54 protein-coding genes and 1 pseudogene (1 of these 55 cut by a window edge) are annotated in these 56050 nt (G+C 64.5%); 26 read left to right on the plus strand and 29 right to left on the minus strand.

All coding sequences use genetic code 11. The features are described from left to right. From EN874_RS27700 to EN874_RS27735, 8 genes and pseudogenes are all read right to left on the minus strand, one after another. Positions 1-334: formate--tetrahydrofolate ligase (locus EN874_RS27700; RefSeq protein WP_135882247.1), on the minus strand; the 334-nt coding region annotated here is incomplete at its 3' end. Between the two features lie 314 nt (positions 335-648). Beyond that, a complete protein-coding gene (locus EN874_RS27705; RefSeq protein WP_127427920.1) occupies positions 649-1773 on the minus strand; it encodes a DUF2333 family protein in 1125 nt (374 codons plus the stop codon). A gap of 118 nt (positions 1774-1891) precedes the next feature. Beyond that, positions 1892-3190: a DUF6638 family protein gene (locus EN874_RS27710; RefSeq protein ID WP_127427921.1), complete on the minus strand. Its 1299-nt coding sequence runs from the start codon at positions 3188-3190 to the stop codon at positions 1892-1894. 64 nt (positions 3191-3254) lie between these two features. Further along, positions 3255-3667: pseudogene (locus EN874_RS27715) on the minus strand (DUF559 domain-containing protein). Positions 3668-3728: 61 nt separating this feature from the next. Further along, on the minus strand, positions 3729-5633 hold the full coding sequence (locus tag EN874_RS27720; RefSeq protein ID WP_127427922.1) for an AAA family ATPase: 1905 nt from the start codon (positions 5631-5633) through the stop codon (positions 3729-3731). A 22-nt stretch (positions 5634-5655) separates the two neighbouring features. Beyond that, on the minus strand, positions 5656-6804 hold the full coding sequence (locus tag EN874_RS27725; protein ID WP_127427923.1) for a hypothetical protein: 1149 nt from the start codon (positions 6802-6804) through the stop codon (positions 5656-5658). A gap of 31 nt (positions 6805-6835) precedes the next feature. Further along, complete coding sequence (locus EN874_RS27730; RefSeq protein WP_126087987.1) at positions 6836-7924, minus strand: hypothetical protein; 1089 nt, start codon at positions 7922-7924, stop codon at positions 6836-6838. A 441-nt stretch (positions 7925-8365) separates the two neighbouring features. Beyond that, positions 8366-8977: a thymidine kinase gene (locus EN874_RS27735; RefSeq protein WP_127427924.1), complete on the minus strand. Its 612-nt coding sequence runs from the start codon at positions 8975-8977 to the stop codon at positions 8366-8368. A gap of 228 nt (positions 8978-9205) precedes the next feature. Here EN874_RS27735 and EN874_RS27740 point away from each other — a divergent pair, with 228 nt between their 5' ends. The 6 genes from EN874_RS27740 (at position 9206) to EN874_RS27765 (ending at position 15751) form a co-directional block, all read left to right on the plus strand. After that, positions 9206-10141, plus strand: coding sequence for a choline ABC transporter substrate-binding protein (locus tag EN874_RS27740; RefSeq protein WP_127427925.1), 936 nt, complete (start codon positions 9206-9208; stop codon positions 10139-10141). Between the two features lie 119 nt (positions 10142-10260). Further along, positions 10261-11115, plus strand: coding sequence for a choline ABC transporter permease subunit (gene choW, locus EN874_RS27745; RefSeq protein ID WP_126087992.1), 855 nt, complete (start codon positions 10261-10263; stop codon positions 11113-11115). Next, positions 11112-12293, plus strand: coding sequence for a choline ABC transporter ATP-binding protein (gene choV / locus EN874_RS27750; RefSeq protein WP_127427926.1), 1182 nt, complete (start codon positions 11112-11114; stop codon positions 12291-12293). Before choW ends, choV begins: the two co-directional genes overlap by 4 nt. 202 nt (positions 12294-12495) lie before the next feature. After that, the gene (locus tag EN874_RS27755; RefSeq protein WP_127427927.1) at positions 12496-12831 is read left to right on the plus strand and encodes a hypothetical protein; all 336 of its coding nucleotides are present in this window, start codon (positions 12496-12498) and stop codon (positions 12829-12831) included. Beyond that, complete coding sequence (locus tag EN874_RS27760) at positions 12789-14525, plus strand: autotransporter outer membrane beta-barrel domain-containing protein (RefSeq protein ID WP_127427928.1); 1737 nt, start codon at positions 12789-12791, stop codon at positions 14523-14525. The genes EN874_RS27755 and EN874_RS27760 overlap by 43 nt, the downstream gene beginning before the upstream one ends. Positions 14526-14713: 188 nt before the next feature. Continuing rightward, positions 14714-15751 (plus strand): MBL fold metallo-hydrolase, encoded by a 1038-nt coding sequence (locus EN874_RS27765; RefSeq protein WP_127427929.1) that lies wholly within the window; start codon positions 14714-14716, stop codon positions 15749-15751. 12 nt (positions 15752-15763) lie between these two features. Here EN874_RS27765 and EN874_RS27770 read toward each other — a convergent pair whose 3' ends face one another. Next, positions 15764-17788, minus strand: coding sequence for a transcriptional regulator (locus EN874_RS27770; protein WP_168247646.1), 2025 nt, complete (start codon positions 17786-17788; stop codon positions 15764-15766). 212 nt (positions 17789-18000) lie between these two features. Between EN874_RS27770 and EN874_RS27775 the strand changes: the two genes are divergently transcribed. Together EN874_RS27775 and EN874_RS27780 are read left to right on the plus strand one after the other, a co-directional pair. Continuing rightward, positions 18001-19086, plus strand: coding sequence for a pyridoxal-phosphate dependent enzyme (locus tag EN874_RS27775; protein WP_127427931.1), 1086 nt, complete (start codon positions 18001-18003; stop codon positions 19084-19086). A gap of 96 nt (positions 19087-19182) precedes the next feature. Beyond that, positions 19183-20664 carry an aspartate aminotransferase family protein gene (locus EN874_RS27780; RefSeq protein ID WP_127427932.1) on the plus strand — a complete coding sequence of 494 codons (1482 nt, stop codon included), beginning with the start codon at positions 19183-19185 and terminating at the stop codon, positions 20662-20664. Between the two features lie 20 nt (positions 20665-20684). Here the strand turns inward: EN874_RS27780 and EN874_RS27785 are convergent, their stop codons facing one another. Then, complete coding sequence (locus tag EN874_RS27785) at positions 20685-22709, minus strand: BTAD domain-containing putative transcriptional regulator (RefSeq protein WP_127427933.1); 2025 nt, start codon at positions 22707-22709, stop codon at positions 20685-20687. A gap of 171 nt (positions 22710-22880) precedes the next feature. Between EN874_RS27785 and EN874_RS27790 the strand changes: the two genes are divergently transcribed. Beyond that, positions 22881-23120, plus strand: coding sequence for a hypothetical protein (locus EN874_RS27790; RefSeq protein WP_127427934.1), 240 nt, complete (start codon positions 22881-22883; stop codon positions 23118-23120). 19 nt (positions 23121-23139) lie between these two features. On the opposite strand, the gene EN874_RS27795 is transcribed toward EN874_RS27790, so the two are convergent. From EN874_RS27795 to EN874_RS27805, 3 genes are all read right to left on the minus strand, one after another. After that, a complete protein-coding gene (locus EN874_RS27795; protein WP_127427935.1) occupies positions 23140-23508 on the minus strand; it encodes a YciI family protein in 369 nt (122 codons plus the stop codon). Positions 23509-23717: 209 nt separating this feature from the next. Beyond that, entirely contained in the window at positions 23718-25127 is a 1410-nt protein-coding gene (locus EN874_RS27800) for an ATP-binding protein (RefSeq protein ID WP_127427936.1), read from the minus strand. After that, complete coding sequence (locus EN874_RS27805; RefSeq protein WP_127427937.1) at positions 25124-25840, minus strand: response regulator transcription factor; 717 nt, start codon at positions 25838-25840, stop codon at positions 25124-25126. Before EN874_RS27805 ends, EN874_RS27800 begins: the two co-directional genes overlap by 4 nt. A 238-nt stretch (positions 25841-26078) precedes the next feature. Between EN874_RS27805 and EN874_RS27810 the strand changes: the two genes are divergently transcribed. The 4 genes from EN874_RS27810 to clpS all read left to right on the plus strand — a co-directional run bounded on the left by EN874_RS27810 (position 26079) and on the right by clpS (position 27580). Further along, on the plus strand, positions 26079-26381 hold the full coding sequence (locus EN874_RS27810; RefSeq protein ID WP_127427938.1) for a hypothetical protein: 303 nt from the start codon (positions 26079-26081) through the stop codon (positions 26379-26381). Positions 26382-26421: 40 nt separating this feature from the next. Beyond that, entirely contained in the window at positions 26422-26670 is a 249-nt protein-coding gene (locus EN874_RS27815; protein ID WP_126088005.1) for a hypothetical protein, read from the plus strand. A gap of 149 nt (positions 26671-26819) precedes the next feature. After that, the gene (locus EN874_RS27820) at positions 26820-27149 is read left to right on the plus strand and encodes a hypothetical protein (RefSeq protein ID WP_127427939.1); all 330 of its coding nucleotides are present in this window, start codon (positions 26820-26822) and stop codon (positions 27147-27149) included. A gap of 125 nt (positions 27150-27274) precedes the next feature. Continuing rightward, positions 27275-27580 (plus strand): ATP-dependent Clp protease adapter ClpS, encoded by a 306-nt coding sequence (gene clpS / locus EN874_RS27825; protein WP_040989718.1) that lies wholly within the window; start codon positions 27275-27277, stop codon positions 27578-27580. Between the two features lie 36 nt (positions 27581-27616). Here the strand turns inward: clpS and EN874_RS27830 are convergent, their stop codons facing one another. The 4 genes from EN874_RS27830 to EN874_RS27845 are packed head-to-tail and all read right to left on the minus strand — an operon-like array spanning position 27617 to position 34547. Then, positions 27617-29704, minus strand: coding sequence for a hypothetical protein (locus EN874_RS27830; protein ID WP_127427940.1), 2088 nt, complete (start codon positions 29702-29704; stop codon positions 27617-27619). A 3-nt stretch (positions 29705-29707) separates the two neighbouring features. After that, the gene (locus tag EN874_RS27835; protein ID WP_127427941.1) at positions 29708-32524 is read right to left on the minus strand and encodes a DUF4159 domain-containing protein; all 2817 of its coding nucleotides are present in this window, start codon (positions 32522-32524) and stop codon (positions 29708-29710) included. Then, entirely contained in the window at positions 32521-33543 is a 1023-nt protein-coding gene (locus tag EN874_RS27840) for a DUF58 domain-containing protein (protein ID WP_127427942.1), read from the minus strand. The genes EN874_RS27835 and EN874_RS27840 overlap by 4 nt, the downstream gene beginning before the upstream one ends. Beyond that, positions 33543-34547: a MoxR family ATPase gene (locus tag EN874_RS27845; RefSeq protein ID WP_127427943.1), complete on the minus strand. Its 1005-nt coding sequence runs from the start codon at positions 34545-34547 to the stop codon at positions 33543-33545. The genes EN874_RS27840 and EN874_RS27845 overlap by 1 nt, the downstream gene beginning before the upstream one ends. Before the next feature lie 145 nt (positions 34548-34692). On the opposite strand from EN874_RS27845, the gene EN874_RS27850 reads away from it, so the two are divergent. The 3 genes from EN874_RS27850 to EN874_RS27860 are packed head-to-tail and all read left to right on the plus strand — an operon-like array spanning position 34693 to position 37219. After that, positions 34693-35322 carry a DUF1285 domain-containing protein gene (locus tag EN874_RS27850; protein ID WP_127428078.1) on the plus strand — a complete coding sequence of 210 codons (630 nt, stop codon included), beginning with the start codon at positions 34693-34695 and terminating at the stop codon, positions 35320-35322. After that, entirely contained in the window at positions 35322-35954 is a 633-nt protein-coding gene (locus tag EN874_RS27855) for a CoA pyrophosphatase (RefSeq protein ID WP_127428079.1), read from the plus strand. The genes EN874_RS27850 and EN874_RS27855 overlap by 1 nt, the downstream gene beginning before the upstream one ends. After that, the gene (locus tag EN874_RS27860; RefSeq protein WP_127427944.1) at positions 35951-37219 is read left to right on the plus strand and encodes a CCA tRNA nucleotidyltransferase; all 1269 of its coding nucleotides are present in this window, start codon (positions 35951-35953) and stop codon (positions 37217-37219) included. Before EN874_RS27855 ends, EN874_RS27860 begins: the two co-directional genes overlap by 4 nt. A gap of 18 nt (positions 37220-37237) precedes the next feature. Here the strand turns inward: EN874_RS27860 and EN874_RS27865 are convergent, their stop codons facing one another. The 4 genes from EN874_RS27865 to hemF form a co-directional block, all read right to left on the minus strand. Further along, the gene (locus EN874_RS27865) at positions 37238-38218 is read right to left on the minus strand and encodes a S8/S53 family peptidase (protein ID WP_127427945.1); all 981 of its coding nucleotides are present in this window, start codon (positions 38216-38218) and stop codon (positions 37238-37240) included. Between the two features lie 87 nt (positions 38219-38305). Next, positions 38306-38884: a hypothetical protein gene (locus tag EN874_RS27870; RefSeq protein WP_127427946.1), complete on the minus strand. Its 579-nt coding sequence runs from the start codon at positions 38882-38884 to the stop codon at positions 38306-38308. Positions 38885-39254: 370 nt separating this feature from the next. After that, a complete protein-coding gene (locus EN874_RS27875) occupies positions 39255-39440 on the minus strand; it encodes a DUF1059 domain-containing protein (RefSeq protein WP_059188453.1) in 186 nt (61 codons plus the stop codon). Between the two features lie 383 nt (positions 39441-39823). Next, positions 39824-40738: an oxygen-dependent coproporphyrinogen oxidase gene (gene hemF, locus EN874_RS27880; protein WP_127427947.1), complete on the minus strand. Its 915-nt coding sequence runs from the start codon at positions 40736-40738 to the stop codon at positions 39824-39826. 121 nt (positions 40739-40859) lie between these two features. On the opposite strand from hemF, the gene EN874_RS27885 reads away from it, so the two are divergent. Continuing rightward, the gene (locus tag EN874_RS27885) at positions 40860-41117 is read left to right on the plus strand and encodes a hypothetical protein (protein ID WP_127427948.1); all 258 of its coding nucleotides are present in this window, start codon (positions 40860-40862) and stop codon (positions 41115-41117) included. A 63-nt stretch (positions 41118-41180) separates the two neighbouring features. Here EN874_RS27885 and soxR read toward each other — a convergent pair whose 3' ends face one another. Both soxR and EN874_RS27895 read right to left on the minus strand, forming a co-directional pair. Then, complete coding sequence (gene soxR, locus EN874_RS27890; protein ID WP_127427949.1) at positions 41181-41624, minus strand: redox-sensitive transcriptional activator SoxR; 444 nt, start codon at positions 41622-41624, stop codon at positions 41181-41183. A 148-nt stretch (positions 41625-41772) separates the two neighbouring features. After that, complete coding sequence (locus EN874_RS27895) at positions 41773-42231, minus strand: tRNA (cytidine(34)-2'-O)-methyltransferase (protein WP_126088019.1); 459 nt, start codon at positions 42229-42231, stop codon at positions 41773-41775. Between the two features lie 488 nt (positions 42232-42719). Between EN874_RS27895 and EN874_RS27900 the strand changes: the two genes are divergently transcribed. The 4 genes from EN874_RS27900 to EN874_RS27915 are packed head-to-tail and all read left to right on the plus strand — an operon-like array spanning position 42720 to position 47224. Next, positions 42720-43118, plus strand: a complete 399-nt coding sequence (locus EN874_RS27900; protein ID WP_245513728.1) for a hypothetical protein — start codon at positions 42720-42722, stop codon at positions 43116-43118. 25 nt (positions 43119-43143) lie between these two features. Then, positions 43144-45024: an ABC transporter ATP-binding protein gene (locus EN874_RS27905; protein ID WP_127427951.1), complete on the plus strand. Its 1881-nt coding sequence runs from the start codon at positions 43144-43146 to the stop codon at positions 45022-45024. Continuing rightward, positions 45021-46904: an ABC transporter ATP-binding protein gene (locus EN874_RS27910; protein WP_127427952.1), complete on the plus strand. Its 1884-nt coding sequence runs from the start codon at positions 45021-45023 to the stop codon at positions 46902-46904. Before EN874_RS27905 ends, EN874_RS27910 begins: the two co-directional genes overlap by 4 nt. A gap of 8 nt (positions 46905-46912) precedes the next feature. Then, the gene (locus EN874_RS27915; protein ID WP_126088023.1) at positions 46913-47224 is read left to right on the plus strand and encodes a DUF6665 family protein; all 312 of its coding nucleotides are present in this window, start codon (positions 46913-46915) and stop codon (positions 47222-47224) included. On the opposite strand, the gene EN874_RS27920 is transcribed toward EN874_RS27915, so the two are convergent. Then, positions 47225-47569 carry a cupin domain-containing protein gene (locus tag EN874_RS27920; protein ID WP_127428080.1) on the minus strand — a complete coding sequence of 115 codons (345 nt, stop codon included), beginning with the start codon at positions 47567-47569 and terminating at the stop codon, positions 47225-47227. It abuts the gene before it with no gap. Positions 47570-47881: 312 nt separating this feature from the next. On the opposite strand from EN874_RS27920, the gene petA reads away from it, so the two are divergent. From petA to EN874_RS27945, 5 genes are all read left to right on the plus strand, one after another. Then, entirely contained in the window at positions 47882-48442 is a 561-nt protein-coding gene (petA, locus tag EN874_RS27925) for a ubiquinol-cytochrome c reductase iron-sulfur subunit (protein WP_126088024.1), read from the plus strand. A 16-nt stretch (positions 48443-48458) separates the two neighbouring features. Next, a complete protein-coding gene (locus EN874_RS27930; RefSeq protein WP_127427953.1) occupies positions 48459-49760 on the plus strand; it encodes a cytochrome b N-terminal domain-containing protein in 1302 nt (433 codons plus the stop codon). A gap of 20 nt (positions 49761-49780) precedes the next feature. Beyond that, positions 49781-50638 (plus strand): cytochrome c1, encoded by an 858-nt coding sequence (locus EN874_RS27935; RefSeq protein ID WP_127427954.1) that lies wholly within the window; start codon positions 49781-49783, stop codon positions 50636-50638. A 141-nt stretch (positions 50639-50779) separates the two neighbouring features. Continuing rightward, entirely contained in the window at positions 50780-51475 is a 696-nt protein-coding gene (locus tag EN874_RS27940) for a phosphatase PAP2 family protein (RefSeq protein WP_126088027.1), read from the plus strand. Between the two features lie 206 nt (positions 51476-51681). Beyond that, positions 51682-52227: an adenine phosphoribosyltransferase gene (locus tag EN874_RS27945; protein WP_126088028.1), complete on the plus strand. Its 546-nt coding sequence runs from the start codon at positions 51682-51684 to the stop codon at positions 52225-52227. A gap of 137 nt (positions 52228-52364) precedes the next feature. Here EN874_RS27945 and EN874_RS27950 read toward each other — a convergent pair whose 3' ends face one another. From EN874_RS27950 to pth, 5 genes are all read right to left on the minus strand, one after another. Next, positions 52365-52835 carry a MaoC family dehydratase gene (locus tag EN874_RS27950; RefSeq protein WP_127427955.1) on the minus strand — a complete coding sequence of 157 codons (471 nt, stop codon included), beginning with the start codon at positions 52833-52835 and terminating at the stop codon, positions 52365-52367. Further along, entirely contained in the window at positions 52832-53293 is a 462-nt protein-coding gene (locus tag EN874_RS27955; protein WP_126088030.1) for a MaoC family dehydratase, read from the minus strand. The genes EN874_RS27950 and EN874_RS27955 overlap by 4 nt, the downstream gene beginning before the upstream one ends. A gap of 191 nt (positions 53294-53484) precedes the next feature. Beyond that, positions 53485-54459: a magnesium/cobalt transporter CorA gene (gene corA, locus EN874_RS27960; protein ID WP_127427956.1), complete on the minus strand. Its 975-nt coding sequence runs from the start codon at positions 54457-54459 to the stop codon at positions 53485-53487. Between the two features lie 163 nt (positions 54460-54622). After that, positions 54623-55726, minus strand: coding sequence for a redox-regulated ATPase YchF (gene ychF / locus EN874_RS27965; protein WP_127427957.1), 1104 nt, complete (start codon positions 55724-55726; stop codon positions 54623-54625). A 190-nt stretch (positions 55727-55916) separates the two neighbouring features. Then, a protein-coding gene (pth, locus tag EN874_RS27970; protein ID WP_127427958.1) for an aminoacyl-tRNA hydrolase crosses the window boundary here: on the minus strand, positions 55917-56050 show its 3' end. Its footprint extends 589 nt past the window's final position; the window shows 134 of its 723 coding nt (coding positions 590-723); the start codon falls outside the window, past its right edge; it ends in the stop codon at positions 55917-55919.

A 56050-nucleotide genomic window follows, 5' to 3' on the forward strand; every position in this document is an offset into this window, starting at 1 on the left:
CGGCGCCGCCCTTCATGCCGAAGTTCGGGCCGAGCGAGGCTTCGCGGATGCACACGATCGCCTTCTTGCCGATGCGGTTCAGACCGTCGCCGAGGCCGACGGTGGTGGTCGTCTTGCCTTCGCCGGCCGGCGTCGGGTTGATGGCGGTGACCAGGATCAGCTTGCCGTCCTTGTTGCCCTTCACCGACTTGATGAACTCGGCCGAGACCTTCGCCTTGTCGTGGCCGTAGGGCAAAAGGTGCTCGTTGGGGATGCCGATCTTGGCGCCGATCTCCTGGATCGGTTTCTTCTTGGCTGCGCGCGCGATCTCGATGTCGGACTTCACTTCGGCCATGACGGCTTTCCTCTGGATTGGGCGGTGGAGGGTAGGGGTTCGATCATTGGTGCATGTTCGAAATGTCGCGCGGAGGCGAGGGCATGTTCTAACCCTATCGATGCCGCCGCGTCAATTTTCATGCAACATTGTTTCCTGCGAAGAAAGATATTGCTGCTCCCGGCCGACCTTTCCAGCGTCTTCGGCGCCCGGTCGTTGCGCCGTATAGAAGCCAGAGCGAGTGTCGCTCCGCCGTCCCAAAACAGCCGCGCAATGCACCGAATGCGACAGAGGCGACGGCGCAAATCCGCCAGCGCCCGGCGCTGACGGCAGTGCTACTGGCTGAGCACGTTGCTGATTTCGACCATGTTGGAGCGCACGCGCAGGATATAGAAGCCCATGGTCGTCAGATGCGTCGGCAGGAGCCAGCCGTCCTCACGGCCGTTGGCGATGATGAAGGGCTGGATGCGCAGCGCGGAGACGAACTGCGCGTCCATCGTGTCCCACAGGTTCTGCAGGTGCTTTTCCTTGATCACGTCGTCGAAATCGGCCTGAGCGCCCTTCATCAGGCCGTAATAGCCGTAGAGCTGGCCATAGGCGAACCAGAAGCGGTCGTCGGCGCGGAAGTCGAACCAGCCGTCATTGTGGTTCTCGGCTCGCTCCTTGAGGATCGCCGAGGTCGAGCCGATGTCGGAAGAGATGCGGTCGATGTACTGCTTCAGGTTGTCGGCACGGGCATCGAACGTCGCCTGGCAGGTAGCAAGGCGAGCATTGAAGGAGCGCAGCTTGCGCACCGCGTCGCGGTAATAGCTCGGCGTCGGCGTCTTCGGGCCGAACGGGTTCAAGCCGAAATACCAGGTGTATTCATCGAACTGCAGATTGCCGCGCGCATCCTGCAGGTCGCCGTCGATCTGCGAGGTCGTGCGCACGCGGCCGAGATTGTCGGCAAGCTCCGTCGCGGTGCGGCGTACCGCCTGGTTGATGCCGCGCTGGAAGGAAGCCTTGTTGTCCATCCACGGCGTGTGGTCCCAGTCGATGCCGAACAAGCCGAGCTTGTAGAGGATCATCGAGGAGACCCAGGCGTTCTGATTGACGTTGAAGTCCGTCAGATCGGCCGCCACCTGGGCGATCGCCGAGTTGCCGCAGGTCTTGGCGGTGTCGGTGCCGGCGCCGGCCGAAACCTGCTCGCCGGCCGAAACGTTCCGCTTCTCGAAGGTGTATTTGTCCGGATAGTTGGGGTCGAAATTGTTCCACCACTGGGTGGCGTAGAAGAAATTGGCGTAGAGGCCGATCAGCACCAGAAGGGTAAGCCCGACCACCGCCTTCAGGATCCAGCCGCGCTGGCCGTACCAGCGGCCGACCCACATGAATGGCCAGAGAACAATGCCGACGACGAAGCCGGTGCCACGGCCGATCCATTGGAAAATCCGGATGAAGAAGTTCACGATCGGATCAAGCATGGCTCTCTTCACCCCCTTAGAGCAGTTCACCGTTTCAAGGGAAACGGCGATCTGCCCTAACCCTTTGTTTTGGCGCAATTCCGGACGGAAAACCGCCCACACTTTTCCTGGAATTGCTCTAGTCAGTCAAGCCGTAAAGGCGCGCGCGGAACACCGCCTTGTCCTTCAAATATGTGGTTTTCAGAACGTCCACAACATGCGATCGCCAGGCGTCGCTGAAGCCGTCGAAGTCCTTGTAGAAGCCCGGTTTGTTGAAGACGTAGCGCGAGACGAAGTCCTGCGGCACGAAATCCGAGATCAGCTGGTTGGTGAGCCAGGCATCGGGATGGTCGGGCTTGGCGCGCACCACCAGGAAGCGCTGGCGCGGCGGCACATCTTCCAGCTTCAGGTGGCCGAACTGGGCGATCTCGCGCTTTGCGGCGTTGAGGAAGGGGAAGTTGCCGTCGCTGGCGATCAGGTCGGCATGGCCGTGGATCCAGGTCTGCAGCCAGACCTTGTCGACGTCCGTCAGGTTGCGGTTGGGCTCGGCGTCGCGGATCAGCGCCCGCACCACCATCTCGGCGCGATGCTCGAGATAGCCCGAAGCTTCGATCCAGGAGGCGCGCGGCAGGTCGAGGCGGCCGGTTCCCGCCAGGAAGCGGAACACCTTGTCGGCGTCGTTGATCGACAGATAGCTCACCTGCCAAGGCCGCGAGCGGCGGAAACCAGGCGCTGCCGGATCGGAGATCACCGTCGTCATGTCGGGGTCGACGAAGACGTAGAGCCCGCCGAAATGGCTGGTCCAGTAGGCGTTGTGGCGGAAGATCACCTGGTCGGGCACCAGCGCGTTCTCGCGGATGTCGCCGCAGATCTTGGCGAGATCGACCATGCGCTCGAGCATGGCGTCGTCGCGCCAGGCGTCGGGCTCCTGCTTCAGCCGGTCGACCAGCTTGCCGAGCTCGGCCGCCTTGCCCAGCACATCCTCGGCCGACAGCACCTTGAACTCGACCTGGTTGATCGACAGCAGGTCCTCGATGTCGTTGACCTTGGGGACGGAGTCCTCGATCTCGCCGTAGATGACGTCCTTGATGGTCAGCGCGTCGATGGCGCGCTGGTTCTTGGACATGAACTCGAACATCAGCTGCGAGGTGTTGGAGAAGGCGGTGTGCACCACCGGCAGGTCGATCTGCGACGGCGTCAGGATGATGAAGCGGCGGTTGACCTCGTTGGGGTCGAGATAGTCGTAGTCGCCGCACTCCTCCGCGACTTCCGGCGAGAAGCCCGTGCGGTCGATCTGGAAGCTCTTCAGCTTGGTAGGTTCAAGGCCGAAGGCGACAAGCGCCTTGTTGTAGCGCTGGATGAGATGCGGCTCGTCGACCGCAAGCAGGCGACCATAGATCAGCTCGTTGTCGCGCAGAAGGTCGGGCTTTTTGGCCATTATTCCTTCTCCCCGTTCACGGGGAGAAGGTGCCCGAAGGGCGGATGAGGGGCGGCGCCGACGCTCATGATTTTTCCTCCAGCGTCGCAGCCGGCAGAAATTTCGCATCGATACCAATCATCTTGCGGTCCAGCCTACCATCCAGGGCTGCTATGATTGTCTCCAACACACTCGCGAGGCTGGTCAGAACATCCGCATGCCAAACCCTCAACACCGACCAACTATTAGCATTCATCGTCTCGTCCCTGTATCGATCTCGGGATCGACCGGCATGCTGGCTGCCGTCGACCTCCACGACCAGATTGTCTTCACGGCAAGCGAAATCTGCGAAATAGGGGCCAATCGCCAGTTGGCGAACAAATTTGTAGCCGTTCAATCGCCATCCTCGCAATTCATGCCACAGCCGTTGCTCGGCATCGTTTTCAACCTTCCGAAGCTCACGGCCCTCGCTACTTTCGGCTCATTTCTTCCACGCATGGCGCTGCCCCTCATCCGCCCTTCGGGCACATTCTCCCCGTGAACGGGGAGAAGGAAAAGATCACCACAGGCCCTTCTTCTTCAGCTCCTCCATCTCGCGCGTGGCGCGTTCGCGGAGCCGTGCGTCGCGCAGGAGCTTCTCCACCGCGGCGTCGTCGGACTTGTCGGAATAGCGGAATTCGGAATCGGCGTAGCGGTTGATCTCCTGCATGACCATGTCCATCGAAAACGGCCCGCGCAGTTCCTCGATCATCGCCTTCTTGTCATCGTAGCTCTTGTGCATGAAGGCTTCAGGCTTCTCGAACCAGTCGTCCGGCAGCTCGATGTCCATGGCGCGCATCTTGATGGCGTCGGTGACGTTCTTGATGGCGCGGCCGGTGAAGCGCGGCTCGGCGTCCTTGATCATGTGCAGATAGGTGCCGATATCGGCCATGGTCTTCGGCGCGCCGTTCTCCTTCATATAGCGCTCATAGACCTTTATCAGCCCGTCTTCCTGCGGCTTCTCGTGCTCCTCATAGGCTTCGGCCACGGCACGCTGGATCTCCTGCGCGGCATAGAGCTCATGATCGCCGAGCGGGATCTTGTGGTTCTTGCCGGCGAGCAGCACGAAGATGTCGATGTAGTCGTCGCGGGTCTGCGGCCCGTCGACCAGCCAGCGGGCGCCGGCGCGCTGCCGCAGCGCATCGTCGACGTTCTCGGGATAGTTGGAGAACATGCCGAAGGAGCAATTGCCGCGCACCACGGTGGAGGCTCCGGCAAAAGCGTCCATCAGGACGCCGGTGATTTCCTGCTGGCCGGCCGAGGCGCGGTCGTCGGAGCGTCGCGCCGCCACCTGGTCGATGTCGTCGATGGTGCCGAAACCGATGGCGCGCGGGTTGAGCACGTTGTTGATGAACTGGCGGCAGTTCTGCCCGGACTTGCCCTGGTAGGATGAGATCTGGTCGACGCCGAAATTCTCGTAGGCGAAAGGATAGCCGGCGACCTGGCAATAGCCGTTGACGAGGCCGGCGATCATCTGGATCAGCGTCGTCTTGCCGGTGCCGGGGGCGCCGTCGCCGATGAAGGTGAACAGGAAGCCGCCGAGCTCGACGAAGGGGTTCAGCTCGCGTTCGAAATCATAGGCCATCAGCATCTTGGCCAGCCTGACCGACTGGAATTTGGCGATGTGGTTGCCGACGACCTCTTCCGGTTTCTTGAAGGTCATCACCAACGGCTTGGAACGCTTGCCGGGCGCGACGTCGAAACCGTCGAGGGTGAAGTCGTCGACGTCGATGCGGATATGCGCGTTCTCGAACGCGCCGATGCCGTCGAAGCGGCCTTTTCGCGTCAAGAGCCCGTCGATGGCCACGCGGGCGAAGGCGCGCGCCCGCGTCATCAGGTCGCCATCGTCCTTCGAGCCGGCAATCGCCTTGTCGAGGCCGGCCACGATCGACTTCACCGCGTCCTGCGGCGTGTCGAACAGGAAGTCGGGTTCCGGACTGTCGTTCGGCGCTTCACCGTCGCTGTCGATCAGCTGGAAGAGATAGGAGGCGAAGCTGAAGGCGGAAACATAGGCCGATGCCGACAAAAGCTTCTTGAAGGTCGCAGCCTCGTCGCCTTCTAGCGGGGCGCGAGCGTTCTTGGCCTGCAGGCTTTCGAGGTCGGACCCCTCGGCGAAGACATCGGCTATGGCAAGCGCGATCGCCAGGCCGCGGCGGGCGCGGAACAAAAGCGTGTGCTGGGGAATGGTCAGCAACTGGTCGTCGGGATGGATGGCTTGAACCGTCTTCGTGAGCTCGACCTCGCGCGTGCGGCGCACCGAGCCGACCGAGACGGTCGAGACGAAGCGGCGGTTGGTGCCGGCAAGGGCGGTGCCGGATTCGCGCGACGGATCCTCCAGCACGACGATGCGGGTGATGAAGCTCTGCGCGGTGGCGCGGTGCTTTTCGATTGCCGCTTCCGAGATCGTGGTCAGCCCGGTGTCCATGAAGGATGCTCCGCGGTTGAAATCAGACGTCGCTGATGACCTGCCCGTTGGACAAGATGTGGACCTTGTAGCCGGAAAAGATCTTCTGCGCCTCGCCGGCGGCATAGAGCGCCTGGTAGGCCTCGTGCGGGATCAGCGCATGGTTCTCGTAGCTCGAGACGCCCTGGCGCGCCGCTTCGAGGTCGTCGGTGTTGATGAAGAATTCCTGCGTCGCCTTCTCGCTGGAGAACAGGGCCTTGCGGCCGGGCTTCTCGGACTTGGAAAAGACTTCCTGGATGGTCCAGGTGAGCAGCCAGGCATTCTCCGGCTTGCGCACCTTGGCCAGCACCTCGGTCACCGTCGAATTGTTCTCGGTGATGCCGGCCGAGTAAAAAGGACCGAGCACGACGCGGCGGAGCTGCTTGGGATGCAGCGGCTCGAAATCCTTGTCGAGATTGACCGCGATGGTCGCCGGCGACAGCGTGTAGGCCGAATTCTTCTCTGTGAAATCGTCGAAGCGGTGGGCAAGCTCGGGGTTGAGCAGGCCGTCGACCGGGAGCGGAATGTCGACGCGTTCGTTCAGCTTGCCGGTACTGTCGTCGACGAGCTGGCGCACCATGCTCTCGGAAGAGTCCTCGACCGTCACCATGTAGACCAGCGGCAGGTTGGCGCTGCCGTCGAACGCGGCCCAGTGGACGAGATAGTAAGGTCGCATGGTCTTCGGATTGACCGAGACCTTGGCCGTCTGCGCCAGGATGAAGGGACCGAAGGTCGCCTTGCTCTTGACGTCCTCCAGATAGAGCCGCTCGGCCATCGACTTCTGGAGTGCGGCGGGCAATTCCTTATGGCGAAGGATGAAGTCGGCCATCTCCTCGCGCAGCTCGCCGGCCTGGGGAATGTTGGCCAGGCGGCTATCGGCCTGGCGGCGGTCGTTCTCCAGCTCGAGCAGGTTCTGGAAGACGGGATAGCCGCTGTCGGCGCGCGAGATGCGGAACGTATCCATGAAGCCCAGCCGGTTGCGCCAGCAGGCGAAGGACTTGTCCAGCCGGGCGATGTATTCGGCGACGATCCTGGCGACGATGCCATGCCGGTAGAGCGGCGAGCGGTCGTCGCGCATGAACACTTCCAACCCGCTCAGCGCCGCGGTGATGGCGGAGAAGTAGCGCGCCGCCGCTTCATTTTCAGGTGTCATGGCACTGCCCTGAAGAATGCCCGCACGCCGCCTACGACTGCACGTAGTTGGCGGAATTGTGCTTCTTCATCACTTCGTCGAAGCGACGGGCGAAGGCGTCGTCGGCAAGCTTCTTGCGGCGCTGGATGTCGGCGCTGGCCACCATGTTCTTCTCGTGCATCTCCAAGAGATCGCCGATGTGCTTCTGCGAGGCGGCGCCGATGCCGGCCATCGTCTCTTCGGCCGTGTTGTCGACCTGGCTGCCCAGCGTGTTGATCTTGTGGGCGACGTCCTGCTGGGCGGCGGTCTTCAGCGAGTCTTCCAGCGCCTTGTAGAGGACGATACGCTGCTCGGTGTCGATGGTCAGCTTGTTGATCAGCGTCGACTGCGCGGCGATCTGGTTGTTGAGAGAGTCCACGAACGTCTGGAACATCGAGGTGTAGCGCTCCAGCGTCTGGCTTTCGGCCAGCAGCTCTTGCTCCTTGGCCTGCTTCTCGTTGTATTCGGTCGCCAGCTTCGAACGCTCGCCCTCGAGCTGGGTGCGCTCCTTCTGGCTGGTCGAGGCGGCGATCTTGTTCTCGATGTCGAGCAGCATCGGATTGAGCTCCTCGATGCGCTTCTGCACCGTCTCCAGATTGGACATTGTGGCCTTGCGGCGCTCGATCACCTGCGACAGGCTGGTTTCGGAGGTCTTGTAACGCTGGTCGAGGATCTGCTTCTGGGCTTTCAGGATGCCGACGATGGTGTCGGATTTCGCCAGCAGCTCCTGCAGATTGCCCGCCAGCGACATGTTGCGCACGCGGTCGGTGCGCATGCGCTGCTTGCGCTGCGCCGAGAACACGCCGACGAAGTTTTCCCAGCCGGTGTAATTCTTCATGCTCTCGAATTCGGCGCCGAACACATTGGTGGCGTCCTCCAGCCCGATGATCAGGTCGGCGATATTGCCTTCCATCACCTTCTGCTGCTTCAGCACATCCTCGATGCGGGCGTTCTCGATGTCGAAATTGGCGTCGCCAATCTTCTTGTCGGCCTGGGCGAGCGTGTCGAGCACGGTGCCAGATTGCTCGATCTTGGTGCGCATGTCCTCAACGACCTGCTTGGTCTTGGCAATTTCGGCATCGAAATTCTGCAATGTCGCCATAGGGGCCTCCCGCTTCGGCATCCGGTTTCGTGTCGCACGTGGCGGCGAATATATGTGGGGCCTCAAGGGATTGAAAGAAGGAAGACAAGGCGAGGCGCCAAAACAAAAGAATTGGTTAGGCCCTTGAAAGAAAAGGCAAGCATGCGCATGGCGCGAGTAATGCTCCTCGCCTTCGGGCAGCTTTAGCTGATACGCATTAAGCTATTGTTTTTGCGAACGAGGTGCGTCGCTGGAATGGCGCAGCAAAATCTCTTGTGGCGGATCGTCGCCAGATCAGCCGATCGCCAACCGGCCAACGGCTCGACCCGTCAGGCGATGCCTGCCGCGTACAGCCGGCCCGCGTCGCTGAGTGCGGAAGACAGGCGCGCGCCGTGACAAAGGCAAGCATGAAGCGGCGCATTCGCAAGAAGGTTATCGCATTGTCGTCGGCAGGCTCTCTGTTCAATTGCCCGTAAAGCCGATGAAGTCATCGGGCGCGGCCCGGCCCATCTCCTCTTCCCAGTGCCGGCGGCAGAGCGAGACATAGACGTCCTTGCCGATCGCCACCTGCTCGCCCTGCCTCGCCACCTTGCCGTCGGGACCGAGGCGCACGACCATCGTCGCCTTACGGCCGCAGCGGCAGATGGTGCGCACCTCGCGCAGGTCGTCGGCTATGGCAAGCAGGGCGCGCGAGCCGGAAAACAGCTTGCCCTGGAAATCGGTGCGCAGGCCGTAGCACATGACCGGGATGTTCAGCCGGTCGGCGATGCGGGCGAGCTGCCAGACCTGCTCCTCCTCGAGGAACTGCGCCTCGTCGACGAAGACGCAATGCACGGTGGTGTGCTCGTGATGCTCGGCGACGCGGGCATAGAGATCATCGCCGTCGCGGAACATCTCGGCCTCGGCCTCCAGCCCGATGCGCGACGAGATCAGTCCGCTGTCGCCCTTGCGATAATGGCCGGCGACGAACAGCATCGTCGTCATGCCGCGTTCGCGATAGTTGTAGGACGCCTGCAGGAGCATCGTCGTCTTGCCGGCATTCATCGTTGCGTAGTTGAAGTAGAGCTTGGCCATACGGTCTTTAAGCTCAATTGCCGCGGCGCGGGGAGGGGTCGCCGGCTCCTTCCACCAAAAAAGCGGGCCCACCGGAAAGCGCGCTATGTCGCTGAATGGCCAGCGCGCGCCGTTGTTCGTGATGTGGCGCCGCTTGAAACCACATCAAAATGGTGTTTGGCTGACGAAACAAGGCGGTCGCAAGAACCGTGACTTCGCGCCGCCTCGAATTGCAATGGGAGAAAGTTAATGTCGCGTATGAAATCTTTCGTCGCCGGCCTCGGCCTGGCGGCGCTTCTATCCACGACCGCCGCCTATGCCGGCGATCCGGCGAGTTGCAAGGCCGTGCGTCTGTCCGATGTCGGCTGGACCGACATCCAGGCAACGACGGGGCTGGCCTCGGTGCTGCTCACCGCGCTCGGCTACGAGCCGCAGACGATCCAGCTTTCGGTGCCGGTGACCTATGCGTCGCTGAAGAACAAGGACCTCGACGTCTTCCTCGGCAACTGGATGCCGTCGATGACCAATGACATCAAGGACTATACCGCCGACGGCTCGGTCGAGACGGTGAGCACCAACCTGACCGGTGCCGGCTACGGCATCGTCGTGCCGACCTATGTCGCGGACGCCGGCGTCAAGACGCTGACCGATCTCGGCAAGTTCAAGGACAAATTCGACGGCAAGATCTACGGCATCGAGGCCGGCAATGACGGCAACCGCATCATCCTCGACATGATCAAGAACCCGAAGGACAATCTCGAAGGGTTCGAGCTGGTCGAGTCGTCGGAGGCCGGCATGCTGACGCAGGCCGAGCAGTCGATGAAGAACAACGAGTGGATCGCCTTCCTCGGCTGGACGCCGCATCCGGTGATGGGCGCCATGAAGATCACCTATCTCGACGGCATGGGCGACAGCGGCTTCGGCGCCGCGACCGTCTACACCAACGTGCGCAAGGGCTACACCACCGAATGCCCGAACGCCGGCAAGTTCATCGCCAACCTGAAGTTCAATCTCGACATGGAAGGCGAGATGATGGATGCGATCCTGAAGGGCGGCGACGCCCAGACAGTCGCCACCGACTGGCTGAAGAAGCATCCGGACGCGATCGCGCCCTGGATCGCCGGCGTGACCACTTTCGACGGCGGCGACGCGGCGGCGGCCGTCAAGACCGCGCTCGGGAGCTAAGCAAGCTTTGAGTCCGGCATGATCTCCGGAAAAGGGCAGCCACTGGAAAAGGCTGCCCTTTTTCATATGCTGAGAAGACGACCGTCCGCCAAAAATGGCGAAGGCCAGAGAGGGGAAAGATGGATCCGATTTCGAAATTCCTGGTCGCCTACAAGATCCCCATAGGTCCGTGGGGCAAGGCCTTCTTCGGTTTCCTCACCGACAATTTCGACACCATTTTCAGAGCCTTCTCCAATGGCCTGAACTTCATCCTCGACGGGGCGGTGGACCTCTTATTGGTGGTGCCGCCGGTCCTGCTGGCGCTGGTCGTTGCCGTCATAGCCTGGTTCCTGCAGCGCTCGCGCCCGCTCGCCGTCGGCGTCTTCATCGGCCTCATCTTCATCATCAACCAGAACCTGTGGAAGCAGACCGTGGAGACTCTGGTGTTGGTGGTTGCGGCCGCCGCCGCCTCGATGGCGATCGGCGTTCCGCTCGGCATCTGGGCCGCGCACAAGCCGAAGGTCTACCGCTTCATGCTGCCGGTGCTCGACCTGATGCAGACTCTGCCCACCTTCGTCTACCTGATCCCGGTGCTGACGCTGTTCGGGCTTGGCAACGCCCCCGGCCTCATCGTCACCATCATCTTCGTCATTCCGACCCCGGTTCGTCTCACGCATCTCGGCGTCACCTCAGTGCCGAAATCGATCGTCGAGGCAGGTGAGGCGTTCGGCGCCACCAAAAGACAACTTCTCTGGAAGGTCGAGCTACCTTCAGCCTTGCCCACCATAATGGCGGGCCTGACTCAGTCGATCATGCTGTCACTGTCGATGGTGGTGTTCGCGGCCCTGATCGGTGCCGGCGGCCTCGGCACTGAAATCAACCGCGCGCTCGGCTCGCGCCGGATCGACCTCGGGCTCGAGGCCGGCCTTGGCATCGTCGTGCTGGCCATCGTGCTCGACCGAATGACCCGCATTGGCGTTGGAGGCAAAAAATGACCGTCGCCGTCGATTTCAAGAATGTCGATATCGTCTTCGGCGCCGATCAGGCGGGCTCGCTGGCGCTGATCGACCAGGGCGCCACCCGCGCCGAGATCCTCGAAAAGACCGGCAATGTGCTGGGCTGCGCGGATGCCAGCCTGACGATCCATGAGGGCGAGATCTCGGTGCTGATGGGCCTTTCCGGTTCCGGCAAGTCGACCTTGCTCAGGGCCGTCAATCGGCTGAACGTGGTGTCGCGCGGCCAGGTGCTGGTGAAGGACGGCGACCGCACGGTCGACGTCGTCACCTGCGACGAGGCGACCTTGCGGCGGCTGCGGCAGAAGCAGGTGGCGATGGTGTTTCAGCAATTCGGCCTGCTGCCCTGGCGCACGGTGGAAGAGAATGTCGGCTTCGGCCTCGAGCTCGCCGGCGTGCCGGAGGCCGAGCGCAAGGAGCGGGTCAGGAAGCAGCTTCAGCTCGTCCATCTCGACCAGTGGTCGAAGAAATACGCGCATGAGCTTTCGGGCGGCATGCAGCAGCGCGTCGGCCTGGCACGCGCCTTCGCCACCGAGGCGCCGATCCTGTTGATGGATGAGCCGTTCTCGGCGCTCGATCCGCTGATCCGCACCAAGCTGCAGGACGAGCTTCTGCTACTCCAGGCGGAACTGAAGAAGACCATCATCTTCGTCAGCCACGACCTCGAGGAGGCGCTGAAGATCGGCAGCCACATCACGATCATGGAAGGCGGGCGCATCGTCCAGACAGGCGCGCCGGAAGACATCGTGCTCAGGCCTGCCAACGACTATGTCCGCGACTTCATCGCCAATGTGAATCCTCTGTCGGTGCTGACGGCGTGGAACGTGATGCGCGACCGGCGCGACCTCGAACACGGCGAGAACGGCTGGGTCTGGCTCGACCGGCGCAAGACGACGCGCTTCAAGATCGACGAGCACGGCCTGGTGGCGGCGGCCGAACGCGACGGCAAGCCGGCGGTGTGGGTGTCGTGCGCCGATGTCGAGCGCCAGCCGGAGGAGGGGGCGCAAGTGTTCTGGGCCAATCCCGGCACGTCGCTGAAGACGGTGATGCTGGCCATGCACCGCTCGCAGACGGCTCCGGTGGCGCTGTTCGACGAAGGCTCGCGCTTCGTCGGCGCGATCGGCATCCGGGACGTGCTGAGCGCGGTGCTCAGGCGGTAGGCATTTTCGCCCACGCCGACCGATAGCGCGGTTTCATCGAAATGATGAACCGCTCTGTCTCCCGGTTCTGGCGCCATTCCGAACGGAAAAACCGGCTTCACAGTTTTTCTGGAAATTGCGCCAGCGCGGGCACGTCGCCTCCGGCTTGTTTTTCGCTTCCGTCGGGCGCAGAGTCCGCTAGTTGCGTGCCCATGCGAGGGGGATGCCGACGTCGCATGCTGGGCTTTCCGGCGCGGTTGCGCTGTCAATTCTCGCCGCGGTCTCGCTTGAAAGGGGCGCGGCGCGCTCGCAGAGTTTTGTCATCGGCAATGGCGTGACTGCCGGCCAGCAGACGATGACCGGCGCCGGCGACACCGGCGCTGTCAGTGCAACGGGAGCCATCGAGACATCTGGCGCCGGTATCGATGCCGTGCGGATGTTCGGCCCGGCCCAGAGGTTCAACAACCACGGTCTGGTTGAAACGTCGGGCGGCGCCATCAACGTCAATTCGCAGGCTTGGACGCGGCGATTCTCAACGACGGGACCATCCTGGCGATAGGCGATGCCTCCATCGGCATCCTGTCCGAGGGCGGGAACGCGGACATCGTCAACAACGGTGCGATCGAGGCGCTGGGGGTCGCCACATACGGCATCATCAGCGATGCGCCCGGCGGGCGTATCGACAACCGCGGCTTCATCGGCGTTGCCGGCGCGGCCGCCGCGGGCATCATCGGCGCCGGACCGGACCTGAGGATTTCCAACAGCGGCTCGATCGAAGCTTTTGGTATCGCCGCCGCCGGGATCGTCTGGCAGAACGACGGCCTGCGGGTGGACAATACCGGGTCGATTGCCGTGTCGGGGCTGGCTTCCATTGGCATCGGCGCCAGCGGCAACGACGTTGCAATCGTCAACAGCGGCACCGTCGGCGTTTCCGGCACGGGCGCGACAGGTATCGGTACCCTGTCCGGCAATGCGGCGATCACCAATTCCGGTTCGGTCGTCGTCGACGGTGCGAGCGCCGTGGGCATCGCGGCGCTGGGCGACAATTCGGTCATCACCAACTCTGGCCGCGTCTTCAGCGACCAGAGCGCGGCAATCTATTTCGGCGCGCCTGGAGCCACGCTGAACCTTTTGGGCGGCACGGCCATCCAGGGACCTATCGCCTTTTCCGGCGGCGGCAACACCGTTACATTCGGCCCCGCGCTGAACGCTGTCATGAGCTTCGTCGGAAGCGGGCCGCCGCAAACCATCCTGACCGGCGGCAGGCCATTCGTGACGAGCGGCAACAGCGTGGCGGTGGTCGACACCAGCGGGTTTGCGAGCAGCGCGCCACTGGTCGAAGATATTGTCGACGGCATAGTCGGCGCCGTCGAGGCGCGCATGCCCACCCCGGGCGGCGACGTGCTTGCGCCGCATAACGGTCCAGACGCCTGGATCTCCACATTTGGCGCGATACGCTCCCAGGGCGGTTCCGGCGCGTCGGCCGGGTTCAGCGAGGCGCTGGGCGGCGTGGTCGCCGGCGCTGAAAGGCGCTCGGGCGACGGCTTCCTGGGTGGCGTGCTGCTGGGAGGCGCTGCCGGATCGACCGAGGTCGACGACGACGCGCAGGAAATCGTCCATCGCGGCGTATTTGCGGGCGGCTATCTGGGCTATGACGGAGGAGCGCGTTTTGCCGAGGCGGCATTCGTTGCCGGGGTGCTCCAGGAGCGGAGCCGCCGCCGTGTCGCGAACAACCTGGCGCTCGGCGGCGTCGAGACAGCGCGAGCCGATTTCAACGGCGTCTTCCTCAGCCCGTCGGTGACGCTCGGCACGCGTATGCCGGTCATGGCCGGCACGCTGATACCCAGCCTGCGGCTGCGTTACGTGGTGCTCATCCTCGACGACTACTCGGAGACCGGCTCGGACGGCGATCTCGCCGTCTCGGGGCGCGACGTCAACGTGTTCGAGGCGCGTGGCCAACTCGCCCTGGCTTTGGCGCCCGTCAGCACGCCGAGCCAGACTTGGCAAACCACCCTCCGTGCCGGGATCGACGCGATCGCGCAAGATAGCGACGAGCTGTCGGCGACGCTGCTCGGCCAGGACATCTCTTTTGCCGCCGGCGGCAGAAAGGCGGTGTTTCGCGGCTTCGCCGGCGCGGACGTCGCGGCGGAGGTCGGTGCCGGCATGACCCTGAATGCCGGCTTCGAGGCCGGTTACGGGAGCGACAACGCCTTCACTGTCCGGGGCCGGGCTCGCCTCCGCAAGGCTTTTTGACGAGGCTCGACAAACTCCGGCGCCTGCTTACGATTTGGGGACTGTCGCTCCGTGGCTACAGGGAGGGCCCGGCTCCTGGAACATATTTTTCGAAATCCATTCCGCTCCAGCGGGTCTCTGCGGTAGGATATTGCCGCGACCGCGCGGACAGTGCCCGGCGGTGCGAAAATGCAGCGGGGTATGTGGCCATGATCTTCCGTCAGCTTTTCGATTCCGTTTCGGGCACCTATTCTTACCTGCTCGCCAGCCGCCGCGGCGGCGAAGCGCTGATCATCGATCCGGTGCTAGAGAAGGTCGAGCGCTACCTGCAACTCGTCAACGAGCTCGACCTCAGGCTGGTCAAGGCGGTGGACACACATCTCCATGCCGACCACATCACCGGGCTCGGGGCGTTGCGCGACAAGACGCATTGCATCACCGTGATGGGCGAACAGACCAAGGCCGATGTCGTCTCGATGCGGCTTGCCGACGGCGACAAACTCGCCATCGAAGGGTTGGCGCTCGACGTCATCTATACGCCTGGCCACACCGACGATTCCTACAGCTTCATCCTGCCCGACCGGGTCTTCACCGGCGATACGCTGCTCATCCGCGGCACCGGCCGCACCGACTTCCAGAACGGCGATCCGCGCCAGCAATATGAATCGATCTTCGGCCGCCTGCTCAAGCTTCCCGACGAGACGCTGATCTTCCCGGCGCACGACTACAAGGGCGAGACCGTGTCGACGATCGGTGAGGAAAAGGCCTTCAATCCGCGCCTGCAGGTGAAGTCGGTGGACGAATATGTCGACATCATGAACAATCTCAAGCTGTCCAATCCGAAGATGATGGATGTTGCCGTGCCCGCCAACATGCGGGTGGGGCTGCACCAGGATGATATCGCCAGCCGCGGCTGGTCGGTGACGGCGGAACAGGCGCTGGCGCTGGTCGGCCGGCCCGACGTGGCGCTGATCGATCTGCGCGAGCAGTCGGAACGGGAGCGCCACGGGGTCATCCCCGGCGCGATCCATCTGCCTTATGCGCGGCTGCAGGAGAACATCGCCGTCGGCGGCATGCTGCATGAGCTGGCGAAATCGACAGCCAGGCAGATCCTGTTCTACTGCGCCTTCGGCGAGCGCTCGGCGATGGCCGTGCAGGCCGCGCAGGATGTCGGAATACCGAGCGCCCGCCACATCCAGGGCGGCATGGATGCGTGGCGGAAGGCCAGCGGCCCGCTCGTGCATTGACGCAGAGCAGACTCAGTGCAGCCCGATGAGCTTCGCGCCCCTGCGGAACAGGGCCTCGCCGTCCCGGTCGAAGCGGAAGGTGGCGATGAAATCGTCGGCCCGATAGTCAGGCCATGTGGTGCGGATCGCCGCGGCAAAGGTCCGCGCCTCGTCCTGCCGGTCGGCCAGCGCCAGGCAATGCGCCGCAATCGCCAGGATGATGACATGGGCATTGGGCCTTGCTGCCGCCTTGAGCGCCCATTCGGCGGCCTCGTTGTATTCACCCAGCCGGGCATGGGCCATGGCGCGCGCGCCCATCATGCCGAACAGCAGCGGATCGAAGGGGCTGAGATGGCGCGAGTGATCGGATGAGCCGATCGCCGACTGCGGATCGCCCGACTGCGAGTGGACGAAGGACAGCGCATAGTGGCCGAGCGCGAAGTTCGGACTGAGGTCGACGGCCTTTGCCAGCTCGAGCAGCGAGCCGTCCTGGTCGCCGCGCAGCCACAAGGCGCGCCCCATCGCCCAGTGAGCCGCGGGATTGCGGTCGTCGACCAAAAGGCTGTGGCCGGCGGCTTCGAAAGCCAGTGCCGTCTGCCGGTCGCGATCGCCCCAACGCTGGAAGGCATTTTGCCAATGGGTGAAGGAAAGCCCGGCATAGGCGCGGGCGAAAGTCGGGTCGAGCTTCAGGGCGTCGTTGAAGAATTGCTGCGCCAGCTCGTTTTCCTGACGGGTGAAGCGGTACATGTGCCAGAGGCCGCGATGATAGGCTTCCCAGGCATTGAGCGAGTTCGGCGCCTTCAGCATTGCCCGGTTTCGCTCGACGGTCGCGATCTCGGCGGCGATCGAGGAGACAATGCTGTTGCCGATATCGTCGATGACGACAAAGATTTCGTCCGGCCTGTGCTCGAAGGTTTCGGCCCAGACGATCCGCGCGGTGCGGACCTCGACTAGCTCGACCGAGACGATCACCCTGCCCGAAAGGCTGCGGACCGAGCCCGTCGCCACATAGTCGACATTGAGCCTGCGCCCCGCATCCTCCGGCGCGATGTCCTTCTCGGCCAGTGCGAAGACCGATCCGCGTGCGATGACGAAGAAATCGCGAAGCTTGGCGAGGCGCGTGATGATGTCGTGGGTCAGGCCATCGGCAAGCCCGCCGCGAAAATTGGCGGTGCTTTCCGCGAACGGCATCACCGCCAGCGAGGCCCGGCGCAACGCTTCGCGTTCGTCTTCGACGGCAACGATCGGCGGTTGCGGGGCCACAAAACCCGGCCCGGACCGCGCGCACGGCGTCGCGCTGGCGTTCCGGGCCCTAATCTCGTGCCATGCCTCGCGCAAAGGGGTGAAATCCAGCTCTTCCGAGTGAAAAAGCTCCGCCGCGGTGGCCAGATGTTCCTCGCCGGCGCCGATCTGGCCGCGCCGCGCAAGGTTCTCCAGCAGCGCCACATGCGCGCGCCCGTCGAACGGCGCCAGCTCCAGCCATTTGTCCAGATAGGCACCGGCGTCATCGGCCCCCTGCGGGAGAAGGGCGATGATGTGCTCCAGGACGGCGACATGGCATGAATTGAAACGGCGGCGCTGCGCGGTGAGCCAGCTGGTGAAATGCGGGCTCCGATCGAGCTCGAGCCCGTCTAGGAATTCGCCGGCGAAGAGCGGCGCAAGCGCGCGAAGGCGCCCGAGGCCAAGCGTCTCGATCCCTTCGGCGACGGCGGCGGCGGCTTCGAGGGCATCGACGTTCGTATCGGCAAGACGAAGCGCCACGGTGTCGCCCTTGGTCTCGATCCTGTGCAGACCCGGTTCGTCGAGCGCGCCGCGCAGCTTGCTGAGGCACCAGCGAAGCTCACCCCGCGGATCATTGGGAACATCCCACAAAAGCTCGCAGAGCCGGCTGCGGCTGACGGGATGCGGCGCGAGCGCCAGATAGGCAAGCAGCGCGCGCAGCTTGCGCGAGGACGGCAACCTGACCGGCTCGCCATCACGGGTAATCGTCAGTTGCCCAAGCAGTCGCAGGGACAGGCCGGGGGTGGTGTCGTTCAGGCTCGATCGGGTGGATTCCACGTAAATTTCCACGCTCTCTCCAACGCTGACCAGCTGGTCCATGTTCTATCACCAAAGACGACAGGAAGCATCCGGCAGCCCCATTCCGTGCCGGAATGCGCCGTTGCCGCATTTGCGGCTGGTTCAGCATCCTAGCGCGGCAAGGTGTCGAAACCGCGCCGCCGAAGTCGCCGGTCTGTAACCGGCACGTGAGATACCGAGGAGAAAAGCCCATGTTGCAGCAGTTGAAAATCAGGACCACTGCCGGCCGCGGCCGGCTGTTCGACAGCATTCTGGACACGGTCGGCGACACGCCGGTCATCCGCATCAACAATCTCGGCCCGGCGCACGCGACGATCTATGTGAAGGCCGAATTCTTCAATCCAGCAGCCTCGGTGAAGGACCGGCTGGCGCTCAACATCATCGAGGAAGGCGAGCGCAGCGGCAAGCTGAAGCCCGGCCAGACGGTGGTCGAGGCGACCAGCGGCAACACCGGCATCGGCCTTGCCATGGTCTGCGCGCAGAAAGGCTATCCCCTGGTGGTGACGATGGCCGACAGCTTCTCCGTCGAGCGCCGCAAGCTGATGCGCATGCTGGGCGCCAAGGTGGTGCTGACGCCGCGCGCCCAGAAGGGTTTCGGGATGTACAAGAAGGCGGTGGAACTCGCCGAAGCCAATGGCTGGTTCCTGGCCCGCCAGTTCGAGACCGAAGCCAATGCCGCCATCCATGAGGCGACGACGGCGCGCGAGATCATCAACGATTTCGCGGGCTCCAGGCTCGACGTGCTGGTCACCGGCTATGGCACCGGCGGCACGGTCGCCGGTGTCGGCCGGGTGCTGCGCCGCGAGCGGCCGGATGTCCGCATCGTGCTTGCCGAGCCTGCGAACGCCCAGCTGATCGGCAGCGGCAAGGGACAGGAGCGTGGGGTCGGCGGCGCACCGGCCGCCAGTCATCCGGCCTTCGAGCCGCATCCGATCCAGGGCTGGACGCCGGATTTCATCCCCAACGTGCTGCAGGAGGCGATCGACCGGCGCTACTATGACCAAGTGGTGCCGATCCCCGGTCCGGAAGGCATCAAATGGGCGAAGGCGCTGGCGCAGCAGGAAGGCATCTTCACCGGCATCTCCGGCGGCGCCACCTTCGCCGTGGCGCGCCAGATCGCCGGAACCGCTCCGGCCGGTTCGGTGATCCTGTGCATGCTGCCCGACACCGGCGAGCGCTACATGTCGACGCCGCTCTTCGACGGCATCGAGGCGGAGATGGACGCCGAGGAGATGGCGCTGTCGCGCTCGACGCCGAGCTGCCAGTTCGAGGCCTGAAGACAACGCGAGGCGCTGCTATCCGTCCGGATGGCGGCGCCGCTCGACGATTTCGCACGCCACCCAATGGTCGCGTGCCTTTTTGGGGAGAAGCGGATGGACAGCTTGCAGGAAACGACGGTGATGGAAGAAACCCTCGATCCGCCGGACTGGACCGATGTGCAGGCGCTGTCGCACCGGGTCGTCGACGACGCCATCGGTTACCTCAGGGATGTCCGGGACCGCCCGGTGTGGTGCGAGATGCCCAACGAGGTCCGCGCCTTCTTTGCGGCGCCGTTGCCGCGCGAGCCGACATCGATTGCCGATGTCTATGGCGACGTCGCCCGCAACGTGATGGCCTACCCGATGGGCAACGTCCATCCGCGTTTCTGGTCCTGGTATATGGGCTCGAGCAATTTCACCGGCGCGCTCGGCGATTTCCTGGCGGCGATCCAGGGCTCGAATCTCGGCGGCGGCAACCATGCCGCCGGGCGCATGGACAGCCAGGTGGTCGACTGGTGCAAGGAGATGATCGGCTTTCCAACCTCGGCCAGCGGCACGCTGGTCAGCGGCGGCTCGATGGCCAACATCATCGGGCTGACCGTGGCGCGCAATGTCAAGGCGGGCGTCGATGTTCGCGAAAGGGGCGTCGGGGCGATCCCACGGCCGCTGCGCTTCTACGCCTCGGACCAGGTCCATTCCTGCCACCGCAAGGCGATGGAAGCGCTCGGCCTCGGCAACCGGGCGCTGCGGCGGATTCCGACCGATGCGGGCCTGCGCATCGATATTGCTGCGCTCAAGGCGGCCATCGCCGAGGATCGCGCGGCGGGTTTCAAGCCCGCCTGCGTGATCGGCACCGCCGGCACCGTCAACACCGGCGCAGTCGACGACCTGCAGGCGCTGGCCGCGCTGGCGGCGGAGGAAGACCTCTGGTTCCATGTCGACGGCTGCATCGGCGCGCTGATTGCAATCGCGCCTCAAAACAGAGCGCTTGTGGCCGGCATCGAGCAGGCGCATTCCGTCTCGCTCGATCCGCACAAGTGGCTGCACGCGCCGTTCGAGGCGGGCTGCGCGCTGGTTCGCGATGCCTCCGCCCACCGGAACACCTTCGCCGTCACGCCCGAATATCTGGAATCGACGCCGCGGGGCCTCGCTTCCGGGCAATGGCTGCACGACTACGGCCTGCAGACCTCGCGCGGCTTTCGCGCGCTGAAAATCTGGATGGCGCTGAGGGAGCACGGCGTCGAGAAGTTCGGACGGCTCATCGACCAGAACATCGCCCAGGCCGCTCATCTCACCGGGCTGATCGAGGCGGAGCCGGCGCTCGAGCTGACGGCACCGACCACCATCAACATCGTTTGCTTCCGCCATCGCCTTGAAGCTGCATCCGAGGAGCGGCTCAAGGCCCTCAACACCGAGATCATGCTCAGGCTGCAGGAAGAGGGCATCGCCGCCCTGTCGGACACCACCGTGCGCGGCCAGCACTGCCTGAGGGTCGCGATCACCAACCACCGGACGCGCCGCGAGGACCTCGATCTCCTGGTGCGCGAAACGCTTCGCATCGGAAAGGAAATCGAAGCCGCGACGCTACCGGATTGAAGAGAGTGTCCCAAATTCTGCTATTCGGGCAGGCCGGCCAGCCGCAGCGCCTCGACATATCTGGCGAAATAATCCGGCCTGATCTGTCCCACCCGGTGCTTGAGGTTGGAAAGCGTCAGTTCCGGGTCGAGCGCCAGCGAGTGCGCTATGTGCTTGCTCGCGGCATCCAGCCTGCCGGCCATGGCGTCGCTGGCGGCCGCCACGCGGAGGCCGGTGAGATAGTAAGGCTGCGCGCGCGAAGCCGCTTCGGCGACCGGCCATGCGGCGTCGTAGCGGCCGGCGACGAAATGGGCGAAGGCGGTGAAGGACTGCATGAAGAAGGTCAACGGATCGAGCGGGCTTAGCCGCCTTGCCCGCGACATGTGCTCGATGGCGATGTCCGGGTCGTCGTGGCAGGCCTTGAGGCAGCCGCTGGCGCTCCAGGCGGCTGCGCAGTTCGGGTTCAGCATCAGCGCGCGGTCGGCCAGTGCCGAACCGGCCTCGTAGTCGCCGATGACGTAGCCCAGCGCCAGGCCGCTGAAGGCCAGCGCCACGGCGTCATCCTGGCCGGCGATGGCGACGTTGCCGACCAGCCGGGAGACCTCGACGGTCTCCTTCAGCCGGTCGGTCATCCAGCCATTCGCCATCCGCCAGAAATAGCACCAGGCGGCAGCGCCTTGCGCGGCGGCAAAATCGGGGTCGAGCTGGATGGCCTTGTAGAACTGCGGCAGCGCCTCCTCCTGCCCCTCCCTCGTCCAGCGGTAAAGGCTCGCCATGCCGCGCAGGTAGTGGTCGTAGGCGTCGAGGCTTTCGGTGGGCTTGCGCTTGGCGCGCGCCATCTCGGCCTGTTCGAGCCTGGGCGAAATCGCGCCGATGACGCTGGAGGCGACGAGGTCCTGCAATTCGAACACCTCCGAGACGTCGCCTTCGAAGCGGTCGGCCCACAGACTCACCCCCGCCGCCGCCTCGATGAGCTGGCCCGCCACGCGCAGCCGGCTGCCGGCCTTGCGGACGCTGCCCTCCAGCACGTAGCGGACCCCGAGCTCGCGCGCCACGCGGGTGACGTCGACCGCCTGGCCCTTGTAGGCGAAGGCGGAATTGCGCGCGATCACAAACAGCCAGTTCACATGCGACAGCGCCGTCGTGATCTCCTCGACGACGCCGTCGGTGAAATAGTCCTGCTCGGCGTCGCCGCTCATGTTCTGGAACGGCAGGACGGCGATCGACGGCTTTTCCGGCACCGAGACTGCCGGACGCGGCGGCTCCGTCGTCACTTCCAGATGGGACAGTTCGACCTCGGGCGTCCCGCCATCGGCTCCCGGCGCTTTCAGGCGCTCTATATTGGGCCCTTCGACAGATTCGGCCAGCGTCCGCGTCGCTTCTTCGGGCTCAACGCCGAGCTCGCGCTTCAGCGCTTCCCTGCAGGCCAGGAACTGGCGGAAGGCATCGTTGGTCTTGCCGCGGCGGCGAAAGATGCGGATCAGGGCGCGGTGGGCCTCCTCGGCGCATGGGTCGAGCGTCACCAGACATTCGGCCAGCCTTTCGCAGGCCCGTTCCTCATGCGAATCCAGCTCACGCCGGAGGCTCAGCCGCTCGGCAAGGTCCAGCGCCTTGCGGGTGTAGCTCGCCCGAAGCGGCGCAAGCCATTCATCGATCTCGCCGGGGAAAGACAGCCCGTCGAGGAGCTCGCCCCGGTAGAGGTCGGCCGCTGCCGCGAGGCTCGTGCCATCATCGTCCTTGCAGCTTCGGTCGAAAGCCCAGATGTCGGCCTCGTCGGCATTCGCCGCCAGCCAGATGGTATCGGCATTGCCTTCGATGCGAATGGCCTCGTCGCCCGTGGACGGAAACAGCCGCCTGATGTCGACCAGGGCCTGGCGCAGGCTGTTTCGCGCCTGCTGCTCGCCACTGCCGGCCCACAGCATCGCCGCCACCCTGTCGCGGCGAAGGCCCTTGGGGCCGGCCAGAACCAACGCGGCAAAGAGCAGCGACGTCTTGCGCGTCGCAAAATGCAGAGGTTGTCCGCCTGCGGAGACAACCTCGATGCCGCCAAGCAATCGGATGTGCACTCCGGCCCCCGTGAAAAAGCCCCGGGCACATTATCACGTCCCGCCGCCGACTTAACGGCGAATTAGCGCTCCGATCCGCGGTTTTTCCAGCGGTTTCACGCCTGGATAAACACTGGCAAAGCGTGCCGATGGGACATTGCCCTCGTGAGTTCGAAACGAGGGAGAATGACAATGACCTACATCAGCATAAGGACCTTTCAGCCGACCACCCGCCTTGCCGGCGCGCTCGCCGCCAATATCACCACGATCTTCGCCGGGGTCCGGCGCCGCTACCAGGACGCCGCGCAGCGCAGGGCTTTGGCCAGCCTGTCGATGCCTGAACTGAAGGATTTCGGCTATCCGGCCGACGAAGCCCCCGCCGACATTGCGGCTCGCGGCGGCCGCACCGCAGGCCATCGCCCGCTGCGGTGAACCCCCCTTTTCCCGGAAATCAGGCCAGCGGTGCGCCCGGCAGATAGAGCATGATCGGCCGGATCTCGTAGACGGCGGTGGGATTGACGCGCCTGAGGTCGCGCGCCACCGCTACCGCCTCGTCCTGGTCTGCGCAATCCAGCACATAGAGGCCGAGCAACTGCTCCTTGGTCTCGGCAAAGGGACCGTCGATCACCATGCCGTCGCCCGGGCCGCGCAGCGTGACGGCTTTCCCGGTCCCGTCCAGCCTTGCCGCCGGCCCCAGCTTGCCGGCGCGGGTCAGCCTGCCGTTGATCTCGAGCAGATCCTTCATCAGGGCTGCATCCTCCTCGGATGTCCAAGACTGGACGGTCTCTTCGACGTGATAGGCAAGGATCGCGTAGAACATGGTTCGGTTCCTCGTGCATGACCCCGAAAATCGGAATCGATTTTTGCTTCGCTGACCTTCGGTTCGGAAAGGATCATGCACCAAATTGAAGGGCTACGGCGTCCTTCGCGCGTCCAAGAGGGCGCTCGACGCTGTAGAGCGGGCAGCACTATCACAAGGATGGCGCTGGCAATCCAGTCCCGGCATAAGCCGGGAAAGCCCCTGCTGACTCAAGCTGCCAGCGGCAGGCGCAGCTCCGTCAGCAGGCCACCGGCGGGATGGTTGGAAAGGCTGATCTCGCCGCCGGCGCCGCGGGCGATGTTGCGGGCAATGGTGAGGCCGAGGCCAAGGCCGCCGGTCTCGCGGTTGCGCGACTGTTCGAGGCGCACGAAGGAGCCGAACACCTGATCGAGCTTTGCCTGCGGAATGCCCGGACCTTCGTCGCGGATGCCGAGCGTGATGGTGTTGCCCGACCTTCGCACGCCGATATGCGCCTTCTTGCCGTAGGTGACCGCGTTCTGGACGAGATTGGTGATGCAGCGGCGCAGGGCCACCGGCCGCGCGATGCAGATCAGGCCGCGCGTGGGCGTGGCATCCTCGTCGAATGAAGCATCCTCGAACATGTCGGCGACCGACTCCACCAGCGACCAGAAATCGATCCGCTCGGCCTTTTCCTCCGTGACCTCGAATTTGGCGAAGTCGATCACCGAGCTCGCGATGCTTTCGATGTCGGCGAGGTCGTGCGCCAGCGCCTCGCGCGCCGCCGATTTGCGCAGCAGCTCGAGCCGCAGCCGCATCCTGGTCAGCGGCGTGCGCAGGTCATGCGCGAGCGCCGCCGCCAGGTGCTCGCGGTCCTCGACATAGTCGCGCAGGCGCATCTGCATTGCGTTGACGGCTTTTGCCGCGGCACGGATCTCGCGGCTGCCGGTCTCGGCGATCGGCGGGCTTTTCAGGTCGTTGCCGATGCGGTTCACCGCTGTCTCCATCATCCGGTAAGGCGCCGTCAGCCGGCGCAACGACCAGATCGACATCACCACGACCAGTCCGGCGATCAGCGAATAGAGCGGCAGGCTGTCGACGCTGAGGATCGGCCCGGCCGGCGTGATCGGCTCGGTGAAATTCAGCCATTGGCCGTCGGAAAAGCGCAGCGACGCCGTCAGCTTGTCGCTCTGGGCGAAATCCGCCGCCAGCACCAGCAGGTCGCGCTCGACCTGACCGACATCCTTGTTCATCACCTCGCCCTCCGGCGCATCGACTTCCTGCGTAGCCGGGTCGCGCCGCACGCGCGCGTCGGTGATGCCGAACTTGGACAGGCGGCCGACCAGAATGTCCTCCAGCTCGGCAAGCTGATCGTCGCCGGCGATCGAGGAGGTGACGGCAGGCGTTTCCGAAACGGTCAGAGCATAGGTGGCGTTGAACAGGCCGGATGCGGTCGCCTTGCGCTCCTCGGGCGTGGCGTCATGCATCAATTGCACCAGCGAGAAGGCGCGATCGTTCAGCCGGTAAAGGTCGACGACGTCATTGGCCGCAGCGCGGTCGCGCGAGACGATATAGAGGGTCGCGATCTGGCTGATCATCAGGCCGGCAATGACGATGAGCAGAACCCAGACAGGCAGGGTTTGCGGCAGGAAGCGTCTCATTCGGAGGTCGTTTCGGGCAGAAACTGATAGCCGCCGCTGCGCACGGTCAGGATCAGCTTCGGCGTCTTCGGGTCGTCCTCCATCTTGCGGCGCAGGCGGCTCACCAGGATGTCGACGCTGCGGTCGAAGCTGTAGCCGGTGTCGCCGCCCGAAAGCTCGATGAGCTGCTCGCGGGTGAGCACGCGCTGCGCGCTCCTGACGAAGGTCTGCAGCAGGTTGAACTCCGCCATCGTCAGTTCCACCCGCACGTCGTCGGGCGCCGTCAACCGGCGACGCGAGCAATCCATGGTCCAGCCGGCAAAGCGGTAGATTTGCTTGCTGGCGGGTCGGCGCAGCTCGGCCGTGCCGTTGCGCCTCAGCACCGCGCGGATGCGAGCGAGCAATTCGCGCGGATCGAAGGGTTTCGGCACATAGTCGTCGGCGCCCATCTCGAGGCCGACGACGCGGTCCGTAGTCTCGGTCACCGCGGTCAGCATGATGATCGGCGTCGTATGGTTGGCGCGGATCTCGCGGCAAAGCTCCAGCCCGCTTTTTCCCGGCAGCATCACATCGAGCACGATCAGGTCGACCTGCGTGCGGCGCAGGATCGCCTCCATCTCGGCGCCGTCGGCGGCCACCGTCGTATGCAGGCCCCGCTTCTGGAAGAATTCCTGAAGCAGGTCCCGTATGCCCTTGTCGTCATCGACGATCAGTATGTGCGCGTCGGATTTCACTGGAACCCTGTCATGCTGGTGGCCATGCCGGCCCTGCTCAAATCACCCACACGATAGAATTCGGGCCACATCTTGGCCAGTGGCGCCCATACGGCATGGATTGGCTCGCCCAGAAACAATCCAGAAACAAAATTCTACAGTCGGGAAAAACTCGTGAAAAAATTCAAGGGCATAACCGGTGTCGTGGCGGTCAGGTCATCGGCTGCGACGCAAGTTTCCGGAGTAACGGGCAAGACCGATGCAGAGGTTCTGGATCAGCGTGATGGGTGCTTTGCTCAGCATGTCGCTCATCACAGCCGCGGTCGGGGCCTCCAACGCAAAGGTAACGCCGCTGACCCGGACCGAGCGCTGCACCGATCTCAACCGTCAAGTTGACGAAGCCCTCGAAACCCATGCCGCGGCAACGCAGGTCACCGCGGCTAAGGCACTTCAAAGAAAGGGAAACCGGTTCTGCGCCGCCAAGAAACAGGCGCAGGGCATCCGGATGCTCGCAAATGCTTTGAAGCTGCTTGGAGTGACACCGATCGACCCGGTTCAGTGACGCTCACCTCCTCGACCCGCATGAAAAAGGAAATGAAGCCATGAAGAAGTCCCTCCTCTCCGCCCTCGGTCTCGCTGTCGCTCTCGCCTTCTCGATGCCGGCTCTCGGCAACGCCGCCGCCACGACGACCGCTGCTCCGGCTGCTTCGACCACGACCGCTGCTCCGGCCGCTGCCGCTCCGATGAAGGCCGCTCCGAAGAAGGTCGCGGCGAAGAAGGCCTGCAAGGTGACCAAGACCCACAAGTGCCCGGTCAAGAAGGCCCCGAAGAAGGTCGAGAAGAAGTCCTGATCCAGGCTTCAGTCCTGATCTTTCAAGACCGCTCCGGCCCCATCGGCCGGAGCGGCTTCATGGTGGCCGAAGCCTGACACCGGCGGCTTCCGCCGCGCTGCTTCCGATCCTTAACCCGATCGCAATGCCGCTGCTGTAGGACAATCCGCATGAAGAAGCGGCTTTCGTCCCGGATGCGCTCGCTGACCCTCGGCGGCCTGGTTGCCACCGCGGCGGCGAGAGCGTTGATCATCTTCACCGCCAGCCCGGTGCCGGATCCCGCCAGCGGCAGGACCGAGCCGGAGCTTTTCGCGCCGGTGGTCTCATCGAGCTTCGACTACATCACGCCGGCACAGAGCTGGATCCTGATCATGCTGACCGGCGCGACGCTGATCGGCTTCGTCGCCTGGATGATCGCCGCCTTCATGGAGCGCGGTTCCAACATGGACGACGGCGGTTCCGGCAGATCCGGCACAACCATGCGCCGTACGGGCCGTTGAACGGCAAGCACCGCTTTCCCACATAAGGCTGGATGTCGGTCTGCCTCTGTGGCGGGCAAATGGACGAATGCTTCCTTGCGTGAGAGAGTGGAAGCGAGAACCCAGTTCCCAGCTGGCGGATTCCGATGCCTGAAACTGTCCTCAAACCGCGCACCAAGACGCAGCCGAAGACCGAGCGGCCAAAGCTCTACAAGGTTATCCTGGTCAACGACGACTTCACGCCGCGCGAGTTCGTGGTGACGGTGCTCAAAGGCGAATTCAAGCTCAGCGAGGATCAGGCGCATCGCGTGATGATCACGGCGCATACGCGCGGCGTCTGCGTGGTCGCCGTTTTCACGCGCGACGTCGCAGAGACCAAGGCCGCGCGGGCGACCGATGCCGGCAAGGCCAAGGGCTATCCGCTGCTGTTCACGACCGAGCCGGAAGAGTAGGGGGCTGCCCTTACCTTCTCCAGAGAGGGTGGGGCGCTACCGCCCCTCGCGGTACCACATCGAGCCGATTGCCAAGAGCAGCAGGCCGAGGCCGAGGAAGCCGCCGAACAGCGGCACGCGCGAAACGGCCTTCAGCGTGCTGTCGCCGGTGGTGCGAAGCCCGATCCAGTCGTTGCCCGATGCCGCGCCCGAGGAACGGACCGGCACGATCGAAGGCAGCGCCGCGCCGCCGGCGAGATTGCCGAGCATGGAGGATGGCGCGAGCCGGCGCACGCTGCCCCCGGTCGCCTCGGCCGGCGCCTTCAGTCTGTCTTCGGTGGATACGACGTCGGAGAATTCCGGCGCGTTGATCGGGCCGACATGGGCGAGCGCGGTGAGGTCGCCATTGCCGACCTGATAGAGGCCGATCTCGCTGGTCTGCAGGCTGCCCGTGAAAATCCCTGGTTCGGCTTTTTCCAGCTTGACAGTCATCGCCTTGCCGGAAGGTGTGATCACCTGGGCGGGGCCGGGATCGTCGCTCATCGTCTGGCGGCGGATTTCCAGCACCATGCCGCGGCCGTCGGCGGTCAGCCGTTCTTCTTCAAGTTCAGGCTCCTTCATCAGCCAATGGGCGATGCGCCGGTAGAGCTGGACATGCGGCCCGCCACCCTCGAAGCCGCGCGCCCATAGCCAGCCCTGGTCGGAAAGCAGCATGCCGACCCGGCCTTCGCCCTTGCGGTCGAGCACAAGCAAGGGTCGGTCGTCGGCCCCTTTCATCACCACCTCGCCCTCGGGATTCTTGACGCCGATGGTACGGAACCAGCGGCTCCAGTGCGGCGGCTCGGTGGCGGAGCCCTCGAGCCCGCGCGTTACCGGGTGGCGCTGGCCGAGGTCGGTCAGACGCGGATAGAAGGCCTTGTCGACGACCTCTCCGGTGGGCATCGCCGGCAGGGCCGACATCAGCGGCGTGCGGGCAATGGAGCTTTCGCCGGAATATTCGGGGCCGGCCGCGATCAGCAGCGCGCCACCCTTTTCGACATATTCGGAGATGTAGTCGTAATAGAGGATCGGCAGCACGTCGCGGTGCTGATAGCGGTCGAAGATGATCAGATCGAAATCCTTGATCTTCTCGACAAACAACTCGCGTGTCGGGAAGGCGATCAGCGACAGCTCGTTGATCGGCGTGCCGTCCTGCTTTTCCGGTGGCCGCAGAATGGTGAAGTGGACGAGGTCGACCGACGCGTCGGATTTCAAAAGGTTGCGCCAGGTGCGCTCGCCGGCATGCGGCTCGCCGGAGACCAGAAGCACGCGCAGATGGTCGCGGATGCCGTCGACCAGCGCGATGGCCCGGTTGTTGGCGTCAGTCAGCTCGCCCGGCTCGTGATCGATCGAAAGCTGGACGATGTTGCGGCCGGCGTTGGGGATGGTGACCTCGAGCTTCATCGGTTGGCCGACGGTCGCATGCTCGACCGAGACCTGCTCGCCATTGACCGATACCCTGACGTCGACCGGGCTGCCCTCACCTTCCGTGGAAATGACCCGGTAGCTCATGTCGAGCGGCTTGCCGACGAGGCCGAAGCGCGGCGCGTTCTCGAAGCGGATGCGGCGGTCCTTTTCGTGCTCGCTGCCGGTGATCAGCGCATGCAGCGGCGCGTTGAACTCCGGCGCGCCGGCCGGCGCGTCATGCACTTCGCCGTCGGTGATCATGATCGCGCCGCCGATGCGCGAGGGCGGCACGTCGCGGAAAGCGCTTTCCAGCGCGCCGAACAGCCTGGTTTCGGTGCGCTCGTCGGCGGCCTCGGACTTGCCGGCGTCGACCACGCGGACGTCGAATTGCTTGAACCAGCCGAGACGCTCCTGAAGGCCCGCCAGCGCCTCGTCGGTCTGCCTGGTGCGGTCGCCGATGTCCTGGCTCTGGCTGCGGTCGACGATGACGGCGACGACGCTCTTCAACGCCTCGCGTTCCTCATCGAGGAAAACGGGATTGAGCAGCGCAGCCCCCAGTGCGAGCAGGGCGATGAAGCGCAGGACAGAGCCGCGCTGACGGAACCACAGGCCGGTCAGCGCAAGCAGCAGGAGCGGCGCGATGACAAGTCCGAACAACGGCCAGGAAACGAGCGGCTCGAAGGAGATCGACCAGTTCATGACCTACTGCCCCAGCCGCTCGAGCAGGACGGGCACGTGCACCTGATCGGATTTGTAGTTGCCGGTCAGCATGTACATCATGATGTTGACGCCGGCGCGAAGCGCGTAGACACGCTGCATCGGATCCGGCGGCACGGTCGGCAGCATCGGATCGCCGTTCTCGTCGACGGCCCAGGCACCGGCGAAATCATTGCCGGTGATCATGATCGGCGACACGCCGTCGCCGGTGCGAACGGGACGGTTCTCGGTATTGCTGGCGTCGAGCGAGGCCTCGACCCAGAGCGGGCTGCCGTTGAAGCGCCCGGGAAACTCGGGAAGGATGAAGAAGGACTTCGTCAGCACATGGTCCGACGGCACCGGCTCCAGCGGCGGCACGTTGAGATTGGCGAGGATGTCGCGCAACCGCTCGGTGGCCGGGCTTGTCGAGCCGGCGCCGATGCCGTTGGCGAACTGGTCGCGCGTGTCAAAGAGGACTGTGCCGCCCTGCTGCATATAGGCGTCGATGCGGGCGATCGCCGCTTCGCTCGGGATAGGGGCTGTGGCGTCGATCGGCCAGTAGATCAGCGGATAAAAGGTCAGCTCGTCCTTCGAGATATCGACGCCGGCCGGTGGGCCTGGCTCCAGCGCGGTCTTCTCGATCAGGAAGCGGGTAAGACCCTCGAGGCCGGCGCGGCTGATCGAATCGACGCCGGGTTCGCCGGTGATGACATAGGCGATCCGGGTTTTCGAAATGTCCTCGATGGCCTGGGAGTCGCCGGGCTTCGAATCGTCCGCGCGGGCAAAGTCTGCGTGGCCGAAGAGCCCGCCGAGCACGACCAGCACGGCAGCGGCGGTCGCCGCGGCGCGGCGCGGCCGGCGCGACAACAGCCCGCCCATCCAGAATACCGCAAGCGTGTCGAGCACCATCAGCAACAGGACCAATGTGACCAGCGGGCCCTTCAGATTCTCCGATTCGTCGAAGGCGTAGGCAATGGCGGTCACCGGCAGCGAGATCTGCGGCCGGGCAAGCGGCGTGAACGTGCTCGAGGCGTTGAGCAGGTTATGCGCGAAGACGCCGGTTTCCGAGCCATAGAGGCCTGGCGGGTTTTCCAGCGTCACCGGCAGCGGGCCGGCGGCGGGCACGAGCGGCCGCGCGTCGGGCGTCGGCGGCACCAGCGTGCCGTCGGCGCCGATCATGCGATAGGGCGCCAAGGATGCGGCGGCAGCCTCCGCATTGGCGATCGCGGCGCCCTGGTTGCGCGACAATTGCACCACGCGCCTCAGCATTTCGACGAAGCTGCCGGAGATCGGCAGGTTCGACCAGGTCGCCTCCGGCGTGACATGGAAGAGCACCAGCGTGCCCTTGTCCTTCTTCATGCCCGTGACCAGCGGCGTGCCGTCGGCAAGCGTGGCCCAGGTGCGCTCGACGATGTCGGGCGTGGGTTCGGCCAGCACCTGCCGGCTGACCGTCACCTCGGCCGGCGGGGAGAGATCGGCGAACGGGCCGTTCTTGGGAAATTCGGTGACCTGTTGCGGCGTCGTCCAGGACAGCGCACCGCCCAGCGCCCGCTCGCCGCTGCGCAGCCGGACCGGCAAGAGATCATCGTCATTGCCGGCGGCGGCCAGCCTCGAACCGGCAAAGCGCACCAGCGTGCCGCCATTGTTCACCCAATCGACCAGTCGCTGCCGGACCTGCGCCGGGATGGTGCCGACATCGGCCATGATGATCATGGCCGGCTTCTGGTCGAGAAGCTGCGGAATGGCATCGGCCAGATCGGCACTCGACGGCTCGACCAGATCGGCGAAGGGCTGCAGGGCGCGGCGAATGTAATAGAGCGGCGACAGCAGCGGCTGCGCCTGGTCCGCCTCGGCCTGCGAAAGTAGCCCGACGCGGCGGCGCTTGGAGCTCTCGTCGAGCACGCGCACGGCTCCGGCCTGATGCTCGCCATCGAGCGCTAGCGAGGCGAAGTCGTTGCGCAATTCAAACGGCACCTTCATCGTTCCGGTGGCGGTGGTCTCGCCCGGCGCAAAGGTCAGCGTCGTGTCGGCGATGCGGCGGCCCTTGTCGTCGAAGGCGCCCGCCGTGACCTGCGCCGGCGCCGGATCGCCCGGCGCACGGATGGCGGTCAGCGTGAAACCGTCGACCTGGTTGTCGGCACCCGTCAGGCCGGTGAGCGAAACCCGGTCCGAGGTGGCCCAGATCAGCCTCGTGGCATTTTTTTCCAGAAGCGTCTTGAAGGCCGCTTCGTCGCCATTGGCCGCAAGGCCGTCGGCGAGCACGGCGACGCTGGCGCCCGGCAGGCGCTGCAGCGTGGCGGCGACGCGGACATAGACGGCGGGGCGCTCGGCCGGGATCGGGCGCGGCTTCGCCGCGCGCAGGCGGTCGAGCGCGGCGGATGCATCGAAGGGACCGATCTCGGCATTCGGCTTCTCGGCGGTGAAGGCGATGACGACCGGCACGCCGTTCGAGCCGGCATCGGCGATCAGCCGCTCGGCGGTGGCGACGCGCTTGCCCCAGTCGGCGGCGCTCGCCCAGTCATTGTCGATGACCAGCGCAAGCGCCGAGCCCTCCGCCGGCAGTTTTTCGCGCGGATTGAAGACCGGTTCGGCAAGCGCGGTGATGACAAGAGCCGCCATCAGCAGGCGAAGCAACGTCAGCCACCACGGGCTTTGATGCGGCGTCTCCTCGCGCCTCAAGACGCGGGCGAGGATCCTGAGCGGCGGAAAGACCTCGGTCTGCGGCCGGGGCGGCGTCAGCCTCAGCAGCCACCAGATCACCGGCAGGGCCAGCAGACCCCACAGCACCATCGGCGCGCCGAAGGAGAGCGGCAGCCAGCTCATACGACCGCCTTTCCGGTATGACCGCCATCGGCGGTAAGCCCGGCATGACCGCCATCGGCGGTCAGCCCTGCATGACTGCCGCCGGCCGTCAGCCCTGCATGACTGCCACCGGCGGTAAGCCCTGGGCGGCTGCTGTCGGCGGTCATCGCCATGTGGACCCGCACGAGCGCATCGGAGGCGAGGCGGTCGGTGTGGTTGACGGTGAAACTCCAGCCGAGGCGCTGGCACCAGCCGGCCAGTTCCTGGCGGCGGGCGGCGTAGAGCAGGCGGTATTCGTCTTTAAGCGTTTCGGCGCGGCCGGCGGTCAGCTTGTCGCCGGTCTCGGGATCGGTGAATTCGGTGCGGCCGGCATAGGGGAAGGTCTCCTCGGCCGGGTCGGCGACCTCGATCAGATGCGCGCGCACGCCGTGACGGGCGAGCACGTCGAGCCAGGCCATGGTTTCCTCGACCGGGTCGAGGAAATCGCTGACGATGACGATGTCGCAGAAGCGGCGGATGGCCGAAAGATCCGGCTTGGCCGGAAGCGCGCCGGCATGGCTGAGCTGGGCCGCGATGCGTTCGGCGCCGTTGCGGGCGGTGAACGGGTCGGTGAGGCCCGGCCAGGCAATGCGCTCGCCGCTGCGCGACAAAAGCTCGGCCATGGCAAACGCCAGAACCAGCGCGCGCGATTCCTTGGAAACGCCGGCTCCCGCCGATTTGTAGAGCATGGAGGGGGAGGGGTCGGCCCAGAGCCAGACGGTATGAGCCGCTTCCCACTCGCGGTCGCGCACATAGGTGTGGTCGTCGCGGGCGGAGCGGCGCCAGTCGATGCGCGAGGCATCGCCTTCGACATAGGGGCGGAACTGCCAGAAATTCTCGCCGATGCCGCGCTTGCGGCGGCCGTGCCAGCCGGCGATCACGGTGTTGACGATGCGGCGCGCCTCGACCAGCAGGTCCGGCACCAAAGAGGCTCGCAACCGGCCACGGGCGAGCGCGTCGCGCGTCGCAACCGGTGCCTGGACCTCGCCTATTCGACCCATCAGATGCCTTTTGCCAGTTTCGCCACCACGTCGCGCACGGACGTGCCCTCGGCGCGGGCGGCGAAAGTCAACGCCATGCGATGCTGCAGCACCGGCTCGGCCAAGGCACGGATGTCGTCGACCGACGGCGCCAGCCTGCCATCATATAGCGCGCGCGCCCTGGCGCACAGTGTCAGCGCCTGGCTGGCGCGAGGACCCGGGCCCCAGGCGACGTGTCTGTCAGTGTCGGCAATGCCCTGGCCGGGACGGGCCGAGCGCACCAGCTTGAGGATCGCCTCGACGACGCTTTCCGGCACCGGCATGCGGCGGATCAGCGTTTGGATCTCCTTCAGCCTTGCCGGCTGCAGCACATTGTCGGCCCTGGCCTCCTCGACGCCGGTGGTTTCGAGCAGGATGCGCCGTTCGGCTTCGATCTCCGGATAGAGGATGTCGACCTGCATCAGGAAGCGGTCGAGCTGGGCCTCCGGCAGCGGGTAGGTGCCTTCCTGCTCCAGCGGGTTTTGCGTCGCCAGCACGTGGAAAGGCGAGGGCAGGTCGTGGCGAACGCCGGCGATGGTGACGTGATATTCCTGCATCGACTGTAGCAGCGCCGACTGAGTGCGCGGCGAGGCGCGGTTGATCTCGTCCGCCATCAGAAGCTGGGTGAAGATCGGCCCCGAGATGAAGCGGAAGGAGCGCTTGCCGAATTCGTCCTGCTCCATCACTTCCGAGCCGAGGATGTCTGAGGGCATCAGGTCGGGCGTGAACTGGACGCGGCGGGAATCGAGGCCGAGCACTATGCCGAGCGTCTCGACGAGCTTGGTCTTGGCGAGGCCCGGCACGCCGACGAGCAGCGCATGGCCGCCGGCCAGCAGCGCCACCAGCGTGCGCTCGACGACGGCTTCCTGGCCGAAGATCACGCGCCCCACGGCGTCGCGCACCTTCGAGATGTCGGCCAGCGCCTTCTCGGCCTGCTCGATCATCGCCTTGTCGCTCAACGGGCTTTCCTTGATCATCACGCTCATGCCGTTCGATCCTTGTGCTTGGAAACACCGGCCTGCACCCTCAGGGTCGCAGAATGCCGCGATTCGGCCTCGCCTGGCGCCTGCGTTTGAACTTAAATCACAGGCTTAGGCTGACAAGCGAAACAACAGTGACTATTTCGTGACCATGACCGATCATTCCGGACATCGCGGGCAGAGTTTGACCGGCGCCACCGAAGCGCGCGGGCTGGAGGCGCTGATCTCGCGGGCGGCGCGCGCGGACAAGGGACCGGCCCCCGTGGAGCGCTGGAATCCGGACTTCTGCGGGGATCTCGACATGGAGATCAAGGCCGACGGCACCTGGTTCTATCTCGGCACGCCGATCGGGCGCATGCCCCTGGTGCAGCTTTTTTCGAGCGTCCTGCGCAAGGACGCCGACGGCAAGACCTATCTGGTGACGCCGGTGGAGCGCGTGGGCATCCGCGTCGCCGACGCACCCTTCATCGCCGTCGAGATGAACGTGTCGGGGACCGGCGATGGGCAGGTCATCACCTTCCGCACCAATGTCGGCGACGTGGTCACCGCTGGGCCCGGCCATCCGCTGCGCTTCGTCGACGAGAACACGACCGGCGGGCTCAAGCCCTATGTGCTGGTGCGCGGACGGCTGGAAGCCCTGGTGGCGCGGCCGGTGATGTATGAACTGGTCGAGCACGGCGAAAGGATCGACGTCGACGGCAAGGCGATGTTCGCCGTCCGCTCCGGCGGTGAGGTCTATCCGATCATGCCGGCCGCGAAACTCGAGCGGCTGAGCGCATGATGGACCAGGTGGGGCCGGTGCCTTTCTCGATCGCGGATTTCCGCGCCCGCGTCGCGGCGCAGGCCGAGGCTGAGCCCGGCGACGAGTTCGGCGATCATCGCTTCAATCCAGGCCACCCCAGGCTGAAGCACACAAAGCCCCTGCGCGACGCCGCGGTGCTGATCCCGGTCATCGATCACGCCGATGGCGCCACGGTGCTGCTCACCAAGCGCGCCGAGAAGCTGCGCAGCCATTCCGGCCAGGTGGCTTTTCCCGGCGGCACCATCGATCCGACCGATCCCGGCCCCGAGGCCGCCGCGTTGCGCGAGACCTTCGAGGAGATCGGCCTCGACCGCGACCATGTCGAAATCATAGGCCGTATGCCCGACTATATCTCAGGCAGCGGCTACCGCATCGTGCCAGTGCTTGCCGTGGTGCGGCCGGGCTTTTCGCTGACGCTCAATGCCGACGAGGTCGACGCCGCCTTCGAGGTGCCGCTGCGCTTCCTGATGGACCCCGTCAACCACGCGCGCGACAGCCGCATGTGGAACGACCTCGAATGGTTCTTCTACGAGATGCCTTTTGGCGGCCAGCGCATCTGGGGCGTCACCGCCGGCATCATCCGCACCCTCTATGAAAGGCTCTATGCGTGAGCGCCGAGGTGTCTCTCTCCGGCCAGGCCGATTGGCTGGGCGAAAAGCATCTGCAGACGCTGCTCGCCGCGCTGACGGCGGGCGGCGAGGAGGCGCGCGTGGCCGGCGGAGCGGTGCGCAACGCGCTGATCGGCCAGCCGGTCGCCGACATCGACATCGCCACGACGACCGTGCCCGAGGAAACGATCCGCCGCGCCCAGGCCGCCGGCTTCAAGACCGTGCCGACCGGGATCGAGCACGGCACCGTCACGGCGATCGCCGGCGGCAAGGCCTATGAGGTGACGACGCTCAGGGCCGATATCGAGACCGACGGCCGGCGAGCGAAGGTAGTCTTCGGGCGCGACTGGAAGGCGGACGCCGAGCGGCGCGACTTCACCATCAACGCGCTCTATGCCGAAGCCGACGGGACGGTCGTCGACCTTGTCGGCGGCGTCGCCGATATCGAGGCGCGGCGTTTGCGCTTCATCGGCGATCCGGAAGCACGCATCCGCGAGGACTATCTGCGCATCCTGCGCTTCTTCCGCTTTTTTGCCTGGTATGGCGACGGCCGGCCCGATGCCGAGGGCCTGAAGGCCTGCGCCAGGCTGAAGGACGGGCTTGGCAGGCTTTCGGCCGAGCGCGTCTGGTCCGAACTGAAGAAGCTGCTTTCGGCGCCAGATCCCTCACGCGCCCTGCTGTGGATGCGCCAGGCGGGCGTTCTCACGGCGGTGCTGCCGGAGAGCGAGAAGTGGGGCATCGACGCCATCCACGGGCTGGTCAGGACCGAAAAGGATCTAAGCTGGGATGCCGATCCGCTGCTCAGACTGGAGGCTGTCGTTCCGCCGGATGCCGCGCGCATGAAGACGCTTGCCGAAAGGCTGAGATTTTCGACCGGCGAAGGCGAGCGCCTGCGGCGCTGGGCGCTGACTGCTCAGCCTGAGCCCAAGACGACCGAAACGGAATTCTCGAAAAAGCTCTATTTCGGTGACCGCGAAGGCTTCGTCGATCGGCTGCGGCTCGCGCTCGCCGCCGCGCGCGCACGCGCCGTCGAGGACGATCAGGCCATGATGGCAGCCGGCGGTTTCTCGCGCCTGCTCAATTTCGCCTTGAAATGGGAAAAACCGGTGTTTCCAATCAAGGGCGCCGATCTCACCGAGCTCGGCGCCTCGCCCGGCCCGAAGCTTGGCGCAACGCTGAAAAATCTCGAGAAGGAATGGGTGGAGTCCGGATTCGCCCTGGATCGCGGCGCGCTGCTCAAACGCGCCGCGCAAGCACTCGAGGCTTAAAACTGCAGGCCGGGCCGGTCAATGTATCGCCACAGGAGCCAGGGCGCGCGAAAGGCTTGCCTCGCCCTTGCCGTAGACGGACGGGTCGTAATTGACCAGGGTGTCGGTACGAGCCGTGTTGAGCAGGTCGTTGGTGATCTGAACCGGCGTCGCCTTGGTGAATTTGCTGCCGATGATCGCCGCGTAGCCGGAGATGATCGGCGCGGCGAAGGACGTGCCGTAGAGACCGGTCTTGTCGCCTTCGACGCCCACAACCAGGAAGTGGCTCTGCACGTCCGTGTTGGAGCCGGCATAGTTGGAATACCAGGCAAGTTCGGCCTTGTTCGATGTCGTGCCGTTTGTCGACAGCGCGCCTACGAAGATGGCCGTCGGCTTGCCGATCAGGGCAAGGTCTAGATAGTCCTGCTGGCCGCTGGTGACACCGCCAACGGCGATCGCGTCGTTGCCGGCCGCTTTCGAGACTATGGCCGATCCCTTGGTGGCGTAGGAAATGATCGACGCTTCCTCCGGCGCCCAGCCGATCTGGTTCACGCCGTAGCCGGCGCTGGCATACATGCCATAACTGAGGTTGAGCACGTTGCGGCCGCCCGCCAGCGCAACGACCGAACCCGTCGAGAAATCCTTGGAGCGGATGGTCGCCGCGGGAGCGATCATGCTCGCTTCCTCGCGCGTCCATTCGCCGTGCCGCTGGTATTGCGTGCCGATGCCGAAATTGCCGGAGAAGCGCGATGAACTGCTGAAGTCGTCGACGATGGTGATGGTGACGCCCTTGCCCTTGTAGCCCGCAGCCCATGCCGCGCCGACGTCGGGGCTCATCCAGCTCTGCACCGCTTGCGTCGTTCGCGCGGCCTGTATCTTTGCGCTTACGCAGATGGAGGCGGCGCCGTGGCACAGCGCCGCCGTCTGGTCCGCGTCGAGGGCTTCCTGCGCCGACGCCAGGCATGCCGGCAGAATGGTGAGTGCCGCGGCGATGCCGAACTTCCAGAAATTACCAGTCATGGTCTTACTCCCGGTCAAGCAGGAACGAGGACGGACGATTTGCGAATGCGGAAAGCAGGAAGACCTCGCATGCAGGCCTCCCGGCGGTCAGAAAGTAACACGGTAGTTGAACCACAGGCGCAGCCTCTCGGGTGTAGCGTTAACCAGATATTTCAGGGTTTCCTCAGGCGCCGTCTCGCCGGCCGCGAGCCGGCAGTTGACGCTGTAGGTGCCCAGATCCCCGTAATCGGCCACGCAGGGCCTTTCGGTCAGGTTGCCGCCGAAGGTCGAGGTAACCGAAAGAGACAGCGTGCTGTTCGGATTGGGATGTGTCTGGGTGAGGAAGCCAAGCTTAAGGCTCGGCGCAATGCGGTATTTCTCGCCTTCTTCCCCGGTTCCTACGCCCCACAGGATGCCGTTGTTTTCAGTGAGTTGCGTGAGAAAGTCGACGTGAAGGTCGATCCAGGTCGAGCGGTACCATCGATTGAACGAGACCCAGGTCCCATCCTGCAACTCGTAGCCGCCATTGCCGAGGCCCCTTGCGCGGTCGCTGAGCCATGACCCCTGGTGGATGTTGACAAGCGACGTGGTCATTTCCTGCGCGATTGCCGGCGATGCGCCGAGGAACGCGCACAACAGAAGCGTTGCTGCGCCGGAACCGCTTCGATTGTCGGACTTTTCGCGCACGCGAAGCACCCCGCCCCACCGGATCCGGACAGCGCCTTGTGGCAAGCGCCCCCTCGGGCAACCGACTGTGACCGGATCATGCGCTCGACGTTCGCACGGAGAACGTTACCGTGGGGTTATCCAAGCTGATACGAATATAAGTTTTTGCTTGAATTCGGCGAGGCAGGGCCGTCGCCGGCGGTCGGGACGCAAACGAAGCGAGAGGCGCCTGGTGCGTTTCACGTTTCACGGAAACGTGGAAACGCCCTATCTCCTTGTTTTTACGCAATTCCGGACGGAAAACCGCTCACACTTTTCCTGGAATTGATCCAAAGGCTGCATCCCGCTCGCCGTCTTTGCTGGTGGTCGCACGAAATGGCGACCGGATGCCTCAGGCCGCGTCGCGGACCTTCTGGATACGCGAGCGGATCGCCTCGATCATGGTCTCGCGGATGATGGTTTCGCCGTGGGTCTCGCGCATGTGCTCGACGGCACGGCGCATGACTTCCGCCTCTTCCTCGGCGCGCGTATGCCAGTCACAGCCAGGGACGAGCGTTCCGCATTGGAATTCCTTCATGGGTTTTCCTTTCCTCACTGCGTGGCGGTTCAGCCTCGACCGCTCCAGCTATTGTTGCGCAATCCCGCGTGGAAAACGGGCACTTTCCCGGAATTGCTCATGTGGACAACCATAACACATGTCGCCGGCTTCGGTTGCGTCAAGAGTCGCGCCGTTCGCAAGCCGGTCGAAGTGCCGACGAAACAGAAAGGCGGAGCTGTGCTGCTCCGCCTCCTTGTTGCCTGATCTCGCTAAGCCCGACGGACCGTCCCGACCCGACAACCTTAAATAGATCAATTTTTTCAAAAGGATATTAGACGAAAAAGAAATCGAAGCCGCCACATTGGCCGTCATGTTTCGGCGAATGGGACATCAATGCGGCCGGCGTCCCGCTCACCGGATTTTTACGGCCATCTTACCTCGGGCGGCAGGCTGGACAGGATCGAGGCGACATTGCCGCCGGTCTTCAGGCCGAAGATGGTGCCGCGATCGTGAAGCAAATTGAATTCGACGTAACGGCCGCGCCGGATGAGCTGTTCGTCGCGGTCGCCGTCGGTCCAGTTCTGGTTGAAATTGCCCCGCACCAGATGGGAATAGACGACCAGGAAAGAGCGCCCGACGTCCTGGACGAAATTGAAATCGGCGTCCCAGCCGCCTTTGTCGTCGTCCGAATGCAGCCAGTCGAAGAAGATGCCGCCGACGCCGCGCGGCTCGTCGCGGTGCGGCAGGAAGAAGTATTCGTCGCACCAGGCCTTGAATTTCGCGTGATCGGCGACCGCGGCGTTCTTCTCGCAAGCGAACTGCATGGCGCGGTGGAAGGCGAGCGTGTCGGGGTCGTCCTGGGTACGGCGGCGATCGAGAACCGGCGTCAGGTCGGCGCCGCCGCCGAACCAGTGGCGCGTGGTCACGACCATGCGCGTGTTCATGTGCACGGCCGGCACGTTGGGGTTCCAGGGGTGCGCGATCAGCGAAATGCCGCTCGCCCAGAATCGCGGATCCTCCTCGGCGCCCGGGATCTGCTTCCTGAATTCCGGCGAGAATTCGCCATGGACGGTCGAGGTGTGCACGCCGACCTTCTCGAAGACGCGGCCGCGCATCATCGACATGGTGCCGCCGCCGCCTTTGCCCTCCTCGCGCTCCCAGGCCGTCTTCTCGAAATGACCGGGCGACCATGAGGACAGAGGTCCCTGAAGCTCCTGCTCGATCTGCTCGAACGTGGCGCAGATGCGCTCGCGCAGCGCCTCGAACCAGAGGCGGGCCTTCATCTTCTTCTGCTCGATGTCGGCCGGCAGCCCCACCGGGAGGTCAGGTCGTTCCAATTCCGTCTCCAGCCACGGGCTCGCTTGCCCGACAAATGACTCGTTTTTTCTGCGCGCGATCCCTAATCTCTTAAAGGAAAGGGTCAAGCCCCGTCTGACCAAGGCGCAAAGGAGTTCCTTCGTGCGCACCCCGGCAAGACCGCCGCTGGATGGCTTGAGGAAGAGGCTGGAGCGCTCGCGGGCCGAGCGCGAAAGAGCGCCGCGCGACGGATTCTTGCGCGAGACCTTCGTCCTGCCGCGCTCGGACGCCCGCCTCAAGGCCAAGGAATGGTTCGAGCGCTTCCCCAAGCAGGCCTACTGGACCGAGATCGAAAGCTGGTTCGAACGGCCGGGCGACGTCATCGAGTTCACAATGCGGCGGCTGCCGGCGGCGGACTAAGGTGTATTGATATTCAGGCGATGCCAGCCTGACCTGAACCTCGACACACCTTGATGCGCACCGTCAGGGCACCAGTAGCCGCCTCGCTCCAGTGCCCTCCCGCGCCAGCCGGTCTTCCTTGTTCCTGAGCGGGCATTTGTCGATCGACATGCAGCCGCAGCCGATGCAGTCGGTAAGGCCGTCGCGCAGCTTCTTCAACTGGGCGATCTTGTGGTCGAGCCCGTCGCGCCAAGCCGTTGAAAGCAGATTCCAATCCTCGCGCGTCGGGGTGCGGCCCTCGGGCAGGGATTGAAGCGCCGCGGCGATCTCGGAGAGCGAGATGCCGACCTCCTGCGCTACCCGGATGATCGCCACACGCCGCAGCACGTCGCGGCCGTAGCGCCGCTGGTTGCCCGCGGTGCGATGGCTGCGGATCAGCCCGCGCGTCTCGTAGAAGTGCAGCGCCGACACCGCCACGCCGCTGCGCATGGCCACCTGGCCGACCGTCAATTCCCGTACCGAAGCCATCTCGCAGTTTCCGCTTGACCTCAAGTTAGGTTGAGCTTGTAGCGAGGAAATCCTGACAAGGCAAATGCAGGAGAAGGCGATGTGCGCCTGGGTGAGAATGACGACACAAGCGCAGGCAATCCGCGGCAGCGCGGAAGAGCTATCGATCCTATCCGAGCTGGCGGAGCGCTTCGCCGGCGACCATCGCAACCGACAGCGCGACATTGATGCTGCGCGCGCCCGGGCGCATCGCAATGGTCAGTCGCGCATCCGCCGCCTTGTGAACCTCGTCCGGCACGCCGGCGGATTCGCGGCCGAACAGAAGGATGTCGCCGGCGGCGAAAGCAAACTCCGCATAGGCGGTCGGGGCCTTGGTGGTGAGCAGCACAAGGCGGCGCGCGTTCGCCCTGCGCCATTGCTCGAAGGCGTGCCAGTCGGCATGGCGGGCAAGCGCCGCCATTTCGAGATAATCCATGCCGGCCCGTTTCAGCGCCCGGTCGGACAGCGGAAAGCCGGCCGGCTCGATGATGTCGACGCCGAGATCGAGGCAGGCGGCGAAGCGCAGGATTGTTCCGGTGTTGCCGGCGATATCCGGCTGGTAGAGCGCGATGCGGAGACGATCGTTCATTTCCGCATCCTGCTAATAAGTGGCAGATCGGCCACAGGGATCTCCAGCTTTTGGCGATTTCCGGACTGGCGGGTGGCCATTTTCTGCGAAGTCGAGTATATGCCCAACATCGTCAACCCGAACCGAAGGAGGGAGACCACATGATGACCATGCATTTCCAGCTCCTCTCCGGGGCTCTTGTGTGCCCAGCGGCGGTTTCGGTACGACGATTCTTCTGACACTTTAAGACCTCATCGCACCGATTCCCGCCGAACCCAGTTTTCGGCTTTCGAAGGAATCTCGCGATGTTTTTCAAACTGCCAAAGGGGCGCGCCGCCCCATCCGAACGTGTCAACGCGGACGCTGGTGTCGAGACCGACGCTGGTCGTCGTGTCGAGACCGACGCTTGCCGTCATGCACTGACCGACGCGTTTCCTGCCTCCGGCCGAATGCCGGAGATCGAGTTCGTGTCACCCTTTTTAACGCATTTGCACATGGAGGACGGACCGATGTTCGATCCCTACAAGATACCGGGTTCAAGAAGCCTGCACGAGCGCAAGATGGCGACCTGGGCGCTGCTGATCGGCGAGACCTACTCGTCGGCGGCGCACGCCGAGACGCGCCGGCGTCCGCATCGCGGCATGCTGCCGGACGTCGATTTTTCGCGGGCCGTGCCCGATCCTGGCCGGCCCTCGCTGGTGCGCCGTATCGCAAGGCTGTTCCGGCCGGGCGAGAAAGCGCGGGCTGGCTCCAACGCGCCGTCAGGATCGTCAGGCGAGCCTGTCGGCGAAAAGCCCGCGGCACCCTATATTGCGCGAAGCAGGGCCGGCGATTCGGATGATTCCGTGTCGCCGGCCCGTCGCGCAGCGCGGCCGAACGGCCTTGCCCATCAATCCCGCGCTGCGTGAGCGCATAGACAGTCGAGTGTCTGGAATGTTCCGCTGGTTTGAAAAAAAGCTCGATCCGTTTCCCGCCGCGGAGCCGGCCGAGCCGCCGAAGACGCTGGTCGGCTTCTGCGTGCATTATACGCGCGGGGCCTGGCCCTACATCATGCTGGACGCGATTCTGGTGATGGCGATCGCCCTTGCCGAAGTGTGGATGTTCGGTTTCATGGGCCGCATCGTCGACTGGCTGTCGGCGCAGAACCGACAAACCTTCCTGCAAACTGAGAGCTGGAAGCTGGCCGGCATGGCCTTCATCGTGTTGTTTGCGCTGCCGGGCACGGTCTGGGTGCGTTCGTTGTTCAACCAGCAGACGCTGATGGGCAACTATCCCATGCGCATCCGCTGGCAGGTGCATCGCTACCTGCTCAAGCAATCGATGACTTTCTACCAGGACGAATTCGCCGGCCGCATCGCCACCAAGCTGATGCAGACCGCGCTCGCCGTGCGCGACTGTGTCATGAAGGTTATCGACGTCCTCAACTACGTGATCGTCTACTTCCTCGGCATGCTGTTCATCGTCGGCTCGGCGGACTTGCGGCTGGCCGCACCTTTGGGCGTATGGCTGATCGGCTATATCGCGCTGCTGCGGTATTTTATTCCACGGCTCGGCAAGGTCGGTGAGGAACAGGCCAATGCTCGTTCGACCATGACCGGTCGCGTCGTCGACAGCTATGCCAACATCCAGACGGTGAAGCTGTTTTCCCACGCGCGCCGCGAGGCGGCCTTCGCCAGGGAGGGCATGGCGGGCTTCCTCGAGACGGTCTACCGCTCGATGCGGCTGGTGACCGTGCTCTACGGCCTTCTCTACATCCTGAATGCGCTGTTGCTGTTTTCCGTCACCGCGCTGTCGCTGTGGCTGTGGCTCGGCGATGCGGTGACGATCGGCGCCGTCGCCGTGGTCATCGGCCTGGTGCTCAGGATGTGGGGCATGTCGCAGTGGATCATGTGGGAGATGTCGGGCCTGTTCGAGAACATCGGCACGGTGCAGGACGGCATCCAGTCGATCTCGCTGCCGCGGCTGGTCGAGGATCGCCCGGGCGCCAAGGACATCGCCGTCACCCAGGGCGAGATACGCTTCGAGGACATCCGCTTCCACTACGGCAAGCAGAAGGGCGTCATCGAAAACCTCTCGCTTGTCGTGAAGCCGGGCGAGAAGGTCGGCATCGTCGGCCGCTCCGGCGCCGGCAAGTCGACGCTGGTCAACCTGTTGCTGCGCTTCTACGACCTAGAAAGCGGAAGGATCCTCATCGACGGCCAGGAGATCGCCGGCGTGGCGCAGGATTCGTTGCGCGCGCAGATCGGCATGGTGACGCAGGACACCTCCCTGCTGCACCGGTCGGTGCGGGAGAACATCCTCTATGGCCGCCCTGACGCGACCGACGAGATGCTGATCGAGGCGGCGCGGCGGGCGGAGGCGCTCGATTTCATCGACGGGCTTTCGGACCACAACGGCCGCAAGGGATTCGACGCCCATGTCGGCGACCGGGGCGTCAAACTGTCCGGCGGCCAGCGGCAGCGCATCGCCATCGCCCGCGTCATGCTGAAGGACGCGCCGATCCTCATCCTCGACGAGGCGACCTCGGCGCTCGATTCGGAAGCCGAGGCGGCGATCCAGGAGAACCTTTACAAGCTGATGCAGGGCAAGACCGTGATTGCGATCGCGCACCGGCTGTCGACCATCGCCGCTATGGACAGGCTCGTCGTCATGGACAAGGGCCGCGTCATCGAGGAAGGGTCGCATGAGGAGCTCGTCGCCAAGGGCGGGCTCTACGCCCAGCTCTGGCAGCGCCAGTCGGGCGGCTTTCTGCTCGACGACGCGCCCGCCGAGGCTGCCAACGACGTTATCGCCAAGGGTGAAGCCGCGGAATGATGAAGGCCGTCTACCGCTGGTTCGAAAGCTGGGTCTACCCGTTCCGCGAGCCCGCGAATCTTCGGCCACCCGGCAGCGTCCGCGGCTTCCTCTGGCACTATGTCGGACAAGCGAAGCTCGCCTTCTTCGCCATGCTGATCATCGGCGGCATCGCGCCGCTGGTCGAGGCCGGGCTGTTCTATTTCGTCGGGCGGCTGGTGGATATCCTCGACCAGCTTCCCGGCGAGCGCAGCTGGCATGCGCTGTGGGCTGCCGCCGGGCCGGAGCTTCTGTTCATGGGCGCGGTGGTGCTGATCATCCGCACGCTGGTGGTCGGCCTGTCGGCGCTGGTCGACGAGCAGACGATCACGCCGGGCTTCTACAATCTGGTGCGCTGGCAGGCGCACCGGCATGTCTCGCGCCAGTCCTATGCCTTCTTCCAGAACGATTTCGCCGGCCGCATCGCCACGAAAGTCTGGCAGGCAGGGCAGGCGACGGGCGACCTGATGGAGAGCTTCATCGAAGTCATCTGGTTCATGATCGTCTACACGGTGACGACGCTGGCGCTGGTGGCTGGCCTCGATCTGCGGCTGGCGGTGCTGGTGGTGATATGGATCGTCGCCTTCGCCTGGCTGGCCAGGCGCTATTTGCCGGCGATTCGCAAGCACGCCGAGGCGACAGCCGAGGCCGGCTCGATGATCACCGGCCGCATCGTCGATTCCTATTCCAACGTGCAGACGCTGAAGCTGTTCGCCGCCGACGGCGACGACCACTATATCCGCGGCGGCTTCGACATCTATCTCAACGCGCTGCGTCCGTTCACCCGCCGGCTGACCGGCGTGCGCATGGCGCTGACGACGCTTTCCGGCATCATGATCACGTCAATCGCGGTCTTTGCCGTCTATCTCTGGGTGGAAGGCTCGATCACCGTCGGCGCCGTCGCTTTCACGCTTTCTCTCGTCCTGCGGCTCAACATGCTGCTGGGACGGGTGATGATGCAGCTCAACAGCATCCTCAGGAATCTCGGTGTGCTGGAGAATTCCAAGGCGCTGATCACGCAGCCCCTCGGCCTGACCGACGCCCCGGGCGCCAAGGAGCTGGTGGTTGCCGGTGGCCGCATCGACCTCAAGAACGTCACCTTCCACTACGGCAAGGGGGCAGGGGTTCTGGACGGCATCGACCTCGTCGTGCGGCCTGGCGAGAAGGTGGGGTTGGTCGGTCCGTCAGGCGCCGGCAAGACGACTTTGGCCAATCTCATCCTGCGCCTCTACGACCTCGAGCGCGGCAGGATCCTGGTCGACGGCCAGGATATCGCCGGCGTGACGCAGAATTCGCTGCGCGCCAATATCGGCGTGGTCAGCCAGGACACCGCACTCTTCCACCGTTCGCTGCGCGACAACATCAAGCTCGGCATGCCGGACGCGACCGATGCTGAGGTGATCGCCGCAGCGCGCAAAGCCGAGGCGCATGATTTCATCATGAGCCTGCGCGACAACCGGGAGCGGGCCGGCTACGAGGCCTATGTCGGCGAGCGCGGCGTGAAGCTCTCCGGCGGCCAGCGCCAGCGGGTGGCGATCGCCCGCCTTTTCCTCAAGGATGCGCCGATCCTCATCCTCGATGAGGCGACGTCGGCGCTCGATTCCGACATCGAGGCGGCGATCCAGGAGAATCTGGTGAGGCTGATGGAGGACAAGACCGTCATCGCCATCGCCCATCGGCTCTCGACCATCGCCGCGCTCGACCGGCTGGTCGTGCTCGATGGCGGGCGCATCGTCGAAGAGGGCACGCATGATGAACTTGTGGCGCTCGACGGCCTCTATGCACGGCTCTGGAAACGGCAGTCCGGCGGCTTCCTGTTCAACGAGGAAAGCGTGCTGGAAGAGACGCGCCCGGCGGAGTAGAACGGCTCATGTCGGTCAGAATGCCCAGCAATCTCGGACGGTCAGGCGCGCAGGAGAGCGCGCTCGATCTGCTCGGCCACGAGATCCTCGCCGAAAAGGCGGCAGCGCTTGGCCGCGCCGGCCAGCGCGTCGAGCAAACGCTGGCGAAGCTGCGCGAAAACGGCGAGGGCGGAGATCGCAACCGGCTGCTCAAGGAGGCCGCGGCGGCCGTCCACGGCTATTTCATCCAGCGCGAGCTCTGCGGCTTTCGCAAGCATGACGCCGTGATCCGCGAATACAACATCCCAAGGGCAGTGCTGGTCAGGCTCGGCGCGAGTTAGCTATTCCAGCCATTCGGTGATGAAGCTGCCGTTCTCGTGGATGTCGGTGGTCTCGAGCGGACCGGGGCCGAGATTGGTGAATTTGTGCGGCGTGTCGGGCGGGACGATCAGGATCTGGCCGGCCGAGGCCTCGATCTTTTGGTCGCCGACCGTGAATAGGGCGGTTCCGGAGCGGATGATAAAGAGCTCGGCATAGGGATGCTTGTGCAGGCGCGGGCCACCGCCGATGTCCGGCAGGTAGTTGAAGATCAGACAGCTTCTGGAGCCGAAGGCACCGCACTGCAGCTCGCCTTGCCAGCGGTCGGGCGCTTCAGCCCATTTGTCGCGGTCGATGACATGCGCCATGGGCGCAGAATAGACCGGGCCAACGAGTGCTGTCGAGGCGGACAAGCACCCGTTTTCGCTTCCGATTTCGCGCTGTTTCATGGCCTTCGCCGGTCCGCCGGCAGTGCGTCCGAGCAAGCCGCGCCACGCAGCCGCGACAATGTGCCCTTGTGCCTTCACGCGTCTGGACAAAAACGGGCTTCACGCATAAACCGAACTCCAAATGCCGGAGGAATTCGCTAGCCTGTTCGCCATGCGCTGTCGGGCCGGCGCGATTGAGCGGGGACAAGGCTCGGCCGCCGGCACGGAAAAAGGCGAAAGGATCAGGCACCCGTGAGCGCAACCGACATCCACGATCCCAACCGTCGCGATTTTCTCTATATCGCCACCGGCATGGCCGGCGTGGTTGGCGCAGGCGCCGTCGCCTGGCCGTTCATCGACCAGATGCAGCCGGATGCTTCGACGCTGGCGCTGGCTTCGGTCGAGGTCGATGTCTCCTCGCTGCAGCCCGGCAGCTCGCTGATCGTCAAGTGGCGCGGCAAGCCGGTCGTGGTGCGCAACCGGACCGAGAAAGAGATGAAGGACGGCGAGGCCGTCAACCTCAACGATCTCAAGGATCCGATCGCCCGTAACGCCAACCTGCCGGCCGATGCGCCGGCGACCGACGCCAACCGCACCACCCCTGGCAAGGAAGCCTGGATGGTGATGGTGCAGGTCTGCACCCATCTCGGTTGCATCCCGCTCGGCCAGGAAGGCGATTTCGGCGGCTGGTTCTGCCCGTGCCACGGCTCGCAGTACGACACCGCCGGCCGCATCCGCAAAGGTCCGGCGCCTGAGAACATGGCGATCCCGGTGTTCAAATTCATTTCCGATACCAAGATCCTTATCGGCTGAGGCAGGGGACATTTCGATGAGCGAGGGACACTCCACCTACACGCCGAAGACGGGCATCGGACGCTGGGTCGACGCGCGCATGCCGCTGCCCCGGCTGGTCTATGACAGCTTCGTCGTCTATCCGGTGCCGCGCAACCTCAACTACATGTGGACGTTCGGCGGCATCCTGTCGGTCATGCTGGCCTCGCAGATCCTGACCGGCATCGTGCTGGCAATGCACTACACCTCCGACACCACGCTCGCGTTCGATTCGGTCGAGAAGATCATGCGCGACGTGAATTCGGGGTGGCTGCTGCGCTATCTCCATTCCAACGGCGCCTCCTTCTTCTTCGTCGCCGTCTACATCCATATCTTCCGCGGGCTGTTCTACGGCTCCTACAAGGCGCCGCGCGAGCTGCTCTGGATCCTCGGCTGCATCATCTACCTCTTGATGATGGCCACCGGCTTCATGGGCTATGTGCTGCCCTGGGGACAGATGAGCTTCTGGGGCGCTACCGTCATCACCGGCTTCTTCAGCGCCATTCCGCTGGTCGGCAACTGGATCCAGGAGCTGCTGCTCGGCGGCTTCGCCGTGGACAACCCGACGCTGAACCGCTTCTTCGCGCTGCACTACCTGCTGCCGTTCATGATCGCCGGCGTCGTCGTGCTGCACATCTGGGCGCTGCATGTCGTCGGCCAATCGAACCCGACCGGCATCGAGGTCAAATCGAAGACCGACACCGTCGCCTTCACGCCCTATGCGACCATCAAGGACGCGTTCGGCATGATCGTGTTCCTGTTCTTGTTCGCCTATTTCGTCTTCTACCTGCCGAACTATCTCGGCCACCCGGACAACTACACGGTCGCCAACCCGCTGAAGACGCCGGCCCACATCGTTCCGGAATGGTACTTCCTGCCGTTCTACGCGATCCTGCGCGCCATCACATTCAACATCGGGCCGATCAACTCCAAGCTCGGCGGCGTGCTGTGCATGTTCGGCGCCATCGCCATGCTGTTCCTGGTGCCGTGGCTCGACACCTCCAAGGTGCGCTCCGCGGTCTACCGGCCCTGGTACAAGCTGTTCTTCTGGCTGTTCGTGGCCGACGCCGTCCTGCTTGGATGGCTGGGCTCGCAGCCGGCAGAAGGCAGCTACGTGTTCATGGCCCAGATGGCGACGCTGTTCTACTTCGCCTTCTTCCTGGTGGTCATGCCGGTGCTCGGCCTGATCGAGACGCCGCGCAGGATGCCGAATTCGATCACCGAGGCGGTGCTGGAAAAGAACAAGGGCGGCAGCGGACATCCTGCGCGCGCTGCGGCCGCACCGGAAACCAAGGGCTGAGAATCTAAGGGGATTTGGGTATGAAAAAGATTCTCACCTCGCTGGCGCTGCTCGGCCTGGTGGTCGCGGGAACCGCGGCCATCGCGGCCGAAGAGGAACACAACGCGGCCGCGCCGACGCACTTCCCGATCAACGAGCCGAAGGAAATGAGCTGGAGCTTCGCCGGCCCGTTCGGCACCTATGACAAGGCTCAGCTGCAGCGCGGCCTCAAGGTGTACAAGGAAGTCTGCTCGGCCTGCCATTCGATGAACCTGGTGGCGTTCCGCACGCTGGAAGGCCTCGGCTATTCGGAAGGGCAGATCAAGACGCTCGCCGCCGAATACACCATCCATGACGGCCCGAACGATGCCGGCGACATGTTCGACCGCCCGGGCAAGCCGTCGGATCACTTCCCGGCGCCGTTCCCGAACGAACAGGCCGCCGCTGCCGCCAATGGCGGCGCCGCGCCGCCCGACATGTCGCTGCTCGCCAAGGCGCGCGGCGTCGAGCGCGGCTTCCCGCGCTTCGTCTTCGACATCTTCACCCAGTATGCCCAGGGCGGCCCGGACTACATCCACTCGCTGCTCACCGGCTACGATCAGACGCCGCCGGCCGGCATGGTGATCCCGGAAGGCACACACTACAATCCGTATTTCCTGTCCGGCGTGTCGCTGAAGATGCCGAAGCCGCTCTCGGATGGCCAGGTGACCTATGACGATGGCTCGCCGCAGACTGTCGACCAGTATTCGCGCGATGTCGCCTCGTTCCTGATGTGGGCCGCCGAGCCGCATCTCGAGGACCGCAAGAAGACCGGCTTCCGCGTGCTGGTGTTCCTGCTGCTCTTCGGCGCGCTCGTCTACATGACCAAGCGCAAGGTGTGGGCCGACGTGGCGCACTGAGCCACCGAGGATTGCAAGCTTTGAAAGGGGCGCCGAGAGGCGCCCTTTCGCATTTCACGACAGCGTGATGGGGACGGCCATGTCACATGGCCGTCACTGCGTCCCGCGATCCTGCCTTGCTCTCACAAAAGGATCGCACCCATGAAAAGATTTGCGCCGTTCGCAGCCGCGCTGCTCATCCTTGTCGCCGGCACCGCCGTCCGCGCCGAGGACGCTCAGCCCTTCGTCACCAGCAAGGACATCGACCTGACGATGATCCTGCCGCCGCCGCCAGCCAACGAATCGGCCGAGACGAAGGCCGAACTCGCCGAGGTGCTGACCCTGCAGGTGACGCGGACGCCCGAGATGGAAAAGCGCGCCATTGCCGATGCCGAGGAAAATGTCTGGCGCTTCGCCAACGTCATGGGGCCGAAGTTCAACAAGGAGATGCTGCCGAAGTTCAGCGCCTTCTTCGATCGCGTGGTTGCCACGGAAGGCGCCGTCGTCGACCCTGCCAAGGACGTCTGGAAGCGGCCGCGGCCGCACCAGCTCAGCGATTTGGTCAAGCCCGTGGTGAAGCTGTCGAATTCCGGCTCCTGGCCATCGGGCCATGCGACGGTCGGCACCATGATGGGTATCATCCTGTCCGACATGGTGCCGGAAAAGCGCGCCGAGATCATGGCGCGCGCGGCTGAATATGCCCACAACCGCGTTGTCGGCGGCATCCACTATCCGTCCGACATCGAGATGGGCAAGATTTCCGGCAGTGTGATTGCCGCGGTCCTCCTCGACCGGCCCGACTTCAAGGCTGAGTTCGAAGTGGCGCGCTCCGAGTTGCGTTCCGACCTCGGCATGTGATCCGTTCGCTGCGAGCGTTTCTGCAAGGGCGCCTGCGAGGCGCCCTTTTCGATGCGGCGCAAGATCGGGGCAAGGCAAGCGATGCCGGTCGTTTGCCGGATGCGCTTGTCTCCCGGGCCCCATCGCGGTAGCCGTTGTTGGTTGCGTTGCGCCGGACGCGTCGACGCCGTTCATACCCGACAGCCGGATACGCGGAGCCTCGCCTCATGAAACCCTCGCTCGAAGACACGCTGCTTGCCGCGATCCGCACCATCCCGGACTACCCGAAGCATGGCATCCTGTTTCGCGACATCACCACGCTGCTTGGCGATGCGCGCGCCTTTCGCCGCGCCATCGACGAGCTGGTGCACCCGTATGCCGGCCTGAAGATCGACAAGATCGCCGGCATCGAGGCGCGCGGCTTCATTCTTGGCGGTGCCGTTGCGCACCAGCTTTCGGCAGGCTTCGTGCCGATCCGCAAGAAGGGCAAGCTGCCCTACGAGACGGTGCGCGTCGCCTACAGCCTCGAATACGGTCTGGACGAGATGGAGATGCACAAGGACGGCGTCTCGCCGGGCGAGAAGGTGATCCTGGTCGACGACCTGATCGCCACCGGCGGCACGGCGGAAGCGGCGGTGAAGCTGCTCAGGCAGATCGGCGCCGACATCGTCGCCGCCTGCTTCGTCATCGACCTGCCGGATCTCGGCGGGCGCCAGAAGCTCGAAGCGCTCGGCGTGCCGGTGCGGACGCTGATCGGGTTCGAGGGGCATTAGTCAGTGGTGGATAGTGAATAGTGAATAGTGAATAGTGAAGATCGGTATTCGATGGTCGAATTTATCCACACTCACTACTCACTACTCACTACTCACTACTCACTACTCACTACTCACCATTCACTATTCACCATTCACTACTCCACCCTCACCAGCACGGCGCTATCGAACTCGATGACCTTGTCGCCGGTCGAATCGAAGCCTTCGGAACGCAGCGTGAGCAGGCTCCAGCCGAGGCGCCCGGCAAGCGGGCGATGGGCGAGCGCGGTGCGCGTGAAGGTCACCGTCTCGCCGGCATAGACCGGCTTCAGCCATTTGAGGTTGCGGAAGCCCGGCGAGGGTCCGAATTCGGGCTGCGGTCCGGGGCCGGTCCAGCGCACGCCCTCGGTCTCCATGCGCTTTTCGAGGTTGTATTTCATCCAGGTGGCGGCGGTGTGCCAGCCGGAGGCGCAGAGGCCGCCAAGCACGCTCTTCCTTGCCGCCTCCTCATCGACATGGAAGACCTGCGGGTCGTATTTCCTGGCGAACGCCTTGATCTCGTCGGCTTCGAACTTGTGCGAGCCGAGGGTGACGGTTTCGCCGATGAGGAAGTATTCGTCGAGTGTCACGCCGCGGCCTCCCGGGTCAGGAACATGCCGCTGTTCTCGAGCTCGAAGACGCATTCACCGCGCTGGTTGAACAGCTCGCTGCGCATGCTGACCAGGCCGAGCTGAGGCCTCGATTTGGACTGGCGCTTGGCAAGCACGGTGACCGTGCCGGTCAGCCGGTCACCGGCCAGAACCGGCTTCTTCCATTTCACGTGCTCAATGCCCGGCGAGCCTTGCGAGGTCGAGTCGAGCAGGAAGGCGTCGCACAGCATGCGCATGAACATCGCGCAGGTGTGCCAGCCCGAAGCCGAAAGGCCGCCCAGGATGCTGGCCTTGCCGGCCTCCTCATCGAGATGCATCGGCTGGGCATCGAACTCGCTGGCGAATTCGATGATCTCGGCCGCGCTTACAGTCTTGCTGCCGAGGTCGAGCGAGGCGCCCTCGACGAAATCCTCGTAGGCCCAGGTCTTTGCGGTCATGTCGGCAATCCGGTGGCGAATGCGTGAAACCCAAGGTTGGGCACCCCGGATGACGGCCCGAGGCAATTTGGTCAAGTCCTTTCTGGTGAGCCAGTCGATGGGGGTGATTGCCGAGAGGCGGATCCGCTCGCTCTCTGTGTTTCACGCAATTCCGGACGGAAAACCGCTGCGCATTTTTCCTGGAATTGCTTTTAGAGCCACCCGCGGCGGCGGAAATACCAGAAGGGCAGGATCGCCGAGACCACCATCAGGCCGATGGCGAAGGGATAGCCGAGCTCCCATTTGAGCTCGGGGATGATGTCGAAATTCATGCCGTAGATCGAGGCCACCAGCGTCGGCGGCAGGAAGATGACGGCGGCGACCGAGAAGATCTTGATGATGGCGTTCTGCTCGATCGAGATCATGCCGAGCGTGGCGTCGAGCAGGAAGGAGATCTTCTGCGAGAGGAAGGTGGCGTGATCGGCGAGCGACAGCACGTCCCGCGACAGCGTCTTGATGCGGGCCCGCACATCCTTGCTCATCTTGGCCTGGGCCGCGACATGGGCAAGAAAGCCGGCCAGGCGCTGCAGCGAGATCAGGCTGTCGCGGACGGAGGATGCGAGGTCCTCCTTGCGGCCGATGCCTTTCAAGAGCTCCTGGAAATCGCGGTTGCGCTTCGAGGCCTTTGTCGACCGCGCCTCGAAGATGTCGCGCGAGATCGCTTCCACATCGCGCCCGGCGCGCTCGAGGATGTCGGCAAGCCGGTCGACGATCGCTTCCAGCAGGCCGACCAGGATGGTGTCGCCGCTGGTGCAGCCGGTCGCCACCTTTTCGGCGCGCAGCGGAAAGGTCTTGAAGGCCTTCGGCTCGTGATAGCGGATGGTGATCAGCCGGTTGCCGGCAAGCGCGAACGTCACCGGCGACATCAGCGGGTCGTCGACCTCGGTCTGGGCCGGCAGCACGGCGGTCATGAAGTAGCCGCCGTCCTCGACATAGAGGCGGCTGGAGATCTCGATCTCTTCCATCTCCTCGCGCGTCGGAATGGCGATGCCAAGCCAGTTCTCGATCGCAGCCTCTTCTTCCTTGGTCGGATTGAAGAGGTCGGCCCAGACGACCCTGTCGCCGTCCGCCGCCAGATCGTCGGTGACGCGCAGGCGATCATTGTCCACGACGAAGGCCTTGATCATCGCCGGGTCTCCCTTGCTGGACCAAAGAGGTTCGTCAGGATTGCATGGGCCTCGAGGAGCCCGCGAGCATCAGCGGATTAGACCCGCGATCCTGCCAGGTCAAGACGCACGGGCGTGCCCGGCGCAAGGCGGCCGGCCCCTGCGACCGATCCGCCGAGGCTTGTCAGGTGTTGAACTTGAACAGCATGATGTCGCCGTCCTGGACGACATACTCCTTGCCTTCGTCGCGCGCCTTGCCGGCTTCCTTGGCCGCCACTTCGCCGCCCAGCGTGACGAAGTCGTTGTAGGAAATCGTCTGGGCGCGGATGAAGCCGCGCTCGAAATCGGTGTGGATGACGCCGGCCGCCTGCGGTGCCTTGTCGCCTTTGTGGATCGTCCAGGCGCGCGTCTCCTTCGGCCCGACGGTGAAATAGGTGATGAGGTGCAGCAGTTCGTAGCCGGCGCGGATCACCTTGTTGAGGCCCGGCTCGTCGAGGCCGAGCGAGGCAAGGAATTCCATTTCCTCCTCGTCGGAAAGCTGAGCGACTTCCGCCTCGATCGCCGCCGAGATCACCACCGTGCCGGCGCCTTGCGCGGCCGCCATTGTGTCCACCGCCCTGGTGTGCTCGTTGCCGGTGGCGGCGTCGGCCTCGGCGACGTTGCAAACGTAGAGAACGGGGTGCGACGTCAACAGGTTCAGCCCCTGCAGGATGCGCAGGTCCTCCGGCGCGATGCCCTTGAGCAGGACGCGCGTCGGCTTGCCGGCCTGCAGCAATTCGAGCGCCGCCTCCATCATCGGCAGCACGGCCATCGCTTCCTTGTCCTTGCCGGCGGCGCGCTTGCGGACCTGGACGATGCGGCGCTCGAGGCTTTCAAGGTCGGCGAGCATCAGCTCGGTCTCGACCGTCTCGGCGTCGGCGACCGGATCGATGCGGCCCTCGACATGGGTGATGTCGTCATCCTCGAAGCAGCGCAGCACATGGACGATGGCGTCGACCTCGCGGATGTTGGCGAGGAACTGGTTGCCCAACCCTTCGCCCTTGGAGGCGCCACGCACCAGGCCGGCGATGTCGACGAAGGAGATGCGGGTCGGGATGATCTCCTTCGACTTGCCGATCGCCGCGATCTTCTGCAGGCGCGGGTCCGGCACCGCCACTTCGCCGGTATTCGGCTCGATGGTGCAGAAAGGATAATTGGCGGCCTGCGCGGCGGCCGTCCTGGTCAACGCGTTGAACAGCGTCGACTTGCCGACGTTGGGCAAGCCAACGATGCCACATTTGAAACCCATCTTGTCCGGTCCTGTCGGGAATTCGAATTTGGTGAGGCTATGGGCGATAGGGGTGACGAACGTCAAGCCCCATGCCCCTATCGTTATGGAGCCCAGAACAATTCCAGGAAAAGTGTGTAACGGTTTTCCGTCCGGAATTGCGTCAAAGAGATAAGAGCGGTTCGCCGTTTCTGGGAAACGGTGGACAGCTCTAGTCCTTGCCGAACAGCTTCTTGAGCATGGCAGCCATCGGTCCGCTTTCCGGAACTTTCGCCGGCGGCTGCTGCGGGCGGGCCTGTCGGATATGGCTCTTCTGCTTCGGCGCCTTGGGGGGCGGCCGGTCGT

Source organism: Mesorhizobium sp. M1D.F.Ca.ET.231.01.1.1 (assembly GCF_003999155.2).
Lineage (GTDB): Bacteria > Pseudomonadota > Alphaproteobacteria > Rhizobiales > Rhizobiaceae > Mesorhizobium.

What these genes read in the sequence shown, in the direction of transcription:
- corA (WP_127427956.1), bottom strand. Translation starts at nt 54,459, where the DNA reads ATGATCAAGGCCTTCGTCGTGGACAATGATCGCCTGCGCGTCACCGAC.
- EN874_RS27845 (WP_127427943.1), bottom strand. Translation starts at nt 34,547, where the DNA reads ATGAGCGTGATGATCAAGGAAAGCCCGTTGAGCGACAAGGCGATGATC.
- choV (WP_127427926.1), top strand. Translation starts at nt 11,112, where the DNA reads ATGACCGTCGCCGTCGATTTCAAGAATGTCGATATCGTCTTCGGCGCC.
- EN874_RS27710 (WP_127427921.1), bottom strand. Translation starts at nt 3,190, where the DNA reads ATGGCCAAAAAGCCCGACCTTCTGCGCGACAACGAGCTGATCTATGGT.
- EN874_RS27865 (WP_127427945.1), bottom strand. Translation starts at nt 38,218, where the DNA reads ATGACTGGTAATTTCTGGAAGTTCGGCATCGCCGCGGCACTCACCATT.
- EN874_RS27810 (WP_127427938.1), top strand. Translation starts at nt 26,079, where the DNA reads ATGCAGAGGTTCTGGATCAGCGTGATGGGTGCTTTGCTCAGCATGTCG.
- EN874_RS27755 (WP_127427927.1), top strand. Translation starts at nt 12,496, where the DNA reads ATGCCGACGTCGCATGCTGGGCTTTCCGGCGCGGTTGCGCTGTCAATT.
- soxR (WP_127427949.1), bottom strand. Translation starts at nt 41,624, where the DNA reads ATGGCTTCGGTACGGGAATTGACGGTCGGCCAGGTGGCCATGCGCAGC.
- EN874_RS27940 (WP_126088027.1), top strand. Translation starts at nt 50,780, where the DNA reads ATGAAAAGATTTGCGCCGTTCGCAGCCGCGCTGCTCATCCTTGTCGCC.
- choW (WP_126087992.1), top strand. Translation starts at nt 10,261, where the DNA reads ATGGATCCGATTTCGAAATTCCTGGTCGCCTACAAGATCCCCATAGGT.
- EN874_RS27780 (WP_127427932.1), top strand. Translation starts at nt 19,183, where the DNA reads ATGGACAGCTTGCAGGAAACGACGGTGATGGAAGAAACCCTCGATCCG.
- EN874_RS27705 (WP_127427920.1), bottom strand. Translation starts at nt 1,773, where the DNA reads ATGCTTGATCCGATCGTGAACTTCTTCATCCGGATTTTCCAATGGATC.
- EN874_RS27740 (WP_127427925.1), top strand. Translation starts at nt 9,206, where the DNA reads ATGTCGCGTATGAAATCTTTCGTCGCCGGCCTCGGCCTGGCGGCGCTT.
- EN874_RS27910 (WP_127427952.1), top strand. Translation starts at nt 45,021, where the DNA reads ATGATGAAGGCCGTCTACCGCTGGTTCGAAAGCTGGGTCTACCCGTTC.
- EN874_RS27730 (WP_126087987.1), bottom strand. Translation starts at nt 7,924, where the DNA reads ATGGCGACATTGCAGAATTTCGATGCCGAAATTGCCAAGACCAAGCAG.
- EN874_RS27800 (WP_127427936.1), bottom strand. Translation starts at nt 25,127, where the DNA reads ATGAGACGCTTCCTGCCGCAAACCCTGCCTGTCTGGGTTCTGCTCATC.
- EN874_RS27765 (WP_127427929.1), top strand. Translation starts at nt 14,714, where the DNA reads ATGATCTTCCGTCAGCTTTTCGATTCCGTTTCGGGCACCTATTCTTAC.
- EN874_RS27835 (WP_127427941.1), bottom strand. Translation starts at nt 32,524, where the DNA reads ATGAGCTGGCTGCCGCTCTCCTTCGGCGCGCCGATGGTGCTGTGGGGT.
- EN874_RS27930 (WP_127427953.1), top strand. Translation starts at nt 48,459, where the DNA reads ATGAGCGAGGGACACTCCACCTACACGCCGAAGACGGGCATCGGACGC.
- EN874_RS27955 (WP_126088030.1), bottom strand. Translation starts at nt 53,293, where the DNA reads ATGACCGCAAAGACCTGGGCCTACGAGGATTTCGTCGAGGGCGCCTCG.
- EN874_RS27720 (WP_127427922.1), bottom strand. Translation starts at nt 5,633, where the DNA reads ATGGACACCGGGCTGACCACGATCTCGGAAGCGGCAATCGAAAAGCAC.
- EN874_RS27935 (WP_127427954.1), top strand. Translation starts at nt 49,781, where the DNA reads ATGAAAAAGATTCTCACCTCGCTGGCGCTGCTCGGCCTGGTGGTCGCG.
- EN874_RS27815 (WP_126088005.1), top strand. Translation starts at nt 26,422, where the DNA reads ATGAAGAAGTCCCTCCTCTCCGCCCTCGGTCTCGCTGTCGCTCTCGCC.
- EN874_RS27915 (WP_126088023.1), top strand. Translation starts at nt 46,913, where the DNA reads ATGTCGGTCAGAATGCCCAGCAATCTCGGACGGTCAGGCGCGCAGGAG.
- EN874_RS27920 (WP_127428080.1), bottom strand. Translation starts at nt 47,569, where the DNA reads ATGGCGCATGTCATCGACCGCGACAAATGGGCTGAAGCGCCCGACCGC.
- EN874_RS27945 (WP_126088028.1), top strand. Translation starts at nt 51,682, where the DNA reads ATGAAACCCTCGCTCGAAGACACGCTGCTTGCCGCGATCCGCACCATC.
- EN874_RS27855 (WP_127428079.1), top strand. Translation starts at nt 35,322, where the DNA reads ATGGACCAGGTGGGGCCGGTGCCTTTCTCGATCGCGGATTTCCGCGCC.
- EN874_RS27900 (WP_245513728.1), top strand. Translation starts at nt 42,720, where the DNA reads ATGTTCGATCCCTACAAGATACCGGGTTCAAGAAGCCTGCACGAGCGC.
- EN874_RS27895 (WP_126088019.1), bottom strand. Translation starts at nt 42,231, where the DNA reads ATGAACGATCGTCTCCGCATCGCGCTCTACCAGCCGGATATCGCCGGC.
- EN874_RS27795 (WP_127427935.1), bottom strand. Translation starts at nt 23,508, where the DNA reads ATGTTCTACGCGATCCTTGCCTATCACGTCGAAGAGACCGTCCAGTCT.
- EN874_RS27905 (WP_127427951.1), top strand. Translation starts at nt 43,144, where the DNA reads ATGTTCCGCTGGTTTGAAAAAAAGCTCGATCCGTTTCCCGCCGCGGAG.
- EN874_RS27875 (WP_059188453.1), bottom strand. Translation starts at nt 39,440, where the DNA reads ATGAAGGAATTCCAATGCGGAACGCTCGTCCCTGGCTGTGACTGGCAT.
- EN874_RS27790 (WP_127427934.1), top strand. Translation starts at nt 22,881, where the DNA reads ATGACCTACATCAGCATAAGGACCTTTCAGCCGACCACCCGCCTTGCC.
- EN874_RS27735 (WP_127427924.1), bottom strand. Translation starts at nt 8,977, where the DNA reads ATGGCCAAGCTCTACTTCAACTACGCAACGATGAATGCCGGCAAGACG.
- EN874_RS27775 (WP_127427931.1), top strand. Translation starts at nt 18,001, where the DNA reads ATGTTGCAGCAGTTGAAAATCAGGACCACTGCCGGCCGCGGCCGGCTG.
- EN874_RS27850 (WP_127428078.1), top strand. Translation starts at nt 34,693, where the DNA reads ATGACCGATCATTCCGGACATCGCGGGCAGAGTTTGACCGGCGCCACC.
- EN874_RS27840 (WP_127427942.1), bottom strand. Translation starts at nt 33,543, where the DNA reads ATGGGTCGAATAGGCGAGGTCCAGGCACCGGTTGCGACGCGCGACGCG.
- EN874_RS27830 (WP_127427940.1), bottom strand. Translation starts at nt 29,704, where the DNA reads ATGAACTGGTCGATCTCCTTCGAGCCGCTCGTTTCCTGGCCGTTGTTC.
- ychF (WP_127427957.1), bottom strand. Translation starts at nt 55,726, where the DNA reads ATGGGTTTCAAATGTGGCATCGTTGGCTTGCCCAACGTCGGCAAGTCG.
- clpS (WP_040989718.1), top strand. Translation starts at nt 27,275, where the DNA reads ATGCCTGAAACTGTCCTCAAACCGCGCACCAAGACGCAGCCGAAGACC.
- EN874_RS27820 (WP_127427939.1), top strand. Translation starts at nt 26,820, where the DNA reads ATGAAGAAGCGGCTTTCGTCCCGGATGCGCTCGCTGACCCTCGGCGGC.
- EN874_RS27725 (WP_127427923.1), bottom strand. Translation starts at nt 6,804, where the DNA reads ATGACACCTGAAAATGAAGCGGCGGCGCGCTACTTCTCCGCCATCACC.